The organism is Pseudomonas capeferrum, from assembly GCF_000731675.1.
Lineage (GTDB): Bacteria > Pseudomonadota > Gammaproteobacteria > Pseudomonadales > Pseudomonadaceae > Aquipseudomonas > Aquipseudomonas capeferrum.
This window is the reverse complement of the sequence record NZ_JMIT01000002.1, coordinates 1,088,808-1,144,807: the sequence shown is the minus strand read 5'-3', so window position 1 is coordinate 1,144,807 and position 56,000 is coordinate 1,088,808. Positions and strand designations below refer to the sequence as shown.

The following is a 56,000-nucleotide window of genomic DNA, read 5'->3' as shown; positions in this document are numbered from 1 at the left end:
CCTCGATGTCGGCTCATCACATCCTGGGGCTGAAGCCGGTCCCAAGGGTATGGCTGTTCGCCATTTAAAGTGGTACGCGAGCTGGGTTTAGAACGTCGTGAGACAGTTCGGTCCCTATCTGCCGTGGACGTTTGAGATTTGAGAGGGGCTGCTCCTAGTACGAGAGGACCGGAGTGGACGAACCTCTGGTGTTCCGGTTGTCACGCCAGTGGCATTGCCGGGTAGCTATGTTCGGAAGAGATAACCGCTGAAAGCATCTAAGCGGGAAACTTGCCTCAAGATGAGATCTCACTGGGATCTAGAATCCCCTAAAGGGCCGTCGAAGACTACGACGTTGATAGGTTGGGTGTGTAAGCGCTGTGAGGCGTTGAGCTAACCAATACTAATTGCCCGTGAGGCTTGACCATATAACACCCAAGCAATTTGCTCCTGCAGATTGCGGTGGTGAAGACGCACGAACCGAAAGTTCGAATGTACATCACAACATCACATATCCGAATTCGCTAGGCTGTCCATCTGGACGTTCTGGCAACAGAATTTCTTGACGACCATAGAGCATTGGAACCACCTGATCCCATCCCGAACTCAGTAGTGAAACGATGCATCGCCGATGGTAGTGTGGGGTCTCCCCATGTGAGAGTAGGTCATCGTCAAGATTCATTTCGCAAAACCCCTATCTGCGCAAGCAGGTAGGGGTTTTGTCTTTGTCTCGCACAAAAACCGGGCTCAAACCGGTCAATAGTCGCCTCCCACATTTCGAGCCAGATCACTAGAATAGAGCCCACGCATCCTTTCAGAAGCTCGATATGCCCAACCCTGTCGAACCCGAAGCACTGGCCCACTTGCCGCTGGACGAACTCGTTGCTTGTCACGAATGCGACCTGTTGCTGCGCAAGCCAGTGCTGCAGCACGATGAAAAAGCCCTGTGCCCGCGCTGCGGCTACGAGCTTTATGCCCACCGGCACAATGTGGTCAACCGCAGCCTGGCCCTGGTACTGACGGCATTGCTGCTTTTTGTGCCGGCCAATTTTTTGCCGATCATGCAGCTGCACCTGCTTGGCCAGACTTCGGACGATACGGTCTGGAGCGGGGTGGTGGGCCTGTACAATTCACAAATGCGCGGCGTGGCCGTGGTGGTCTTCCTGTGCAGCATGGCCATTCCTTTGGCAAAGCTGCTGTGCCAGTTGGCGGTACTGCTGAGCATTCGGCTGGATGTGGGGCGCAGCTATGGCCTGTTGTTCTACCGCATCTATCACCACTTGCGCGACTGGGGCATGCTCGAGGTCTACTTCATGGGCGTGCTGGTTGCGATCGTCAAACTGGTGGACCTGGCTGAACTGACCGTGGGGTTGGGGCTGTTCTGTTTCATCAGTCTGCTATTGATTCAGGTATGGCTCGAAGTGGTGATGTCACCGCATCAGATCTGGAGTGCGCTTTCGGGGGAGGATCTCCATGCGGGCGATTGATGCAGGCATCCTGGTCTGCAATGAGTGTCACCAATTGAACAGACAGGAGGCCGACAGCGCCTCGCAGACGTGCACGCGCTGTGGGGCCATCGTTCATGGCCGTCGACCGAACAGTATCGTGCGTACCTGGGCGTTGCTGATTGCGGCTTCCATTCTGTACATCCCTGCCAACCTGTTGCCGATCATGACCGTCAGCACCCTTGGCCAGGGTAGCCCCGATACCATCATGTCCGGCGTCATTACCCTGCTCAAGCACGGCATGGTGCCCATCGCTGCCGTGGTGTTCATCGCCAGTATTCTGGTACCTACCTTCAAACTGGTGGGTATTGGCTTGCTGCTGTACTCGGTTCAGCGCCGCCAGCCGCTTTCGGCGCGCCAACGGATCCTGATGTACCGCTTTATCGAATTCATTGGGCGCTGGTCCATGCTCGATATCTTCGTCATCGCCATCCTGGTGGCGGTGGTGAATTTCGGGCGAATTGCCAGTGTCGAAGCCAACCTGGGCGCTGTCGCCTTCGCCAGTGTGGTGATTCTGACGATGCTTGCTGCTTTAACTTTCGATCCCCGACTGATTTGGGATAACACGGAGTCGGATGACGACCATGAGTGACCTGCCTACGGCAAAAACCCGCCCAGCTTCGAACTGGTCGGCCATCTGGATCCTACCGCTGATCGCGTTGATGATCGGGGGCTGGCTGGCATGGCAGGCCTACCGTGATGCGGGCGTGGAAATCGAGGTTCGCTTTACCACAGGTGAAGGGATCGTCGCCAACAAGACCGAAGTCATCTACAAGGGCATGCCGGTCGGCAAGGTGACGGCGTTGGTGCTGGATGCCAAGGGTGCCAACCAGGGTGTGATTGCCACCATTGAAATGAACAAGGCAGCCGAGCCGCACCTGACTACCGGCACGCGCTTCTGGCTGGTCAAGCCAAGCGTCAGCCTGGCGGGTATTTCCGGCCTGGAAACCTTGGTCTCGGGTAACTACATCGCCGTCAGCCCTGGCGAAGGGGAGAAGGCCAAGCGCTTCAAGGCCTTGTCTACGGCGCCGCCCTTGTCTGACAGTGAGCCGGGCTTGCACCTGACACTCAAGGCTGAACGGTTGGGTTCGCTCAATCGCGACAGCCCGGTGTTCTACAAGCAGATCCAGGTCGGCCGGGTGAAGAGTTACCGGCTTTCCGATGACCAGGACACCGTCGAGATCAAAGTGTTCATCCAGCCGGCCTACGCCAGCCTGGTGCGCAAACACACGCGTTTCTGGAACGCCAGCGGTATCAGCATCGATGCCAGCCTGTCGGGCGTGAAGGTGCGCAGCGAGTCGCTGTCGAGCATCGTCGCCGGTGGCATCGCCTTCGCGACGCCGGAATACCGCAAGGACAGCCCGCCAACCGACCCCAGCCTGCCGTTTCGCCTGTATGAAGACTTCGATGCAGCCCAGGCCGGTATCCGCATCAAGGTCAAGCTGAGTGACTACGAAGGCCTGCAGGCGGGTCGCACGCCGGTGATGTACAAGGGCATCCAGGTCGGCTCGCTGAAAGCGCTGAAGATGGAAGACAACCTGGGCAGCGCCATGGCTGAGCTGACCCTCGACCCACTCACCGAGGACTACCTGGTCGAAGGTACGCAGTTCTGGGTGGTCAAGCCGTCCATCTCGCTGGCGGGCATTACCGGCCTGGAGGCCTTGGTAAAAGGTAACTACATTGCCATTCGCCCGGGGGAGAAGGGCGACAAGCCGCTGCGGGAGTTCGAGGCACGGCCCAAGGCGCCGCCGCTTGACCTGAAGGCGCCGGGCCTGCACATGGTGCTGTTCGCCGATACCCTGGGCTCGCTGGAAATCGGTAGCCCGGTGATGTACCGCCAGGTGAAGGTGGGCAGCGTGCAGAGCTACCAGTTTGCGCGCAACAGCAACCGCATCCTGATCGGTGTGCATATAGAGAAGGAGTACGAGAAGCTGGTGAACGGCTCATCGCGCTTCTGGAATGTCAGTGGCATTACCCTGACCGGTGGGCTGTCGGGCATCAAGATCAAAAGCGAATCCCTGCAGACGCTCATGGCGGGCGGTATCGCCTTCGACACGCCAAGGCCCGATGTGGTGCTCAAGCGCCATATTCCACGCTTCCGGCTGCATGAGAGCCAGGAGGCGGTTAACCGGGCGGGTACATTGATCACCATTCGTGTGGACCGAGCCGACGGTTTGAAGCCGGGTACGCCGATTCGCTTCCGTGGCCTGGACGTCGGCAGCATCGAAAGTGTCGACCTGACTGCAGACTTGCAGGCCGTGATGTTGCGGGCACGCATTACCGAAGCGGCGGAGCGTATTGCACGCGTCGGTACGCAATTCTGGGTGGTCAAGCCTGCGTTGGGCCTGGTGCGCACCGAAAACCTCGACACCTTGATTGGTGGGCAGTACCTGGAAGTCCAGCCGGCGGCCAAGGACAAGGGCACCCAGCGCGACTTTATTGCCCTGGCCGATGCCCCGCAGGTTGCAGGGCCGGAAGTTGGCCTGCCGTTGACGCTCAGCGCCCCGCGGCGCGGCTCGATCAAGCCGGGTGTGCCGGTTACTTACCGTGAGGTCGCGGTAGGCAAGGTGACAGGCTTCGAGCTGGGCCAGAGTGCCGACCGCGTGCTGATTCATATCCTTATCGAGCCGCGCTATGCCGCCTTGGTGCGCAGTGGCAGCCGCTTCTGGAACAGCAGCGGGTTTGGTTTCGATTGGGGGCTGTTCAAGGGAGCCACGGTGCGTACCGAATCGCTGGAGACGCTCATCGATGGCGGTATTGCCTTTGCCACGCCGGATGGCGAGCAGATGGGCAACCCGGCGCGGCCGCAGCAGACCTTTGCCCTGTTCGACAAGGCAGAGGATCAGTGGCTGCAGTGGGCGCCGAAGATCCCGATCACCAAGTGATTCAACAGGAGGGGCGCCCCGGCAAGGGCGCTCCTGCTAGAAGCGCGCGGGTAAACCGTTAGATCGCAGGCAACAAAAAACCGACCCTAGGGTCGGTTTTTTGACAAGCATGTCGCTTAGGCAGCTGCAGCTTCTTTCAGCGCCTTGATGTGGCCATTCAGACGGCCTTTGTGGCGAGCAGCTTTGTTCTTGTGGATGATACCTTTATCGGCCATACGGTCGATTACTGGTACAGCCAGAACGTAAGCGGCTTGCGCTTTTTCAGCGTCTTTTGCGTCGATGGCTTTAACTACATTCTTGATGTAGGTGCGGACCATGGAACGCAGGCTGGCGTTGTGGCTGCGACGCTTCTCAGCCTGTTTTGCACGTTTCTTGGCGGAAGGTGTGTTGGCCACCGTCGAGCTCCTCGAAAGACTTTAGGTAAATAGCAAACAAAATAGGCCGCGAATCATGCCGATCAGTCGAACGGATGTCAAGGCCACCTGCAAGGTTCCGCCGAGCGGTGCGCCAACAAGAGGGAAAGATTCCTTTCTGCTGCGCGACCTGTAAACTCGGGAATTTTGGCTCCCCTGCGAAGGCGCGGGAGTATCGCACATTCGAACGCTCTCTGCAGCGTCCTCTGTCTCTGACGTGAATCTTTTCGATGAATTTGCTGAAATCTCTGGCCGCGGTCAGCTCGATCACCATGATTTCCAGGGTGTTGGGCTTTGTGCGCGACACCATCCTGGCGCGTGTATTTGGTGCCGGCATCGCCACTGATGCCTTCTTCATCGCCTTCAAATTGCCCAACCTGCTGCGACGGATCTTCGCCGAAGGTGCGTTCTCGCAGGCTTTTGTGCCCATCCTGGCCGAGTACAAGACCCAGCAGGGCGATGAGGCGACCCGTACCTTCATTGCCTATGTCAGCGGTCTGCTGACCCTGGTCCTGGCCCTGGTCACCGTCGTTGGCATCCTTGCCGCGCCTTGGGTGGTGTGGGCGACCGCGCCGGGGTTCGTCAACAGTGCCGAAAAATACGCACTCACCACCGACCTGTTGCGGGTGACGTTTCCTTATATATTGCTGATATCGCTGTCGTCCCTGGCGGGGGCGATCCTCAATACCTGGAACCGCTTCTCGGTCCCGGCGTTCACCCCGACCTTGCTGAACGTGGCGATGATCTTTTTCGCCGTGGTGCTCACGCCGTATTTTGACCCGCCGATCATGGCGTTGGGCTGGGGTGTACTGGCGGGCGGCCTGGTCCAGCTGCTGTATCAACTGCCGGCGCTGAAGAAGATCGGCATGCTCGTGCTGCCCCGCCTGAACCTGCGTGACACGGGTGTATGGCGCGTGCTCAAGCAGATGCTGCCGGCGATTCTCGGGGTCTCGGTCAGCCAGATATCGCTGATCATCAACACCATCTTCGCCTCGTTCCTGGTGGCCGGCTCGGTGTCGTGGATGTACTACGCCGATCGGCTCATGGAACTGCCGTCCGGCGTGCTGGGCGTGGCGTTGGGCACCATCCTGCTGCCTACCCTGGCCAAGACTTACGCTAATAAAGACCGCGAAGAGTACTCACGTATCCTCGACTGGGGCCTGCGCCTGTGCTTTTTGCTGGTGTTGCCCTGCACCCTGGCAATGGCCATCCTCGCCGAGCCGCTGACCGTGGCGCTGTTCCAGTACGGCAAGTTCAGCGCGTTCGATGCGGCCATGACCCAGCGCGCCCTGGTTGCCTATTCTGTGGGCCTGTTGGCGATCATTCTGGTCAAGGTACTGGCACCCGGCTTCTATGCGCAGCAGAATATCCGCACGCCGGTGAAGATCGCGGTGTTCACGCTGGTCTGCACCCAATTGTTGAACCTGGCCCTGGTCGGCCCGCTGGCACATGCCGGGCTGGCCCTGGCGATCAGCCTTGGGGCCTGCCTGAATGCCGGCCTGCTGTTCTGGAAGCTGCGCAGCCAAGGGCTGTTCGAACCGCAACCCGGATGGACCAGGTTCCTGTTCAAACTGGTGTTGGCAGTGACATTGATGTCGGCGGTATTGCTGGCGGGCATGCACTATATGCCGGCCTGGGAGCAGGGTGGCATGCTCGAGCGCTTCGTGCGTCTCGGGGCGTTGATCCTGGCAGGTATCGTCACGTATTTCGGCTGCCTGTACCTGTGCGGCTTCCGGCCTCGGCATTTCGCCCGCAAGGCCCTGCACTGAAGCCAAGCGCACGTCAGGCGTCGGTTTTTCGCATTCCACGCCACCCCCGGGCGCTGCTGCCTGTCACCGGCGCCCGGGTGTGGTTATAATCGGCCACTTTATGAGCAAGAAGCGCGTTATGCAGCTGGTTCGAGGTCTTCACAACCTGCGCCCCGAGCACCGGGGCTGTGTCGCCACCATTGGCAACTTCGACGGGGTTCACCGCGGCCACCAGGCAATCCTGGCGCGTTTGCGCGAGCGTGGCCAAGCACTTGGCCTGCCGACCTGCGTGGTGATCTTCGAGCCACAGCCGCGCGAATACTTTGCCCCCGATACCGCGCCGGCGCGCTTGGCGCGGCTGCGCGACAAAATCGAGCTGCTGGCTGCCGAAGGCATCGACCGGGTGTTGTGCCTGGCGTTCAATCAGCGCCTGAGCAAACTCAGCGCCGATGAATTCGTCAAAGCCATCCTGGTGGACGGCCTGGGCGTGCGTCACCTCGAAGTGGGCGACGACTTCCGCTTCGGCTGCGACCGCGCGGGCGATTTCGCCTTCCTGGTCGAGGCGGGCGACAAGTATGGGTTTACCGTCGAAGCCGCCAACACCGTAATCCAGGACGGCCTGCGGGTCAGCAGCACCGAAGTGCGCAAGGCCCTGGCCGAAGGTAACTTCGAGTTGGCCGAGCACTTGCTGGGCCGCCCGTACCGCATCACTGGCCGGGTCTTGCACGGCCAGAAACTGGCGCGCCAACTCGGCACGCCCACCGCCAACATCCAGCTCAAGCGCCGCCGCGTGCCGCTGTCCGGGGTTTACCTGGCCAGCATCGAAATCGACGGCAAGGCCTGGCCGGGTGTCGGCAATATCGGCGTGCGCCCCACCGTTGCCGGTGATGGGCGCCCGCACCTGGAGATTCATCTTCTGGATTATGCCGGCGACCTGTATGGCCGGCGTCTGACGGTGGAGTTCCACCACAAGCTGCGTGAAGAGCAGCGATTCGCCTCCCTTGAGGCGCTGAAGTCGGCGATCGACGCGGACATCGCCGCCGCACGTGCACATTGGCACGCTCAACCGCTAACGAAGAGCCTGAAATGACCGACTACAAAGCCACGCTAAACCTTCCGGACACCGCCTTCCCGATGAAGGCCGGCCTGCCTCAGCGCGAACCGCAGATTCTGCAGCGCTGGGACAGCATTGGCCTGTACCAGAAGCTGCGCGAAATTGGCAAGGATCGTCCGAAGTTCGTCCTGCACGACGGCCCGCCCTATGCCAACGGCAAGATCCACATCGGTCATGCGCTGAACAAGATCCTCAAGGACATGATCGTCCGTTCCAAGACCATGGCGGGCTTCGATGCGCCGTACGTGCCGGGCTGGGACTGTCATGGCCTGCCGATCGAACACAAGGTCGAAGTCACCCACGGCAAGCACCTGTCTGCCGACCGCACCCGTGAACTGTGCCGTGAGTACGCCGCCGAGCAGATCGAAGGGCAGAAGACCGAGTTCATCCGCCTGGGTGTGCTGGGCGACTGGGACAACCCCTACAAGACCATGAACTTCGCCAACGAGGCCGGCGAAATCCGTGCCCTGGCCGAGATGGTCAAGCAAGGCTTCGTGTTCAAGGGCCTCAAGCCTGTGAACTGGTGCTTCGATTGCGGTTCGGCACTGGCCGAAGCCGAGGTCGAATACGCCGACAAGAAATCCCAGACCATCGACGTGGCCTTCCCGGCCGCCGATGCCGACAAGCTGGCCGCTGCCTTTGGCCTGGCCTCGCTGGCCAAGCCCGCCGCCATCGTGATCTGGACCACCACCCCGTGGACTATCCCGGCCAACCAGGCGCTGAACATCCACCCGGAGTTCAAGTACGCCCTGGTCGACACCGGCGAGCGCCTGCTGGTACTGGCCGAAGAGCTGGTCGAGGCGTGCCTCAAGCGTTACAACCTGGAAGGCTCGGTCATCGCCACCGCCCAGGGTTCGGCCCTGGAGCTGGTCAACTTCCGCCACCCGTTCTACGACCGCCTGTCGCCGATCTACCTGGCCGACTACGTCGAGCTGGGCGCCGGTACCGGTGTGGTTCACTCCGCGCCAGCCTACGGTGAAGACGACTTCGTCACCTGCAAGCGCTACGGCATGGTCAACGACGACATCCTCACGCCGGTGCAGAGCAATGGCGTGTACGTCGAGTCGCTGGACTTCTTCGGCGGCCAGTTCATCTGGAAGGCCAACCCGGCCATCGTCGAGAAGCTGAGCGAAGTCGGCGCGCTGATGCACACCGAAACCATCAGCCACAGCTACATGCACTGCTGGCGCCACAAGACCCCGCTGATCTACCGCGCCACCGCGCAGTGGTTCGTCGGCATGGACAAGCAGCCAAGCACCGGCGAGCCGCTGCGTGAGCGCGCGCTCAAGGCCATCGAAGAAACCAAGTTCGTCCCGGCCTGGGGCCAGGCGCGCCTGCACTCGATGATCGCCAACCGCCCGGACTGGTGCATCTCGCGTCAGCGCAACTGGGGTGTGCCGATCCCGTTCTTCCTGCACAAGCAGACCGGCGAGCTGCACCCGCGCACCGTCGAGCTGATGGAAGCCGTGGCCAAGCGCGTCGAGCAAGAGGGCATCGAGGCCTGGTTCAAGCTGGACGCCGCCGAACTGCTCGGTGACGAAGCCGGCCAGTACGACAAGATCACCGACACCCTGGACGTGTGGTTCGACTCTGGCACCACCCATTGGCACGTGCTGCGGGGTTCGCACGACATCGGCCACGCCACCGGCCCGGTCGCCGACCTGTACCTGGAAGGTTCCGACCAGCACCGTGGCTGGTTCCACTCCTCGTTGCTGACCGGTTGCGCCATCGACAACCACGCGCCGTACCGCGAGCTGCTGACCCACGGCTTCACCGTGGACGAAAACGGCCGCAAGATGTCCAAGTCGCTGGGCAACACCATCGAGCCGGAGAAGGTCAACAACACCCTGGGTGCCGACATCCTGCGCCTGTGGGTTTCGGCCACCGACTACTCGGGTGAGATGGCGGTTTCCGAGCAGATCCTGCAGCGCAGTGCCGACGCCTACCGGCGTATTCGCAACACCGCGCGCTTCCTGCTTTCCAACCTGTCGGGCTTCGACCCGGCCCGCGACCTGCTGGCCCCCGAGGACATGCTGGCCCTGGACCGTTGGGCAGTGGACCGCACGCTGCTGCTGCAGCGCGAGCTGGAAGAGCACTACAGCGAGTACCGTTTCTGGAACGTCTACTCGAAGATCCACAACTTCTGCGTGCAGGAGCTGGGTGGCTTCTACCTCGACATCATCAAGGACCGCCAGTACACCACCGGCGCCAACAGTGTTGCCCGTCGTTCGTGCCAGTCGGCGCTGTACCACATCAGCGAGGCGCTGGTGCGCTGGATCGCACCGATCCTGGCCTTCACCGCTGACGAAATCTGGCAGTACCTGCCGGGCGAGCGCAACGAGTCGGTGATGCTCAACGGCTGGTACCAGGGCCTGAGCGAGCTGCCGGAAGGCACCGAGCTGGACCGTGCCTACTGGGATCGCGTCATGGCGGTCAAGGCGTCGGTCAACAAGGAGCTGGAAAACCAGCGTACTGCCAAGGTCATCGGCGGCAACCTGCAGGCCGAAGTCACCCTGTACGCCGACGAAGGCCTGAGCGCCGACTTGAGCAAGCTGGGCGACGAGCTGCGCTTCGTGCTGATCACCTCGGCTGCGAGCGTGGTGCCGTTCGTGCAGGCACCGGCTGACGCCGTGGCTACCGAAGTCGAAGGCCTCAAGCTGAAAGTGGTGAAGTCCGGCCATGCCAAGTGCGGCCGTTGCTGGCACTTCCGCGCCGACGTCGGCAGCCACCCGGAGCACCCGGAAATCTGCAGCCGTTGCGTCGATAACCTGACCGGTTCGGGCGAGGTGCGTCACTATGCCTAACCCGGCAGTGGGGCGCTTCGGGCGCCTTGCATGGCTTTGGCTGAGCTTGCTGGTCCTGGTCCTCGACCAGGCCACCAAGCTGTATTTCAACAACGCCTTGAGCATGTACCAGCAGATTGTGGTCATCCCTGACTACTTCAGCTGGACCTTGGCCTACAACACCGGCGCCGCTTTCAGCTTCCTCGCTGATGGCGCTGGCTGGCAGCGCTGGCTGTTCGCCCTGATCGCCGTGGTGGTCAGTGCCGTACTGGTGGTGTGGCTCAAGCGCCTGGGGCGCAACGAAACCTGGCTGGCCGTGGCGCTGGCGCTGGTGCTGGGTGGCGCCATTGGCAACCTGTACGACCGCGTCGTGCTGGGCCATGTGGTCGACTTCATCCTGGTGCACTGGCAAAACCGCCATTACTTCCCGGCCTTCAACGTGGCCGACAGCGCCATCACCGTTGGTGCGGTGATGCTGGCGCTGGATATGTTCAAGAGCAAGAAGTCCGAGGATCCGGTCCATGACTGACACCCGTATCGGCCAGAACACCGAAGTCACCCTGCACTTCGCACTGCACCTGGAAAACGGCGACACCGTCGACAGCACGTTCGACAAGTCGCCTGCCGTGTTCAAGGTAGGTGACGGCAACCTGCTGCCAGGTTTCGAAGCCGCGTTGTTCGGCTTCAAGGCCGGCGACAAGCGCACCGTCACCGTGGCCCCGGAAAACGCCTTCGGCCAGCCGAACCCGCAGAATGTGCAAATCATGCCGCGTTCGCAGTTCACCGACATGGAGTTGTCCGAAGGCCTGCTGGTGATCTTCAACGACGCCGCAAACGCCGAGCTGCCGGGCGTGGTCAAAGCTTTCGATGACGCGCAGGTGACCATCGACTTCAATCACCCACTGGCTGGCAAGACCCTGAGCTTCGAGGTGCAGATCCTCGACGTGAAGGCCTTGTAAGCCTGGAGCCGAGCATGCAAATCAAACTCGCCAACCCTCGTGGTTTTTGCGCGGGGGTCGACCGGGCGATCGAGATCGTCAACCGTGCCCTGGAAGTCTTCGGCCCGCCGATCTACGTGCGCCATGAAGTGGTGCACAACAAGTTCGTGGTCGAAGACCTGCGCAACCGCGGTGCCATCTTCGTCGAAGAGCTGGACCAGGTGCCGGATGACGTCATCGTCATCTTCAGTGCCCATGGTGTTTCCCAGTCCGTGCGCCAGGAAGCCGCTGGGCGTGGCCTGAAGGTGTTCGACGCCACCTGCCCGTTGGTGACCAAGGTGCACATCGAAGTCGCCAAGTACAGCCGCGACGGCCGTGAGTGCATTCTCATCGGCCACGAGGGGCACCCGGAAGTCGAAGGCACCATGGGGCAATACGACGCCAGCAACGGCGGCGCCATCTACCTTGTCGAAGACGAGGACGATGTCGCCAAGCTGCAGGTGCGCGACCCGGACCACCTGGCCTTCGTCACCCAGACCACGCTGTCGATGGATGACACCAGCCGTGTCATCGATGCCCTGCGTGCGCGCTTCCCGAACATCGGTGGGCCGCGCAAGGACGACATCTGCTACGCCACCCAGAACCGCCAGGATGCGGTCAAGCAACTGGCCGGTGAGTGTGATGTGGTGCTGGTGGTCGGTAGCCCGAACAGCTCCAACTCCAACCGCCTGCGTGAGCTGGCCGAGCGCATGAGCACCCCGGCCTATCTGATCGACGGTGCCGAGGACCTGCAACGTGCCTGGTTCGATGACGCAGCCCGCATCGGCATCACAGCGGGTGCTTCGGCCCCCGAAGTGCTGGTGCGCGGCGTGATCGAGCAGCTCAGGGCCTGGGGCGCCACCGGCGCAGAAGAGCTGGATGGGCGCGAGGAGAACATCACCTTCTCCATGCCCAAAGAGCTACGGGTTCGCTCGCTGATCTGATCAGGAACCTGCGCACAAGGGCTCAAACAGTTCATCTGTGCGCAGGCTGAGCCTGCCGCTGGTCGCCAGTACCACCCGGTACTGGCTGGCCGCTGCGCCAGCCTGGCAGATATGCAATGTGCCACCTAGCAAGTTGGCGTTGCGCCCCTGCGGCACGCCCAATGCGCTGAACTTCACCTGCTCTGCGGTATTCGCGACAATCCTCAGAGGCCTTACCAGGCGCTGCTCGCGTAGAACCTGCTGATTGTGCGCTAGCATCACGCGCCAGCCCTTGCCCCAATCACTTTCCAACGGCAGCACCAGCACCGCCTGGCCTTGCAGCAACGCGTGGCTGCGCGCGCTGCGCAATGCTTGCACCAGGTCGCGCGCTGCGGCTGCCCTGTGTAAGTCGTCGGAGAGGCCGTTGTAGGCCGGCATCCCCAGTTGTATCAGAACGGCCGCCATGGCCAGCGCCAACATCATTTGTATCAGTGTTGCACCCTGTTGCCGCACCGTGCATTTCTCCCTGGAAGTGCTTCGCTTCAGCTTCAAGGTCGCCGGGCAATTGATCCAGTCGCCCAGTGAGTAATCAGTTGCAGGAAAAGTCGCAGGGGGCGCAGGGATGCGAGCGATGGAAGGGGGCATGACGCTGCTCGAGGTATTACTGGCCATGGTGGTGGTGGCGGTGGGCATGTTTGCCGCTGGCGCCTTGCAGGTGCGCGCACTGCAGGCAACCGACAGTGCGCGGCACGACGCGCAGGCCGCCTTGTTGGCGCACACCCGGCAGGAACGGGCCAGGGCCGCAGGCGAGCCGAAGGCGCAGCCATGAGCCGCACACAAGGCGGCTTCGGTTTGATCGAGGGGGTGCTGGCGCTCGCCATCGGTTTGCTGCTGCTGGCAGCGGCCAGCCAATTGTTCGTGTCTGCCCATGACACTTGGCGCCTGCAGGGCGCGGCCGCACGCTTGCAGGCTGATGCCCGCCTGGCGTTGCAGCGCATGGCCCAAGACATTCGCATGGCCGGCATGTTCGGCTGCCTGCGCCTGCAGCCCGACGACTTCACCGACCCGCTAGCCCTTCAAGCCTTCGCCCAGCCCCTGCAGGTGGGCGCGAACAGCCTGAGCCTGGTAGTGGCCGAGCTGCCCGGGCACACCGGTGCCCCGGACTGGACGCTGCTGACCAACTGCATCGACGAGGCTCACGTGCACAGCGGGCGAGTTGATGGCAGCCAGCACCCCTTGGCAATCCCCATAAGCCAGTACCTCTATGTGCTGGATGGCACGACCTTGCGGTTCCGGCGGCGAGGGGCTAGCCAGCCGCTGGTCGACCATGTGCGTGAGATGCGTGTGGCGTTTGTCGAGGCGCCGCAAGGTGGGCGGGTGGATGTGCACCTGACGCTGTTCGAGCCCACCCTGGGTATCGAGCAGCAGCATGCCTTGAGCGTGGCGCTGCGCAATCCGCTGGCCGGCCCATGAAGCGCCAGCGCGGCGTGGTGTTGCTGTTGGCACTGGTGCTGAGCTTGCTGCTTGGCTTGCTTGCGGCCTCGGCCCTGCGCGATACGCTGGTGGAGACCCGCATGGCTGGCTTGTGGCGTGACGGTTTCGAGGCACTCGAGCAAGCCGAGCAGGCATTGCTGGCAGGTGCCGCCCAGCTACAACTGTCACCGCCCCCAGCGTGCCAGCCCTGCCAGCCACCACCGCGGCCGCATGACTTGCAGGGCAACTGGCAGGGCACCGCAAGCGGCTTCTTCCAGGTGCAGAACCTTGGCCAAAGTGACCGTGCCGCGCACCTGCCCGAGGGCCAGCAGGCCACCTTGTTCAGGGTGACCGCCGTCAGCCGGCAAGCCCGGTCGCGCCATGTACTGGAAGCGGTTTATGCGCTGTCAGGTGATGAGGTGCGGCGCATCCTTTGGCGGCAGCGATTGAGGGAACCCTGACATGCAGCAAGGCCTGAGCCTTATCGAGTTGTTGATTGTCGTGGCCGTGACCGGCATTCTGGCAGCCATTGCCTACCCCAGTTACAGCGAGCAGCTTCGGCGCGCCGCACGCAGCGAAGTGGTCGGTCTGCTGCAGGATGCCGCCCTACGCCTGGAGCGCCATCGCGTTCGCACCGGCCAATACGCCGAAGGCGACCCGGCACTGCCCAGCGGCAACCGTTACTACAGCCTGCACGCCCAGCGCGACAGCGACACCTTCTTGTTGCTCGCTCGCAGGCTGCCGCATGGGCTGATGGCGCAGGACCGCTGCGGTGACTTTCAGCTCGATCATGCAGGCGTGCACAGCAACCTGGGCAGCCTGGACAGCAGCGAGCAGTGCTGGGGAAGCTGAAGCATGAATGGTGCCCGGTGCATCGCGGTTTTACTTCAGGTGTTTGGATCGACAGATGAGCAAGCAAGTAGTGGTGGTCGGCGGCGGGGTTATCGGCCTGCTGACGGCGTTCAACCTGGCGGCGCACGTCGGGCAGGTGGTGGTGTGTGACCAGGGCGAGGTCGGGCGAGAGTCGTCCTGGGCGGGCGGCGGCATCGTCTCGCCGCTGTACCCTTGGCGCTACAGTCCGGCAGTGACCGCCCTCGCGCATTGGTCGCAGGACTTCTACCCACAGCTGGGCGAGCACCTGTTCGCCAGCACGGGTATTGACCCAGAAGTCCACACCACCGGCTTGTACTGGCTCGATCTGGACGACGAGGCCGAAGCGCTGGCCTGGGCGGCACGCGAGGGGCGGCCACTGAGTGCCGTGGATATCTCGGCGGCCTATGACGCGGTGCCGATACTGGGCCCGGGCTTCAAGCACGCCATCTACATGGCGGGCGTGGCCAACGTGCGTAACCCGCGGCTGGTCAAGTCGCTGAAGGCTGCATTGCTGGCATTGCCCAACGTGACCTTGCGCGAGCACTGCCAGATCACCGGCTTTGTTCAGGACGCTGGGCGTGTGACTGGCGTGCAGACGGCGGACGGTGTGCTGCAGGCCGATGACGTGGTGCTCAGTGCTGGCGCCTGGAGTGGCGACCTGCTGCGCACGCTTGGCCTTGAGCTGCCGGTGGCGCCGGTGAAGGGGCAGATGATTCTGTTCAAGTGCGCCGAGGACTTCTTGCCGAGCATGGTGCTGGCCAAGGGGCGCTATGCGATCCCGCGCCGTGACGGGCACATTCTGGTGGGCAGCACGCTGGAGCATGCCGGCTACGACAAGACCCCGACCGAGGATGCGCTGGCGAGCCTCAAGGCTTCGGCGCTAGAGCTGTTGCCGCAGCTCAAGGATGCCGCGGTGGTCGGGCATTGGGCGGGGCTGCGGCCGGGGTCGCCTGAAGGTATCCCGTATATTGGGCCGGTGCCGGGGCATGACGGGTTGTGGTTGAACTGCGGGCATTACCGTAATGGGTTGGTGCTGGCGCCGGCTTCGTGCCAGTTGTTTACTGACTTGCTGACGGGGGGGGCGCCGATCATTGATCCGGCGCCGTATGCGCCGGCGGGGCGTTTGGGCTGAGATTGCCGGGCCCGCTTTGCGGGCCTTTCGCGACGCAAGGCCGCTCCTACAGGGGCGGGATCATTCAGCTTTCACGCCCCTATCGGCGCCTGCAAATGCCGGCTCGGATAGTGCTGCTCATACACCTTGCACACCCGCAGCACCTGCTCATCGGCAAACCGCCCGGCGACCACCTGCAACCCCACTGGCAACCCTTCGCGGGTAAACCCGCACGGCACCGAGGCCGCCGGTTGCTGGGTCAAGTTGAACGGGTAGCTGAACGGCGTCCATTCCATCCACTGCGCCATCCCCGAACCGGGCGGCACGTCATGCCCCGCCTCGAACGCCACCCGTGGCAGCATCGGTGACACCAGCACGTCGTAACGCTGGTGAAAGGCATTCATCCGCGCAATCAGCTCAGCCCGTGCTTCCAGCGCTTGGGTGTACTCGCTCAGGCCAACCCGCGCCCCTTGCTCGGCTATCCCGCGCAGCCCTGGGTCGAGCAGTGCCCGCTGTTCATCGCCAAAGGCACTGGCCAGCCGCGCCGCGCCGGCGAACCACAGGGTATTGAAGGTTTCCAGCGGGTCAGCAAAGCCCGGGTCGACTTCCTCCACCTGCGCCCCCAGCCGGGCCAAGCGTTGCACCGCTTGCGCGACCAGTGCCTGAACCTGCGGGTCGACCTGCACGTAGCCGAAGTCGGCGCTGAAGGCGATGCGCAAACCGCTGAGGTCCTGGCCCTCGCCCAGCCATGGTGCCTGCCGGGGTGCCCCGGCCAGCCCGTCGCGGGCATCCGGGCGGGCTACGCAGTCGAGCATCAGCACTGCGTCGTCGACAGTCCGGGTCATTGGCCCGAGGTGCGACAGCACGGTCATGGCGCTGGCCGGCCATTGCGGCACGTAGCCGAAAGTGGGCTTGATGCCGAAGGTGCCGGTAAAGGCACAAGGAATACGGATCGAGCCACCGGCATCACTGCCCTGGTGTAGCACGCCCAGGTTCAGCGCTGCCGCCGCCGCCGCGCCGCCGGAGGAGCCACCTGCCGTCAGGCGGATATCCCAGGGGTTGCGGGTGATGCCGTAAAGCGGGTTGTCGGTTACCCCCTTCCAGCCAAACTCCGGCGTCGTGGTCTTGCCGATCAGCACCGCACCGGCTTCGCGCATGAATGCAGTGAAGGGCGCATCGACGTCCCACGGGCCTGCGCCGCTGGTGGTGCGGGAACCCTTGCGCGTGGGCATGCCACGGGTCAGGGTCAGGTCCTTGATCGACGCGGGCACACCGTCCAGGCGGCCACAGGGTTCGCCGCGTTGCCAGCGTTGTTCGCTGGCGCGGGCGGCGGCGCGGGCGCCTTCACCGTCCACGTGGCAGTAGGCGTTGACCGCTGGGTTGTGCTGGTCGATGCGCGCCAGTACATCGTCGATCACCTCGACCGGCGACAGCTGCCGGCGCTGGTACAGTTCAAGCAGTTCGACGGCGGTGAATTCGCCGATGGCAGTCTTGCTGGTCATCTCAATGCGCTCCCTGATTGGCGGCCTGGAACATGGCGCGCAGCAATACGTCGCAGCCGTCGGCCAGGTCCTGGGGCGCGGCGTTTTCGATTTCGTTGTGGCTGATGCCGCCTTCGCACGGCACGAAAATCATCCCGGCCGGGCCCAACTCGGCCAGGAAGATGGCGTCGTGGCCGGCGCCGCTGACGATGTCCATATGGCTCAGGCCCAGCTCGCGTGCACCCTGGCGCACGGCATCGACGCACTGTTCGGCGAAGTACAGGGGCGGGAAGTCGGCCGTCGGCGTCAGTTCGAAACGCAGCCCGTGCCGTGCCGAGCTGGCTTCGATCACCTCCCGTACCTCGGCGACCATGGCGGCCAGGTGGGTGGGGTCGAGGTGGCGCAGGTCAAGGGTCATGTGCACCTGGCCCGGGATCACATTGCGCGACCCCGGGTGCAGGGTCAGGCAGCCCACCGTGCCGCAGGCATGCGGCTGATGGGCGTGGGCCACACGGTTGACCGCCGCGACCACTTCAGCGGCGCCAACCAGCGCGTCCTTGCGCAGGTGCATCGGGGTGGGCCCGGCGTGGGCTTCGACGCCCGTCAGCACCAGGTCGAACCATTTCTGCCCCAGGCAGCCCTGGACCACGCCGATGGTGGTGCGCTGGTCTTCCAGCACCGGGCCCTGTTCGATGTGCGCTTCGAAATAGGCGCCCACGGCATGCCCGGTGGGCACGCGCGGGCCGGCATAGCCGATACGGGCCAGCTCGGCACCTACCGACAAGCCCTGCTCATCGACCTTGTCCAAGGTGTCCTGCAGGCCGAACTTACCGGCGAACACCCCCGAGCCCATCATGCACGGCGGGAAGCGCGAACCTTCCTCGTTGGTCCACACCACCACTTCCAGGGGCGCCTCGGTGGTCAGTTGCAGGTCGTTGAGGGTGCGGATCACCTCCAGCCCGGCCATTACCCCGTAGCAACCGTCGAACTTGCCGCCGGTAGGCTGAGTGTCGATATGGCTGCCGGTCATGACCGGCGGCAAGGCCGGGTTTCGCCCTGGGCGGCGGGCAAAGATGTTGCCGATGGCGTCGATGCTGACGGTGCAGCCGGCCTCGGTGCACCAGCGCACGAACAGGTCGCGGGCCTGGCGGTCGAGGTCGGTCAGCGCCAGGCGGCACACGCCACCCTTGGCGGTGGCGCCGAGTTGGGCCAGGTCCATCAATGATTGCCAGAGGCGCTCGCGGCTGACCTGTGCGCCTTGGCCGAGCAGGTGCTGCGAGGGGTCGATGCGGGTATTCATGGGCATTCTCCTTTCAGGCGCTCAGGGCCAGGTAGCGGTTCTTGATGCTTGGGTCGTCGCGGAACTGCGCGGCGCTGCCCTGGTAGGCCACACGGCCTTGTTCGAGTACGTAGTGGCGGTCGGCGAGGGCGTCGCAGACCATCAGGTTCTGCTCCACCAGCAGGATCGACAGGCCTTCACCCTTGATCCGCCGCAGGATCTTCACCAACTCGTCGACAATCACCGGGGCCAGGCCTTCGGTGGGCTCATCGAGAATCAGCAGCTTGGGGCCGTTGAGCAGGGCGCGGGCGATGGCCAGCATCTGCTGCTCACCGCCAGAGAGGGCGAAGCCGCCGTTGCGCCGCCGCTCTTTAAGGCGCGGGAACATGCTGTAGACGTCATCGAGCTGCCAACGGCTGCCCTTGCGCACGGCGATCTTCAGGTTCTCTTCGACGCTGAGCTGGCGGAAGATGCCGCGATGCTCGGGTACCAGGGCGATGCCCTGGCGGGCAATGTCGAAGATCTCGCGGCCGACCAGTTGCTGGCCGTCGAAACTGATCTGCCCCTGACGAGGGCGCACGATGCCGAGGATGCTGCGCAAGGTGGTGGTCTTGCCGGCGCCGTTGCGGCCCAGCAAGGTCACCAGCTCGCCGTCCCCGACCTGTAGCGAAACCCCTTCGAGCACATGGCTTTTGTCGTAGTACGAATGGATCGATTCGACGTTGAGCATCAGGCGGCCTCTCCAAGGTAGGCGGTGCGCACGCGCTCGTCGTTGCGCACCTGTTCCGGGGTGCCCTCGACCAGGATCTGGCCGTGGCTCATGACAGTGATGCGCTGGCTGATCGACATGACGATGCTCATGTTGTGCTCGATCAGTAGCACGGTATGGTCGCGGCCCAGGTCGCTGATCAGGTCGGTCATCACCGGGATATCGTCGATGCCCATGCCCGAGGTGGGCTCATCGAGCATCAGCAGGGTCGGTTTGGCACAGATCGACATGCCCACTTCCAGTACCCGCTGCTGGCCGTGCGACAGCTCGCCGGCCAGGGTCTCGGCGCGGGCCGTGAGCTTCAGGCGTTCGAGCACCTGGTCGGCGGTGTTCCAGTGGCTGCGCTTGTGCTCCACGCTGCGCCAGAAGTTCAGCGCGCCCAGGCCGTCGCGGCCCTGGGCGGCCAGGCGCAGGTTTTCGCGTACCGACAGGTTCTGGAACAGGCTGGTGAGCTGGAACGAGCGCGCCATGCCCAGTGCCACCCGGCCGTGGGACGGCTTGCGGATGATGTCGCGGTCGTTGAAGAGGATCTTGCCCGCGGTGGCCTGGCGCTCGCCGGTCAAGCAGTGGAACAGGCTGGTCTTGCCGGCGCCGTTGGGGCCGATGACGGTGTGGATGGTGCCGGCGCGGACTTTCAGGTCGACGCCTGCAACCGCCTTGAACGGCCCGTAGGCCAGCTCCAGGTTACGGGTTTCCAGCAGGTAATCGCTCATCACAAGGTCTCCTTGGTCTTGGCCGGGGCCTTGTCATCGGCCGTACGCGACGCCAGCAAGCGCTTGCCGAGTGCCGCCAGCCCGCCCCACAAACCACCGCGCATGAACACCACCACCAGGATCAGGATCGCCCCCAGCAGCATCAGCCAGCGTGGCCACAGCTCCGACAGCACATCGCCCAGCACCACGATGGCGCCAGCCCCCAGCAGCGAGCCGAACAGCGAGCCGGTGCCGCCGACGATGGTCATGATCAGGATGTTTTCGCTCATCATCAGGTCGATGTTCGACAGCGGTGCGAAGTGCAGCAGCATCGCGTACAGCGCCCCGGCGATGCCGGTGATGGCGCCAGACAGCATGAACACCAGGATCTTGAAGTGGCGCGTGTCGTAGCCGATGGCGGCGGCGCGGGTTTCGTTCTCGCGGATCGCCAGCAGGGTGCTGCCGAACGGCGAACGGATCACCCGCAGGGCACCGGCGAAGATCAGCAGGAACAGCACCGCGACGAACACATAGAAGTGCCGAGGGTCGGCTAGGTCGACCAGCACGTGGCCGGCGATTTCGATGTTGGGCCGCGGCACGTCGAGCAGGCCGTTGTCACCGCCGGTCCAGCCGCTGAGGGTGTAGGCCAGGAAGTAGGCCATCTGGCTGAACGCCAGGGTCAGCATGACGAAGTAGATGCCTGTGCGGCGGATGGCCAGGGCGCCCACCAACAGCGCCAAGAAGGCACCGAACACCGCTGCGCCGAACAAGGCGCCGAGCATGCCCCACTTCAGGTGGATCATCAGCAGCGCCGCACCATAGGCGCCCACGCCGAAGAAGATGCCCTGGCCGAACGACAACAGGCCGGTGTAGCCGAGCAGCAGGTTGCAGGCCAGCGCCGCCAAGGCAAAGATCAGGATCTCGGTGGCCAGGGTGGCTGACGGCAAGATCAGCGGCAACGCCACCAGGCTGGCGAGTACCAGCAACAGCAGGGCAGGCGTGCGGCCAAGGCCCATGGGCAATGCAGTTTTATTGCTCATCGTCATGCTCTCCCGAACAGGCCATAGGGACGAACCAGGATCACCGCCGCCATGGCGCCGTAGATCATCAGGCTGGCGCCTTGCGGCCAGAGGCTGCTCATCATGCTTTGCACCACCCCCACCAACAGCCCGCCGACCAGCGCACCGCCGAACGAGCCCATGCCGCCGATCACCACCACCACGAAGGCGATGCCGAGGATTTCCGGGCCGACGAAGGGCTGCGCGCCACGCAGCGGCGCGAACAGCACGCCCGCCACGCCGGCCAGGCCCACGCCCAGGGCGAAGGTCAGGGAGAACAGGCGGAAGATATTGGTGCCCAGCAGCGAAACGGTTTCGGTACTTTCGCTACCCGCGCGGACCAGCGCGCCGAAGCGGGTGCGCTCCAGCAGCAGCCACAGGCCCAGGCCGATCAGCGCGGCGAAGCCGATGAGGAACAGGCGGTAGTACGGGTAGATGAAATCACCGAGGATCAGCACCCCGCGCAGCTCCGGTGGCACGGCGATGTTCTTGCCCACCGGGCCCCAGATCAGCACCGAGGCCTCCTGGATGATCAGCGCGATGCCCAGGGTGACGAGGATCTGGAAGGTGTGCGGCAAGTGGTAGATGCGTTTGATCAGCAGGCGCTCGACCGCCCAGGCCAGCGCCGCCACCGCCAGTGGGGCAATCAGCAGCGCCAGCCAGAAGTTGCCGGTAATCGCCACGGCGGTGTAGCACAGGTAGGCGCCCAGCAAGAAGAACGCGCCGTGGGCGAAGTTGACGAAGTTGAGCAGGCCGAAAATGATCGTCAGGCCCACGGCGATGAGGAAGTAGATCATCCCCAGGCCCAGGCCATTAAGCAGTTGGAACAGGTACAAATCGAGCATGAGTGTGCCCTCGACAGCGCGTGGTGCGGCTGCCTGTACGAGTGGTTTTGACTAACGCCGCGGCTTCAGGCCAGGGCGCAACCGGTGTGGTCGACTTCGATGAACGAGCGGCCGGCGCTGATGATTTCGGCCAGGTCGTCCTCGTCGCGCATCTGCGCCTGGGGCTTGCCGCGCAACAGGTAGTAGTCCTTGAGCACCTGGTGGTCGCCCGGGCGGATCAGCTCTTCGCCGGTCGGGCCCTGGAAGCGCATGCCCTGCAAGGCGGCACAGACGCTGGCGCCGTCCAGGCTGCCGGCTTTGGTAATGGCATCGAGCATCACCTTGGTGCCGATGTAGTCGGCCGCCAACGGGTAGTTGGGGTTGATGCCGTAGGCCTTGCGGGTGGCGGCAACCAGCTGTTTGTTGAGTGGCGTGTCGACCTGGTGCCAGTACTGCGCGCCCAGGTACACACCTTCGAGCACGTCGCTGCCCAGCTCCTGGAATTGGTCGAGCCCGGCCGACCACACCAGCAGCACCTTCATGCGGTCCTTGATGCCGAAGTTCACCGCCTGGCGCAGCGCGTTGGACGACTGGCTGCCAAAGTTAAGCAGCACCAGCACGTCGGGTTTGGCGGCGATGGCGTTGGTCAGGTAACCGGAAAACTCCTGCTCTTGCAGCGAGTGGTAGCTGTTGCCGATGTGCTCCACGCCCAACTCGGCGAACACCTTGCGGGCGTTTTCCAGCAACGCATCACCGAACACGTATTGCGGGGTGATGGTGTACCAGCGCTTGGCCTGCGGCAGTTGGCGGATCATCGGCACCAGCGTTTCGCGGATGGCGCCATAGGTGGGTACCGACCAGCGGAAGGTCGAGGCGTTGCAGTCCTTGCCGGTGATTTCGTCGGCGCCGACCGGCGTCATGAACACGCCGCCGGCCTTGTGGATTTCCTTCGATACCGCCAACGCCGAGGACGACAGCGTGCAGCCCTGGAAAAAGCGCGCGCCATCCTGGCCGATGGCTTCCTGTACCTTGCGCACCGCCTTGCCGGCGTTGCCTTCGGTATCGATGACTTTGTACTTGAGCGGGCGCCCGAGTAGCTGCGGGTACTCGGCGATGGCCAGGCGCGACCCCATGTCGGCGTACTTGCCGTAACTGGCGAAGGGGCCAGACATGGACTTGAGCCCGTAGAAGGTCAGCGGTTCGTCGGCGAATGCCCGGTGCGCTCCCAACGGGAGGCTACCTAGGGCACCCAGGGCAAGGCCTGCCTTGAGCAGGGTACGTCTTTGCATGAGTAACTCCTTGGTTGTGGTTATTAGGCAGGAGTGGCAATGACAAAGCGGGTGCGGCCGGGCCTGTGCGCAGGCCTCTGTCCAGGCGGATCAGTGGTGGTGGTCGAACTCCAGCAGGAAGTTGCGGGCAACCTCGCCTTCCAGCGCGGTCATGTGGTGCTCGGCGTCGCACATGTGTTCGTGCATCAGCCGGCGTACGGCGGGTTCGTCGCTGGCGCGCAGGGCCAGCATCAGTTGCTTGTGGTAGCCGATGTTGGCCGCAGCAAACTGCTGGCGCTTAGGCAGGTAGGCCTTTTTCAGCACCACCAGGTCGCGCAGCAGGTCGTTGAGGAACACCGCCATGAAGCGCAGCAGCGGGTTGGGGCAGCGATGCGCCAGCAAGGTGTGGAATTCCAGCTCGGCCAGGCGTTGCTCGCGCTGGCCCTCTTCGCTGTCTTCCGGGGTGCTACAAAAATCGATGTTGGCTTGCAGCGCGGCGTAGTCGGCTTCGCTCAGCTGGCCCATGACCGACACGGCCAGCTCCACCTCGATGACCTTGCGCAACTGGTACACCTGCTCGCCATCCAGGTGCTGGAAGTGCAGGTAGTTGCGCAGGGCGCGGCTGGCCGGCTCGGTGCCGACCTCGTTGAGGTAGGCGCCGCCGCTGGGGCCGGTGCGGGTGCTGACCAGGCCCTCGACTTCCAGGGCCTTGAGCGCTTCGCGGGCGGTGCCTTTGGAACACTCGAAATGCTCCATCAGCTCGCGCTCGGTGGGCAACCGGTCGCCGGGGTGCAGGGCCTCGGTGACGATCGAGCGCTTGACCGATTCGACGATGACGTCGGACAGCTTCTGGCGCTTGCGTTTGGGTTTGAGCATTTCGCTATTTTTCATATTTATGCGGATAAATAGGATTTAGCGAATTTTGCCCGGGTGGGTCAATGCTGGCGGAGGGGGAGGGGTCGTAAATGGTGCGAAAGGGTCGGGGAGGGATATGTGGTTAATCGGATTGATCGCATCATCAGTGCCGGCCTCTTCGCGGGGCAAGCCCGCTCCCACAGGCTGGCTGCGCTGAAGGCATGCATTTAAACTGTGGGAGCGGGCTTGCCCCGCGATGAGGCCGGTACTGAATCAACGCGATTGGCCAGGGCCCTGTTGCAGGTGAGCCTGGCTGCAATACCACTCTTTGCCCTGCTGCAGCGCCCGGTCATTGGGCAGGTGCACGCCGCAATGGGCGCAGCGCACCATCTTCAGCGGGTCGTCGAGTTTGTGCTCCGGTTGCGATTGCTGGCTGATCTTGAACTTGCGCCACAGCCAGAACGCGGCGGCGATCAGGGCGATCCAGAAAAGTAGGCGAACCATGGTGTCCAGCTTGTCGAATGAAGAAGGCCACAGTCTAGGACGCAGCCAATAAAAAAGGGAGGCCTCAGGCCTCCCTTTCTACGTTTCGACACACTCAGTCAAACAGACCGAAGGTCATGTAGCTGAACCACGAACGGTCCTGTTCGGCTTCTTTCGGGCCTTCCGGCAGGATCACGTCGCCGTTTTCGTCCTTCGGCAGCAGCTCTTGCGGCATCTCGGCGCGAGCGTCCTGGAACTGCTTGACCACGTCCTGGTTGGCGCGGGTTTCGCCCGGCGGCAGCGGGGTGTCGGTCTCGATCAGGCCCAGGGTTGCCTTGGACAACCAGCCACGGCCGTCAGACTCGGTCTGCTTGGGCTGGAACTCACCGTCAGCCAGGCTCGGGTGGTCGGGGTAGTTGAGCTTGAGGGTTTCCAGGCTGGTAGCGGCCAGTTCGTCCAGGTGCATCTTCTGGTAGGCCTCGACCATGATCGCGAGGCCGTCGCCGACCGACGGCGTTTCCTGGAAGTTCTCGACCACGTAGCGGCCACGGTTGGCGGCGGCCACATAAGCCTGGCGGCCCAGGTAGTAGTCGGCCACGTGGATCTCGTACGAAGCCAGCAGGTTGCGCAGGTAGATCATGCGCTGCTTGGCGTCTGGCGCGTAGCGGCTGTTGGGGAAGCGGCTGGTCAGCTGGGCGAACTCGTTGTACGAGTCGCGCGCGGCGCCCGGGTCACGCTTGGTCATGTCCAGCGGCAGGAAGCGCGCCAGCAGGCCGCGGTCCTGGTCGAACGAGGTCAGGCCCTTGAGGTAGTAGGCGTAGTCGACGTTCGGGTGCTGCGGGTGCAGGCGGATGAAACGCTCGGCGGCGGACTTGGCGGCCTCCGGCTCGGTGTTCTTGTAGTTGGCGTAGATCAGCTCGAGCTGCGCCTGGTCGGCATAACGGCCGAACGGGTAACGCGACTCCAGGGCCTTGAGCTTGTTCACCGCGCTGGTGTAGCTGGAATTATCCAGGTCAGCCTGGGCCTGCTGGTACAGCTCGGCTTCGCTGAGGTTCTCGTCAATGACTTCCTTGTTAGAGGAACAGGCCGCGGTAAGCCCGAGGATGGCGATCAGCAGCAGGTGTTTCACTTGCATGGCGGCTTGCGTCCCTTTGACGGCCGCTGTCTTGGGCGGTGCCGTCCTGTTATGATGAGCGCCCCGGCCAACCCCGGGACAAAAGAAGCCGTATTTAACCACAAGCTCGCAGCCGAAACCAAAGGCTGTGCGCCCGCCGAATCGAGCATGTCCGAGATCATTCAACTTAGCGCAGAGGTACCGTCCGATCTGGGCGGTCAACGCCTCGACCAGGTCGCCGCCCAATTGTTCGCCGAGTACTCGCGTTCGCGGCTTACTACGTGGATCAAAGAGGGCCGCCTGACGGTCGATGGCGCCGTCGTGCGCCCTCGAGACACCGTCTATGGTGGCTCTGTGCTTGTTCTGGAGGCCGAACAAGAGGCCCAGGGCGAGTGGATCGCAGAAGACATCGAGCTGGATATCGTCTACGAAGACGACCACATCATGGTGATCAACAAGCCTGCCGGGCTGGTTGTGCACCCGGCCGCGGGCCATGCCAGCGGTACCTTGCTCAATGCCTTGCTGCACCACGTGCCAGACATCATCAACGTACCACGCGCCGGTATCGTGCACCGCCTGGACAAGGACACCACCGGTCTGATGGTGGTGGCCAAGACCCTGCAAGCGCAGACCCGCCTGGTCGAGCAGATGCAAAGCCGCAAGGTCAGCCGCATCTATGAGTGCATCGTGATTGGTGTGGTGACCGCCGGCGGCAAGATCGACGCCCCGATCGGTCGCCATGGCGGTATGCGCCAGCGCATGGCGGTAACCGACGGCGGCAAGCCGGCGGTCAGCCACTACCGTGTGCTCAAGCGCTTCCGTTCGCACACCCACGTGCGGGTCAAGCTGGAAACCGGCCGTACCCACCAGATCCGTGTGCACATGGCCCACGTTGGCTTCCCGCTGGTCGGCGACCAGACGTACGGTGGGCGCTTCCGCATTCCGCCGGCTGCCAGCCCAACCATGGTCGAGGCGGTCAAGACCTTCCCGCGCCAGGCGCTGCATGCGCGTTTCCTGGCATTGGCCCACCCGATTACCGGTGAAGTCATGAAGTGGGAATCGCCCTTGCCGGATGACTTCCTCTGGTTGCTGACGCTGCTGAACGAAGACCGCGAGAGCTTTATCGGATGAGTGGTCTGACGCAGGCGCTGCTATTGCCCGACTGGCCGGCCCCGGCTTCGGTTCGCGCTTGTGTCACCACGCGTCAGGGCGGCGTCAGCCTGCCGCCCTTTGACACCTTCAACCTGGGTGATCACGTTGGTGATGACCCAGCCGCCGTCGCCGAAAACCGCCACCGCCTGAGCGATGCGTTCGCCATCCAGCCTGCCTGGCTCAAGCAAGTGCATGGCCTGGCAGTGGCGGATGCCGACCCGGCCGTGGTGGCCGAGGCCGACGCCAGCTGGACTGACCAGCCTGGCATCGCCTGCACCGTGATGACTGCCGATTGCCTGCCTGCGCTGTTCTGCGACCGTGCAGGCACCCGTGTGGCAGCGGCCCATGCCGGCTGGCGCGGGTTGGCGGGCGGAGTGCTGGAAGCGACCCTCGACCGTTTGGCCGTGCCGGCTGAAGACGTGCTGGTGTGGCTGGGCCCGGCGATTGGCCCGCAGGCGTTCGAAGTGGGCCTGGAAGTACGTGATGCCTTTACCGCGGTGCACCCGGAGGCAGCGGCTGCCTTTGTTGCGGGTGCGCGGCCGGGCAAGCTGATGGCCGACATCTATGCGCTGGCGCGTATTCGCCTGGCGGCGCGCGGGGTGACGGCTGTGTATGGCGGTGGCTTGTGCACGGTCAGCGATCAGCGGTTCTTCTCGTATCGCCGCACCCCGCAAGGTGGGCGGTTTGCCTCACTGGTCTGGTTAGCCCCCCGCTGACTGCTCCGGCCACGCCGCTAATCCATCAGGTTGATCTCCGTCAACCCCGCTACGCTTGAAACTTCCAGAATAAGCCTTATCTATAAGGTCATCTCAGGCAGGTTTCTTCATTAAAGGTGCTGTCCATCGCTCCGACCTGCCCTTACAGGAAGGTATCCCCATGCGAATAGACCGTTTAACCAGCAAGCTTCAATTAGCAATATCCGATGCCCAGTCTCTGGCGGTTGGCATGGACCACCCTGCCATCGAGCCCCTGCACCTGGTGCAGGCGCTGATTGAACAGCAGGGCGGGTCGATCAAGCCGCTGCTGATGCAAGTCGGCTTCGACATCAACAGCCTGCGCCAGGCACTGGTGAAAGAACTCGACCAACTGCCGAAAATCCAGAACCCGACAGGCGACGTGAACATGTCGCAGGACCTGGCGCGCCTGCTCAACCAGGCCGACCGCCTGGCCCAGCAGAAGGGCGACCAGTTCATCTCCAGCGAGCTGGTGCTGCTCGCCGCCATGGACGAGAACAGCAAGCTCGGCAAGCTGCTGCTGAGCCAGGGCGTGACCAAAAAAGCCTTGGAAAACGCCATCAACAACCTGCGTGGCGGCGCGGCAGTCAACGACGCCAACGCCGAAGAGTCGCGCCAGGCCCTGGACAAGTACACCGTCGACCTGACCAAGCGTGCCGAAGAAGGCAAGCTTGACCCGGTGATCGGCCGTGACGACGAAATCCGCCGTACCGTGCAGGTGCTGCAACGCCGTACCAAGAACAACCCGGTGCTGATCGGTGAGCCTGGCGTGGGTAAAACCGCCATCGCCGAAGGCCTGGCCCAGCGCATCATCAATGGTGAAGTGCCCGATGGCCTCAAAGGCAAGCGCCTGCTGGCGCTGGACATGGGTGCACTGATCGCCGGCGCCAAGTACCGCGGCGAGTTCGAAGAGCGCCTGAAGTCGCTGCTTAACGAGCTGTCCAAGCAGGAAGGCCAGATCATCCTGTTCATCGACGAACTGCACACCATGGTCGGCGCCGGTAAAGGCGAGGGCGCCATGGACGCGGGCAACATGCTCAAGCCGGCCCTGGCCCGTGGCGAGCTGCACTGCGTTGGCGCCACCACGCTCAACGAATACCGCCAGTTCATCGAGAAGGACGCGGCCCTGGAGCGGCGCTTCCAGAAAGTGCTGGTGGAAGAGCCGAGCGAGGAAGACACCATCGCCATCCTGCGTGGCCTGAAAGAACGCTATGAAGTGCACCACAAGGTGGCCATCACCGACGGCGCGATCATTGCTGCGGCCAAGCTCAGCCACCGCTACATCACCGACCGTCAGCTGCCCGACAAGGCCATCGACCTGATCGACGAAGCGGCCAGCCGCATCCGCATGGAGATCGACTCCAAGCCGGAAGTGCTCGACCGCCTGGACCGTCGCCTGATTCAGCTGAAGGTCGAGTCCCAGGCGCTGAAGAAGGAAGAAGACGAAGCCGCGAAGAAGCGCCTGGAAAAGCTCCACGAGGAAATCGAGCGGCTGGAGCGTGAATATTCCGACCTGGAAGAGATCTGGGCGTCCGAGAAAGCCGAAGTGCAAGGCTCGGCGCAGATCCAGCAGAAGATCGAGCAGGCCCGCCAGGAGCTCGAAGCCGCCCGTCGTAAAGGCGACCTGAGCCGCATGGCCGAGCTGCAGTACGGGGTGATCCCGGACCTGGAGCGCAGCCTGCAGATGGTCGACCAGCACGGCAAGTCGGAAAACCAGCTGCTGCGCAACAAGGTCACCGAGGAAGAGATTGCCGAAGTGGTGTCCAAGTGGACCGGCATCCCGGTTGCCAAGATGCTCGAAGGCGAGCGCGAGAAACTGTTGAAGATGGAAGACCTGCTGCACCAGCGCGTGATCGGCCAGCACGAAGCCGTGACTGCCGTGGCCAACGCCGTGCGCCGTTCCCGCGCCGGGTTGTCCGACCCGAACCGGCCCAGTGGTTCGTTCCTGTTCCTCGGCCCGACCGGTGTGGGCAAGACCGAGCTGTGCAAGGCGCTGGCCGAGTTCCTGTTCGACACCGAAGAGGCCATGGTGCGCATCGATATGTCCGAGTTCATGGAGAAGCACTCCGTGGCTCGCCTGATCGGTGCACCACCCGGCTATGTAGGGTACGAGGAGGGCGGTTACCTGACCGAAGCGGTACGGCGCAAGCCTTACTCGGTGGTGCTGCTGGACGAGGTGGAGAAGGCACACCCAGACGTGTTCAACGTGTTGCTGCAGGTGCTTGAAGATGGCCGCCTGACCGACAGCCACGGCCGTACGGTGGACTTCCGCAACACCGTGATCGTGATGACCTCCAACCTGGGCTCGGCGCAGATCCAGGAGCTGGTGGGTGATCGCGAAGCACAGCGTGCGGCGGTGATGGATGCGGTGGGTGCGCACTTCCGTCCGGAGTTCATCAACCGGATCGACGAAGTGGTCGTGTTCGAGCCCCTGGGCCGCGAGCAGATCGCCGGCATCACCGAGATCCAGTTGGGCCGCCTGCGTAGCCGCCTGCTGGAGCGTGAGCTGTCGCTCAGCCTGAGCCCTGAGGCGTTGGACAAGCTGATCGCAGTCGGTTATGACCCGGTGTATGGCGCACGGCCACTGAAGCGTGCGATCCAGCGCTGGATCGAAAACCCACTGGCGCAGTTGATCCTTTCTGGCAAATTCTTGCCAGGTACAGCGATTACTGCGCGGGTGGAAGGCGAAGAAATCGTGTTTGCCTGATCCCGCTGGCGAAAAAAATAGCCCCGCACATGCGGGGCTTTTTTATGGCTAAGGGTTTTTTACAGCCTGCCGCAGCCCCTGTGGGGGCGGGTTTGCCCGTGCATAGGCCGGCCTGGACCCCGTAAAACCGGGGCCTTCCAACTTTTTTTGATAACTTGCTGAAAATTTTGAAAAATTTGCTTGCATCAAAAATCGAGTGCACCTAATATACGCCCCGCTGTCAGGCACTAAGCGAATCACCAGCAACATCGGTGTTAGCAAAACAACTTACAAATCAGTAAGTTGAATGAAAAAAAGGGGTTGACAAGCAAAACGAAGAATGTAGAATAGCCGGCCTCAGCAGCGACAACGCGAAAGCGGATAGCCAAAGAGATCGAAGCTAACACAGACTTCGAAGCAGTAAAGATGTACCGAAGTTCAGTTCCGCGATAGCTCAGTCGGTAGAGCAAATGACTGTTAATCATTGGGTCCCTGGTTCGAGTCCAGGTCGCGGAGCCAATCTCGGGGTGTAGCGCAGTCCGGTAGCGCGCCTGCTTTGGGAGCAGGATGTCAGGAGTTCGAATCCCCTCACCCCGACCATTTTCAGGGTCGTTAGCTCAGTTGGTAGAGCAGTTGGCTTTTAACCAATTGGTCGTAGGTTCGAATCCTACACGACCCACCATGTAAAGAGGGCATCTCGACAGAGATGCCCTTTTTCTTTTGCCTCGAATTCTACAAGGGCCGCTCCGGCATCTGTTGTAGGAGCGGCCTTGCCGGGGCGCCGGACCGGTCGGAAAGGGGCGCAAAGCGCCCCCAGCATTCTGTCAGTGCAACTTCAACCGCGGCTCAGTACCGCGCCCAATCTTGCTACCCAGCATCATCATCGCCGTGCGGAAGAACCCGTACAGCGCCATCTGGTGCATGCGGTACAACGACACATAAAACATCCGCGCCAGCCAGCCTTCCAGCTTCACGCTCCCCATCAAGTTGCCCATCAGGTTTCCCACCGCCGAGAAGCGCGACAGCGATACCAGCGACCCGTAGTCCTTGTACGCATACGTCGGCAGCGCCTTGTTCTCCAGCCGCGCCTTCAGGCTTTGCGCCAGCATCGAAGCCTGCTGGTGTGCAGCCTGTGCCCGTGGCGGCACGTTGCGGTCGGTACCCGGTTGCGGGCACGCGGCGCAGTCACCAAAGGCGAAGATGTTGTCGTCACGGGTGGTCTGCAGGGTAGGGCGCACCACCAGCTGATTGATGCGGTTGGTTTCCAGGCCATCGATGTCCTTGAGGAAGCCCGGTGCACGAATGCCGGCCGCCCACACCTTGAGGCTGGCCTGGATCACTTCGCCGTCCTTGGTTTTCAGCCCATCCTCGGTCACTTCGCTGACCGCCGCATTGGTCATCACCTTCACCCCGAGTTTTTCCAGGGTCTTGTGCACTGGCACGCTGATGCGCTCAGGCAGCGCAGGCAATACCCGCGGGCCAGCCTCGATCAGGGTGATGTGCATGTCCTTGGGCTGGATGCGATCCAGGCCATAGGCGGCCAGTTCGTGGGCGGCGTGGTGCAGCTCGGCGGCCAGCTCCACACCGGTAGCACCGGCGCCGACGATGGCCACGCTGATCTGTTCGCTGGCCACGTCACCGGCGTGGGCACGCAGGTAGTGGTTGAGCAGTTGCTGGTGGAAGCGCTCGGCCTGCTTGCGGGTATCCAGGAACAGGCAATGCTGCGCCGCGCCCAGGGTGCCGAAGTCGTTGGTGTTGCTGCCCACGGCAATGACCAGGGTGTCGTAGCTCAGCGTGCGCGCAGGCACCAGCTCGCGGCCCTCTTCGTCGAGGGTGGCGGCCAGCTGGATCTGCTTGCCTTCACGGTCCAGGCCGCTCATACGCCCCAGCTGGAAGTTGAAGTGGTTCCACTTGGCCTGGGCCACGTAGTTCAGTTCATCTTCCGAGGAGTTCAGCGAGCCGGCTGCCACTTCGTGCAGCAGTGGCTTCCAGATGTGCGTCAGGTTGGCGTCGACCAGGGTGATGTCGGCTTGCTTGCGCTTGCCCAGGCTTTTACCCAGGCGGGTCGCCAGTTCCAGGCCGCCGGCGCCGCCGCCGACAATCACGATGCGATGAGTCATGGGGATATCTCATAAGGTTTACGGAATTCTTGGCCCTGGGGGCCGGTCGCAAACTGCATGAGGAGAGGGCGAGCGCAAGGCAGCTCATAGCACCAGTCCACTCAACAGGCGGCTAATGAGGCCCAGACCAATGGTCACGGCCACCACCAGCACCAGGAGCAGCCATGGCCGGAAGGGCCTGCGCTCGACTTGGTGCTGGGGGGCTCGTAGATACTCATCGACACGACGCTGATCTTCCGGGTTCAGTCGGCTGGTCATGGTGGGCCTCGTCAGATAGACGTATGTGACTGCACAAACGCTACAGCGTTCGTGCAAGCGCTTGGAACAAATGATAATGCGTTCTATCGCTGGCGCCGAGTGTACGCCATCGCAAAGAGTCGCTGCACTGGATCAAAGACTGATGCCCACATCGAAGACGATGCTGCGCCCCAGGTTGCCGCGTAAAAAGTCAGGCGCATCGGGGTGGGCGAACAACACCCGGGCGAAAGTCGGCCCGACCAGCGACAACGAGCGCCAACCTTGGCGCAGGTATTCGGTAGGGGGCGGGAAGTGGGTGTTGAGGTCGAGCACTTCGCGCTTGAGGCTGGCGAAGGCGATGATGTCCAGCTCGTTCAGCTCCAGCCCGCGTTCGCGGTAGTTGTGCGCTTTTTTGCGCAAGGTCGGCGCCAGGCGCCCGAGCAGCTCCGTGGCGCTGATCCGCCGCGGGCGTGCTTCGCGGCGCACCAGTTGCGCCAGGGAAAACGCACCGCGCCGGCGCTGCAGCTCTTCGCGCCACTCATCGTTCAGGCGGCGGCCCTCGTCCAGCACGAAGAACACCTCGAATGCCGCATCGCGGAACAGCACATCCGGCGGCTCCTGGCCGGCCGGGGTGAAGTCTTCGCTGCGGTAGGGGATGTTCAACCCTTGCAGCAGGCGTTGGCATACCCAACGCTCACGCTCCCATTTGCGTGCATTGGACAGAAACGCATTGGCTTGTTCGGCCTGGATGGTAAGCAGGCGCAGGTAGTCTGAGTCATCCATGCAGACAAGCTTAGACGCTAATCGATGACGGTAAGATGCTGTTTGTGCGTAGAAATCAGCTCAACACCGGCCATTGCTGAACCACCCCCAGCAAGTGCACCAGGCCAAACCCCAGGCAGACCAGCGAGCTGACCACGATAATGGCCAGGTGCAACAGGCCGATCACAGCGTTGAGCAGCGCTGCCAGCAGCAGTGCGAGGTTGGTCCCTTCCGGCATTTTGAATGCGTCCTGCATCGCGGGGAGGCGCCAGCCTACCGCAGCCGGATGAACGGGAGAATGGGTGTAGACTCACTTTATCCACAAGGCTGAAAGGGGTATTTACCAGGTGATCAGTGCACAGGTGTTGTCAGGCACCAGCCTCACGCTGGGCTGGCTGGGTTACGTGCCGCTGTTGCTCTGGGCGGCCAGCCGCGCCCGCTGGGTAGAGCTGTTCACCGACCGGCGCCGCCAGCACCTGCTGTTTGGTACGGTGTTCTGCCTGTTTGCCCTGTGGTTGGTCAGGCGCGATTTTGATACGGGCGTGTCGTATCACTTCATCGGCATGACGGCCGTCACCTTGTTGCTGGACTGGCCGCTGGCGGTGCTGGGCGGCTTTCTTGCGCAGTTGGGGTTGCTGGCGCTGGGGCGTCAGGACCTGGCGGCGCTGGGCGTCAACGGCCTGCTGTTGATTGGCCTGCCGGTACTGATTACCGAACTGTGCGCCATGGCGGTCGAACGTGCGCAACCGCGAAACCTGTTTGTGTATATCTTTTGTTCAGGGTTTTTTCCGGCAGCGTTGACGGTGCTGGTGTGTGTGTTGGCCGGGTTGGGGATTTTGTGGCTGGACGGGCGCTTTGCCATGCCAGAGTGGCTGAGTGACTTTGTCGGCTACCTGTGGCTGATGATGTTCCCCGAGGCGTTCATCAACGGCATGGTGATCAGTGCTTTGGTGGTGTTTTGCCCGGAGTGGCTGGAAACGTTCAACCGCACGCGGTACCTGCAGGCGCCGTGGAAAGAAGACGAACATTGACCGGCCCCGTCCCGCTGCACGACCCCTGTAGGAGCGGCCTTGCGTCGCGAAAGGGCCGCGCAGCGGCCCCCGGTTTCAGCGCCACCACAAATATTGCCGGGGCCGCTGCGCAGCCCTTTCGCGACGCAAGGCCGCTCCTACAGAGGCCAATTCAGATGGCCAATACAGAGGCTTAGTGCCGCGGCTCCAGGTCCCCCGAATACAGCTCATCCCCGGACTCTTCCGACCCCGCGATCTTGTGTTCTTCCGCCGCCCAGGCCCCCAGGTCGATCAGCTTGCAGCGATCAGAGCAAAACGGCCGGCACGTGCTTTTCTCGTTCCATTCCACAGGTGCGCCACAGGTAGGGCAGTCGACGGTCAATGGCTGGCTCATGGCTGGCCTCCTCGTAAAGTCAGGTAAAAATGATGCAGACGGTCGATCTGCTCGTGCAACGCGGCAAGGTCGCGGTCATTGACCACCACATCGTCGGCATGGCGCAGCCGCTCTTCACGTGCCAGCTGCGCATTGAGAATGGCCTGCACCTGCTCCGGGCTGGTGTTGTCCCGCTGCAGCGTACGTTCCATCTGCAACGCCTGCGGCGCATCGATCACCAGCACGCGCTGGGTCTTGCGATACTGGCCAGACTCGATCAGCAAGGGTGACACATACACGGCATAAGGCGATTCGGCCTTGGCCAGGTAGCTGAAAATCTCCTGCCCGATCAGCGGGTGCAGCAACGCCTCCAGCCACTGGCGCTGCGCCGGGTCGGCGAAAATCAGCTGGCGCAAGGCCGCGCGGTCGAGTTGGCCATCGTCCAGCAGCACGCCAGGGCCGAAGCGCTCGACAATGCTGGCCAGCGCCGGTCGCCCAGGCTCGACCACCCAGCGCGCCGCCTGGTCGGCATCGACCAGGTGCACGCCAAGCTCGACGAAGCGCTCGGCGGCGGCACTCTTGCCGCTGCCGATTCCGCCGGTCAGGCCCAGAATCCAAGGGGTGAAAGCTGCAGTGGTCATCAGAATCCAAGCAGTTGCATGTAAGAGGCGTATATTTCATCACCCCAGAGCACGGCAATCCACCCCGCAATTGCCAGATAGGGCCCAAATGGCATGGCCGTACCCATGGAATGCTTGCGCACCCGCAGCAGGTACACCCCAACCAGCGCCCCAAGCACCGACGACAGCAACAAGGTCAGCGGCAGCACCTGCCAGCCACCCCAGGCGCCGAGCAGCGCCAACAGCTTGAAGTCGCCATAGCCCATGCCTTCCTTGCCGGTAACCAGCTTGAACAACCAGTACACCGTCCACAGGCTGAGGTACCCGACCACCGCGCCGCATACGGCATCGGGCAAGGGCACCCATACCCCGAAGTAATTGACGATCAGCCCAAGCCACAGCCCCGGCAGCACGATGGCATCGGGCAGCAGTTGTTGGTCATGGTCGATCAAGCTCAGAGCCAGCAAGCTCCAGGTCAGCGGCAGCAGCACCAGTGCCTCGACGCTGGCCCCGTAGCGCCAGGCCACCACCATCGACAGCAGCGCACAACCCACCTCGACCAACGGGTAACGCACGCTGATGCGCTGTTTGCAGGCCGAGCAGCGCCCGCGCAACGCCAGGTAGCTGAGCACCGGGAGGTTTTCCCACGCCCGTATCCGGTGCCCGCATTGCGTGCACTGCGAGGCCGGCAGGCACAGGTCGAAGCGCTCGTGCTCGGTCACCGGCAGCCCCAGCACTTCGTGTGCCTCACGCTGCCATTGGCGCTCCAGCATGATCGGCAGGCGGTACACCACAACGTTGAGAAAACTGCCCACCAACAGGCCGAGCACGGTCGCCAGGGTGATGAAGTAAGCCGGCTCCATCGCCAGGAAGGTCCATAAAGTCATGTTCAGATCAAGCTACCCAGCTGGAAGATCGGCAGGTACATCGCCACCACCAGGCCGCCAACCAGCAGGCCCAGGACCAGCACGATGGCCGGCTCCAGCAGGCTGGTCAACTGGTCCAGCGCCTGGCTGACCTGTTCCTCGTAGTGGCTGGCGGCTTTTTCCAGCATCTGGTCCAGCGTGCCACTGGACTCACCGATGGCCACCAGCTGCACCAGCAGCGGCGGGAACAGCGGTTCGGCCGCCATCGCCTGGTTCAGCCCCTGCCCATTGGCCATGCCTTGGCGCAAGCGCTGGATCGCCTGTTGATGCAGCTCGCCACCACTGGCCTTGGCCACCGTCCCCAAGGCATCCAGCAGCGGCACCCCAGCGGCATAAGACGTTGCCAGGCTGCGCGCAAAACGCGCCAGCGCCGCCTGCCCCAGCAGCTTGCCGAACACCGGCAGGCCCAACACCCGCTGAGTTATCCACAAGCGCGCCGGCCTGTGCTTGCGGTAAAGCTCGCGCGCAGCCACCGCCAACAGCACCGCACTTACCAGCAACACCGGTGCATGACGCCCCAGCCCTGTGGACAAGTCGATCACCCACTGGGTAAAGGCCGGCAGTGCCGCATCAAACCCCGCGAACAGGCTCTGAAACTGCGGGATCACCTCCAGTAACAAAACCGCCGAAACGCCCAACCCGGTCAGCAACAACAGCAGCGGGTAGATCATCGCCTTGCGCAACTTCTTGTGCAGGGCCAAGCGCTGTTCCAGCATGCCCGCCAACTGCTCCAACTGCCGGTCGAGCGTGCCGGACTGCTCACCCACCCGCACCAGGTTGCAGTACAACGTATCGAACCACCCCGGGTGGCGCTGCAACGCATCCGCCAGCCCCAGCCCCGATGCCACATCCTGTTTCAATCGAGCCAGCAACGCCGCCTGCGCCGCATCACAGCCACTGCGCCCCATCACCTCGAACGCCTGCAGCAGCGGCACCCCGGCTTTCAGCAAAGTCGCCAGCTGCCGGCTGAAACCCGCCGGGTCGGTTTTCTCCCGCCGCTTCGGCCAACGCCACGCCCGCCCAGCAGGCCGCAAACGCGCCACCAGAATGCCCTGGCGCAGCAACCCGGCGCGCACATAAGCCGGGCTGCGCCCAGCCATTTGCCCACTGACGGCCAGGCCATCAGCGTTGGTGCCCTGCCAGGCGTAAAGACGTATCGAAGGGTTCATGCAAAGGTCCTTTTTTGCCCGCACGACAAGCCTCGAAACAGCTTGCCGTGTCCATGAGAGGGCGTGCTTCCCTGATGCTCACTAGAGTAGTTCAGCGAAGATGACGCCCAGGCGGGCAGGGGTGACAAAAGGTGTCTGTTCAGGCCTACTGCGCCGCTGCCAGCCTGGGGCCGAGAGTGACCCCAATGTGTATGCGTATCAAACAAGGAAAACGTTCATGAAAGGGCAACGCGGTATCACCCTGATCGAACTGATGATCGTTGTCGCGATCATCGGCATTCTGGCGACCATCGCCATACCGATGTACACCAACCACCAGTCCCGCACCAAGGCCGCAGCCGGGTTGCTGGAGATTTCAGCGCTGAAGACAGCCATGGACCTGCGCTTGAATGAAGGCAAGGATGTGGCGGATGTAGGCGCGCTGGGTGGGCAACCGGCGACAGCGCATTGCGCGATTACCGCCAGCGGCAACGCAGCTGCCGGCACCGGGAGCATTGTGTGCACACTGGTGGATGCACCGGCCACCGTGGTTGGCAAAGCCCTGACCCTGACCCGCTCGGCTACTGGGTGGGGCTGCACCACCAACATCGAGGAAGACCTCGCGCCGAGTGGTTGCAAAGGGGCTTGAGGGCAGGGCAATAAACGAGGGGAAACAGGGGTTTGCGTAACGGGTGCGGCAGTGGTACGTTGCGCTACACGCCGGTGTAGCTCAGTCGGTAGAGCAGCGCACTCGTAACGCGAAGGTCGCAGGTTCGATTCCTGTCTCCGGCACCAGAGACCAGTTTCCAGAAGTCTATGACTGTCTACTAAACACCCAGAAAAGCCCGCCTAGTGCGGGCTTTGCTGTTTCTGTCTGTCTCGTTTTGTCTCTGGGCATCTACGCGATTTAGGGATATGGTTAGGGATATCTCGGTTCGACAAGGAAGCGTATCCCTATGGCGCGCACAGTGGTGCCTCTCACCGATCCCAAATGTGATGCGGCCAAGCCACGGGAGAAGGACTACAAGCTGTTCGATGGTAAAGGCCTCTACCTGCTAGTGAAGCCGTCAGGGGTCAAGACCTGGCGTATGAAGTACACCAAACCTGATGGCCGTGATGGTTTAGCTACGTTTGGCAACTATCCGGCGCTCGGATTGAAAGCGGCCAGGGAGCGACGCGCTCAGGCGCTTGAGCTTCTTGCTGTTGGGAAAGACCCCATCGAGCAGGCTCGCTTGGACAAACAGGAAGCGGTAAACGCCCGGTCGAATACCTTCCGTTTGCTTGCACAGGAATGGCATGCGGCCTGCGCTCGTAAGTGGACACCTGGTCATGCCTCCACCGTTTGGCGACGCATTGAATCCCACCTGTTGCCCACTCTCGGTGATCGTCCGGTCGCGGAACTGAAAACACGGGATCTACTTGTTCCGCTGAAAGCGGCAGAAAAGCGGGATACCTTGGATACGGCTGCACGCCTACGCCAGTACATGACGGGCATCCTCCGCATGGCGGTTCAGCATGGCCATCTGGATTTCAATCCTGCGATCGATCTGCAAGGCGCCACGGCTACCCGCAAAACAGCGCACCGGCCTGCATTGTCATTCGAGCGCTTACCTGAGCTTCTCCAGCGGATAGATGCCGACAGCGGGCGCGGCCTGACCAAGCTCGCGGTGCAACTGACCTTGCTGGTGTTTATACGCTCCAGTGAGCTCCGGTTCGCTCGCTGGGGGGAGATCGACATGGGAAGGTTGATGTGGGAAATACCTGGTGAGCGCGCGCCTATCGAGGGAGTAAAGAACTCCCATCGTGGTTCGAAGATGAGCACGCCACACTTGGTACCGCTCAGCCGCCAATCAGTTGGTGTCTTGGAGCGAATCCGCGATCTCACCGGCCGATTCGACTTGGTATTTGCAGGCGATCACCATCACTGGAAACCCATGAGCGAAAACACCGTCAACAAGGCCCTTCGACGCATGGGGTATGACACGAAGTCAGAGGTGTGCGGCCACGGTTTCAGGACAATGGCTTGTTCAGCACTCGTTGAGTCGGGGCTGTGGAGTAAAGACGCCGTCGAACGACAGATGAGCCATCAGGAGCGAAACACGGTGCGCGCAGCGTATATCCACAAAGCAGAACACATTCAGGAGCGAAGGCTCATGGTGCAGTGGTGGGCAGATTATTTGGACGCCAATCGAGTGGAAGCGATCACCCCGTACGACTTTGCCAACCGAGCGAGCGACGTTTGAGATTTCAAGAAACGCATGAGGCATCGGGCCCCAGCGATGCGTTACGGTCGTCAGTGCTCGTGGATCACAGCCACCAATCGGGGTGTTTCATGTGTAACTCGTGTTTCGGGGGCGGTGGAGCCGTTGAAAATCCTAGCCTCCGGATTGGAAACACATTGCCGGTCCATGCGGACAAGCGGGTGTATCAACGCTATATGGTGTTTCGCACCATTGTTGCCTCTCGGCCCTGTCGGCAACTTAGCGATCATCTAACGCGCAGGCTCCGTTTTCGATCAAGGGGGCGTGGGGTGTGATCTGGTCCGAAAATGAGGTGGAGAAATTCACGTTCGAGCTTGCGAATACTGATATCAGTAGCCTGCTCGATGAGATCCATTTGATGGAGGATGCCGTAGCGGAAGCTGCACTTTTCCCTGCGTTTCGTGAGCACTTTCGCCAGGCATTCGATGTGATAAACGAGGCAGCTTCATATTGGCTCGAAGAAGGCTTGGGGTATTCCAGCCAGGCAAGGCGGATAATCAATGAGACGTTCAGGCAGCGAGATCTCATTTACGAGCGATTGTGCTACGCACAGTCGTTTTCGCTGCCGGATGTAGTGCGTGAGGTGATAGGTCAAGTCGAAGCTATTCCCAGCTCTCGTATGGCCGCGAGCTATGCCTTCGCGCAAGCGCTGGACGCTGTCCAGGAGCTGGCTGATTGGCTGCTGAATGTTGAGCTCAACGTGTACGACATCAACCCTGACTTAGCCGAATACCTAAGGCTGAATGATGCCGAGTTTTTCCATACCTTGGTTGAGCGTCAACGTCGTACTCAACCCGGCAGGGAAGCTGAGGTGAGGGAGACTTTTGCCCAGTGGGTAGCTGAGTCAGAAAAGGTGTTGATGCTTGCTGACCTTTATCGCGAGTCTGAAGTCGCGTTGAGCTCTGGGACGCTTCAGCCAGGTAGTTTTTTTCCAAAGATGATCGACAAAATCTACACCGTGAAAAACTCTGAAAGGGCTCGCTTGGCAGGCAAGGGAAACAGTCGGCCAGGTACTGCTACTCAAGATGGAAAGGCGAAGAAAAGGGAGCTCACCCGGGCCGCCGTTGAGCGTATTAAGAAGGCCCATCCTAAAATTGAGCCTAAGGCGCTGCTGTCCATGCTAGTCGGTATAGAGGGACTCGGGACGCGGGACACGATTAGGGAAAATCTCAGAGAGCTGGGAGAGTACGGTCCTAGGAAAAAAAGAAAAACGAGCGGACCGTGTTGATTCGTTTTTGAGTTTTTAGTCTGTGCCTGTCTCTGTAGATATAGGCACGACTATGACCACTTTCTCCGCAGCAACCTCCCTCCATTCTGGGCGCGACCCACAGACCACTCTGATACGCATCACGGAAGTGATGGCCATCGTAGGGTTGGCCCGCCCCACGATCTACAAGCTGATGCAGCAGGCCGAGAGTGGCTTCCCGCTGCCCGTGAAACTGAGCAACAGCACCGCCCGGGGCGCCCCGGTAGCTTGGGTTCTTTCCGAGGTTCAAGCATGGACGCGCAGCCGCATTCAGGCTCGTGATCGGGTGGCAGCATGAGTATGCGCCGCTATCACTTCACTGGCCCATTCCATGATCCATATGGTGCAGCGTTCTGCCTCTACAAGCCTGGGGATATCAATTGGCGGCACCGCATCATTGCTGGCGTGAGTTGGAACGGCCAATCCCAAGAGGCGTTCTTTTTCAACCCAGATGGCCTAGTCATTCCACTCCGCGCTAATCCTTGGGAGATGCCCGCCTTCATGCGAAAGCATGAGGTCCGTCGCGAGTTCTCCACCATTCACGGTGATGGGCCCTTCGCGATGGATAAACAGCGCCGCTCGTGCCTCACATCGTGCCAGCTGGCCGAATGGGTTACCTACTGGTTCACCGATGAGAGCTATCCCTATTCGAACGATCCAGAGGTTTGGAACGTTTGGGTAGCGAATGACCTGGTGCAAGAGCAAGTCACCAGCGAACAAAGCCATGCGCTCGGACGAGACCAGACAGATCTGGATACCTTCGTGGCTGAGTGCGTTGCAAACCGTGGAGAGTGGCTCACAGAAGAGTACCGCCGCCGGTGCAAGGAAGACGCAAGGATCTTCGCCTGGCTGAAAGGCGAAGCGCACCCACTGACATCCGGCAACTGACAGCACCGGCCTCACTGCTCAAACGAAAACGCCCCCGGCTGCAACCGGAGGCGTTAGAGGTACATTCGTATGCCCCCTCAATCTATGACGTCGTGCGTGATCGCGCAAGCCTCGCGTATTGCTCTTATCAAACCGAGCCGCTATGCTGCTCCCGTCGCTGCAAATTCAGTGACCGGGTTTGGCGACCCGAGAAACAATAGGCGCACAGGCGCCCCCATATCGATTGCTGGCGCTTTTTTTGTGCCCGCATGTCTGCATTATGGCGGCTGTGCGTGGGAGACCTTCGGGTCTGCCGGGTTCCTATTGTCCCGGTTCGCCAACCCGCGTACAGCTGCCACCCTTAATCGTTTGGCGACGATCCGTGGCAGCTCCTCAACAATAGGAGCTTCACATGCACGCCCTCAATCCGTCCAAAATTCGCGCCGCTGCACACCGGGCAATGGCTCTCGCCGCTCTACACGCAAATTCCAGCCTTGCTACCCGCCTCGCACGCTACAACCGTCATATGAGCATTGCTCGCTCCCTGGAAACCGTCGGGGGTGCGCAATGAAATCACCTGCATCCGAGGGGCTTGAGGGGCGTCTCCCCGAAGACCTTCTATCCGTTTGCGCCACCAATGCTGTGGGTGTGCCAATTGATGCCATCACTGCGGCTTGTTCCCGCGTCGACGCCGTTTTGCACTTGCTCATGGCACAGTTCAATTCCGGTCCGGACGTTGAGAGGTTGTCTGACTCAGTAATAGCGAATGTTATTTGGGACGTCCAAGGGACAGTGGGACTGATTCGGTCGCTGGCTTTGCACGGCGACAAGTCCACGTACCAGCTGGTGCATGGAGCGGGCAAATGAGCAAGCGCCCCAGCTTTTCCGAAGTCAAACACGCCTCCCTCAAGTCAATCGACCAAGTCCTTTCTAACTGGTTGCCAGGCGGTAAACGGGTAGATGGCGGTAAGGAGTACACCGCACCGAACCCCACCCGGAATGACAAGCACGCAGGTTCTCTGAAAATCAGCCTGACTAAGGGCACGTGGGCTGACTTTGCCACGGGCGACAAAGGCGGAGACTTGATCGACCTGGTGGGTTATCTCGAAAGCTGCTCTGACGTTGATGCATGCCAGAAGCTGGTGGAGTTTCTGCGTATTGATCCAAGCGCGGCTATCGCTACTCAACCGGCGAAAAAGTCCGCCGTTTCTGAGTGGCAGGCAGTACTGCCGATTCCCGCTGAAGCGATGGCGAAATGTCCAAGCAAGCATCGACAGCACGGCGCTCCATCGAAAGCTTGGTGTTACCGCAACGGGCAAGGCGAGCCCTTGATGGTTCTCTATCGCTTCGATGTCGCCGGCAGTCAAGATGAACCCACCAAGAAGGTATTTGCGCCGCTCACCTGGTGCGTGCGTGGCGCGCAAGGGCCGGCTCAATGGCGCTGGCAGGGGCTAGCTGAGCCACGCCCTCTGCTACGCATGGATAATCTGAGTAAACAGCCAGACGCCCCGGTGATTCTGTGTGAAGGCGAGAAGGCCGCTGATGCAGCCCAGGCACTTTTGCCCACACACGTGGCCACCTGTTGGCCGAACGGATCCAACTCTTGGCATAAGGCGGACTTCACACCGTTGCAGGGTCGTAGGGTGCTGATGTGGCCGGACAACGATGACAGCGGTACCAAGTGTATGCAGGCGGTGGCTGCCAAGCTGGCGGAAATGGGCTGTGAGGTACGCACCATCGATCTATCAGTGTTCAAGCGCAAGCCCGTGCTCAAGGGTGAAACTCCGGGTTTTGCCAAAGGCGGGCGCTGGAGCGACGGAGATGATGCCGCCGATGCATTGGAAAAGGGCTGGACTGCCTCACATATCGCATTGCTTGCTGAGAGCGGTGAGCTGTTCGGCGGCTCGAATCAAAGCTCTCCACTGGCTGTCGAGGTCGCTGATGCAAAGCCAAGCAAAGCGGCGAAAGCTAAGACCCGCCCCAGCCGGGAAACTCTCCCGACGGGCTTCCGCCTGACAGAAGACGGTGTGTTCTACGCCACCGAAGATGGTGACGCTCGCCCTGTGTGTTCACCACTTGAAATTCTTGCGCGCACTCGCGACGAAAAGGGACACAACTGGGGTCTACTCGTCGAGTTCGATGACCCCGACGGTGAAAAGAAGCGCTGGAACATCCCGGCCAGGACCATGACAGGCGACTTCGGAAAAGACGTGTTGGGTCCGTTGGTCGACATGGGGCTGCGCCTAGCAGGTTCTAGGTCAGGCCGGCATGCGCGCAATGACCTGCAGAGTTACCTGCAGGGTTTCGACAGCTCACAGCGGGCACGATTGGTTACCCGCTTAGGCTGGCACAACAACGCATTCCTGTTGCCTGATCGCCAGATCGGTCAGCATGGTGAGCACCTGCACTTTTATGACGCTGGCGCTCAGCTCCCGCCAATCAACGAGGCGGGAACTCTAGAGCAGTGGCAGAGCCAGATCGGCGCCTTGTGTGTTGGTAACCATCGCTTGGCGTTTGTAGTCAGCACTGCCTTTGCCGGCCCTTTGCTTCATCTTCTTGGCCACGAGTCAGGTGGCTTCCACCTGTATGGCGATAGCTCGGGCGGCAAGACCACGCATCTGCAAGTAGCCGCGTCGGTTTACGGCGGACCACGGCTGGTGCGTTCCTGGCGATCAACCGATAACGCCTTGGAGTCGATAGCGGCGGCGCACTCCGATGGACTGTTGATCCTTGACGAAATCGGCATGTGTGATGCTCGAATTATCGGCGAGACCGTCTACATGCTGGGTAACGGCACCGGCAAAGCCCGGGCGAATGATCGAGGACAAGCAGGTCGTTCCGTACAGGAGTGGCGCCTGCTGTTCCTTTCGACCGGCGAGAAGACGCTGGCGCAGCACATGGCTGAGGCCAACAAGGAGCTCAAGGCCGGCATGGAGGTGCGCATGCTGGCGGTGCCGGCGAACGCTAGTAAAGGATTGGGCATGTTCGACACCCTTTGCGGGTTCGAGGATGCAGCGGCGCTTTCGGACGCTCTCAAGCTGCGAGTGAGTAAGTTCTACGGTACACCGCTGACGGCTTTCCTGGAGGCAGTGTGCACGCCCGGTAAGCTGCCGGGTTGGATCAGTATTTTACGCCGCACGGTCGAGCAGTTCATTGCGCAGAACTTACCAGCTTCAGCGAGTGGTCAGGTGCAGCGTGCGGCAATGCGGTTCGGCTTGGCTGGTGCTGCTGGCGAGCTGGCCACCGCCTTGGGCGTGACCGGATGGGCGGATGGCGTTGCGCTGACAGCGGCCCGCGTTTGCCTGCATGCCTGGCTGGCGGAGCGCGGCGGAGCTGGAAACATGGAAGGTGAAGCCATTATGGCGCGCCTGCGCCAGGTCATCGAGCGTTTCGGCGAGAGCCGGTTCACGCGGTGGGAATCCATCGCCGCCAAGACTGATGAGCATGGCCCACGAACGATAGACCGTTTGGGGTTCCGCAAAACCATGGAACACGGCGTGGGCGACACCATGCACACCACGATCACTTACTACGTACTCCCCGAGGCATGGCGATCAGAGGTGTTCCGGGGAATGAACATCACAGCCGTGAATCGCGAGTTGATAGAGCGAGGCGTTCTACAGAGCGGCAAGGACGGAAAGGCGTCTTGCACTGTGCGACTGCCTGGCATGGGGATGCAGCGCTGCTATGTGGTGCTGAGTGAGCCAAACCCCGAAGCGCCTTTGGCTGAGGCTGCGGCTGCCTGATAGCAGCCCTTGCACATGAGGCATACGCCGGCACGCCCGGCCTCGCCAGCCGCTCAACTCACACATCAACTTTATGGATGACAGATCAATGAAAAGCCTTGAAAAACTGAATGCCGAGCGCAGCCACCACCAAACAGAGCTCCAGGAGTTAGAAGGGCAAATCGCTCAATGGGAAGTGCACTTGAGTGACTCAAGCTTCGCAGCGACCTCAGCCGGCGATGACCTTCTTGTCCGCCTGCGAGAGGCAAAGTCAAAAGTCGGCGATATCGAATACAAGATCTCCGCCATTGACCAGGACATCGCATGGTACGACCGGAAAGCCAACAGCTCCGCGCTAATGGCAGAATACAAAGAAACCATGGAAAGCTGGTCAGCCGACAAAATTGATCTCGAAGGAAAGCGAAAAGCCCTCTCCAGGCGGTTGGCAGAAACGAAGAGCCAGTCCGAGAAGGTAATTGCTGATGCCCGCCAGTCCGAGGAACAGGCTGCGCGCGCCTACGCTCAAGCAGTGGCATGGAGCGACATTGAGGGTGAGAAGAAAGCAGCCGATGATGCGCAGAAGGCGGCGAAGACACTGAGCTCAGCGATGGAGCACCAGCGTCGACAAGCCTTGATCATCACTGCGATGGAGCAAGAAATCGAGACCATTGATGCGCACATTGAGGAGGCAGTTCAGAACATTCTTAAAGCGGAGCGCTCAGCAGTTTTGTTGGTTAAAGAGCGCCTTGAAGAACAGTGGGATGTATCGGCGAAGCAACTTTTGGACGTAGGGGCACAGCTGTATGCAGCGAAATGCTACATGGGGCACGAACAGATGGCATTCCTGGGTTTCAAAGTAGGTAGTCAGACAGAAGGATTTACCAATTGGGACGCTCAAGACATCGCGAAACTGAGCAGAAGCTACTCTCCTTCACAGATCATCGACATTAAAATCACAGGGGCCGCGCAAGTCGATAGCGCGGCTTGATAAGGTGCCGGGCGTATAACGGCGATAGATTATAATATGCTCGGCACCCACCTATTTCCCAATGCAAGCGAATAGAGTTTTCGATATGAAAGCAAAAGAAAAGAAAGAAAAGACATTGAATGAAGCCCTCCGGGAGCGGAGGCTCCATTTGATAGAAATCAACAATCTAGCTATTGGAGATTACAAGACCTTTTCCAAGGTGCAGCTGTTATCAATTGAATCGAACAACGCCATGATCGAATGCATTGAAACGCAACTTGAGAGAGGACCCTAAGCGCCTAGCCCCCCCCGGTTTATGAGGTGCACAGGATAGGCACTAAGATGATAGTTTTTATATTTTTATCATCGTTAAGCCTGCTTTACCACTAGCCAAATAAAAACCGCCTGTCTAGTGTATTGTTAATGGTTGATCTTGGAAATTGCCCGGCTAATTTGGTACGAACTCAATGAGAAATTCTACAGTAAATTTTCACTAAGCCGACCCAAGCTCAGGCAGATATCCACTAGCACCGGCCTCTTTTCTGGAAGCGAGGAGGTCGTCGTGGAGCGATATCCATGGTTAAAATTTGAGAGTTACTAGCTCTGGAACTCCGCATCAGTTGTTCGTTCGCAAGATTACCGCGAGCAGGCAAAGTGGATGCCGTAGTTGATGATCCGTTGGGCTGACTGACCACAACGCTGTTGGGTGTAACCGTCAAGTGCCTAGAACTCCTTATCCCCTGCATGGTTCCATACCTGCCTGGGCATCCTGCACTTGGGCAAACAGCACAGAGGCTGAAATCCGATTGCTATCAAAAGCTAGCACTTGGTGCGTGCAGCTAAAAATCCTCGAGTCGGCACTGTATCAAACGCTGGAATCACTGCGACTGACCTAGCAAAACGTTTCGCTGCTGCCCGACGAATGCATCAACCTGCGCGGCCTCAATTAATAACCACTGATCCGAGAATGAAGCTTCAAAGTTCTGGCGACCTGGACAAGCTGAAAGACCTGCGCTTGTGCGGTATGTTCAACGTCCTGGGCTAGCAAAGTGTGGCGTCCGACATAAATGATCTGAGCTCCGAGGAATGCCATGCCCTATTGCGAGCTGACTGGGCTGAAAACGCAAGCCCAATGTCCCGCACCAAAGCCGCCCGACTGCGCCACAACGCTTTTGTTTAAAACATCGCTTACCGCAAGATTCGCTCACCGGAGAAGGCTGAGCCTCCAACTGGGCACCGGCCAATGGCTTCGCGGTGGCCAGAATTTTATCATCGGCAGTTCCGCCGGCGAGGGCAAAACTTGGCTCGCCTGCGTGCTAGATCAGAACGCCTGCTGAGACCGATATAATGTGCGATATTTGCACTTCCAGCATGTGTGTAGAACTAGGGCTAGCTTAGGGCTATAAGCGCCTCACCAAACTGGTGGCCAGCTATGCCAACGTTGACCAGCTATTCCTATACGACTGGCGCTTGGCATCGTTTACCGCCGCACAAATATCAGCGCTGCCGGTACGTATGGCGCATAGGTGAAGACATCCTGCGCAAAATATAGCGTGCCCCAGAGGCGATGGCGGTACAGCTCAAGAGAATGCCCTATCTGACAGAGCACTAAACGAATGTCCGCTTCCTGATTGACTGCACCTTGGCCGGCGTCCAACTGCCGCCACAGCCATCTTAGGGTCTATATCAGCCGTTGCAAATTTTCCGCTATCGACCCAGACTGTGTGAAAAACCAAATGGTTCTTTGAAAGCACGAGCGAGCGTGAAACTTATAGAAGCTCGGATACTTAGTAGCCCAGAACTCGCGTAGAAGCGCTGAGCGCTGAGCCCTTTCTAACCGGTCTGGTCGCGCCGGAGGGTGTCACAGAACCTGCATCATAAGCGGTCATTCCAAGTAGGAAAACGAAGCTGTACCCATACCATCTGTGTGCTAATGTGTGCACACTTGAATCGAGAGAGCAGGACCAATAGTATCAATCGCCTGAAAAGCTGGTAATGCCTCTCTAGTAGAGGATGCAAACAGTAGATTGAAAGTCGCAGGATCTGAGTGGCAGGGACGCTAAGCCTCTCGCGATCTATAATCAACTTACAGCGCGTCACGCTTTTAATAAAGGACTAGTTTAAGTAATAATGTCGCAGCTCATCGAATCAGCCATCCAAAAATCTGTCGCTCGTTTGGATCAATACATTGAGGTCCATCGAAGCCATCCCGAAGTAAGCTTCGTTGAACACGTCAAACAGCGGCGCAAAGATAAAATCACCCATGCCAGCTCATTCAAACTAATTTATCTAGACACACTCGCCTGGAAGTGTTTAGCCGATTTTCGACAGGGCAAGCCCACCTTGACGGTAGCAATGAAAGAGTTTGGAGCTAGCATTGAGCAAGCCGCTCAAACGGGGAAATTCGCGTTCCCTATCGGCGTCCCGACCTATTTTGAACTAGCATCAATGGTTGATCCAGTCACTCAAGGAGTGCTAAGGATACTAGTTGATCAGCTTTCCCAAGGGCTTTGTATCACCTCCTACCATGACCGAGTAGGCTCTGAATTGGAGATGCTCCGAAAATTAAACCATAGTGAAACAGGAGACTTGGAAGGTTTTTTCTGCAGCCCTATCGAGATGATCGGAATACCGACTATCTCATTACCAGCCTACGTTCAGGGTTTTGTTGATCAAATCACATTCAACAAGGCTTTTTTTGATGCTCAATATGAAATCCCCTTTTCCATCCAACTGGAAATCGCCAGCAGTACGCCAGGTGCACAATGGGATAATTCGCGTGGGATTGCCAACCTCAATGATGGCAAGATTAGGCATCAATCCGAAGTGACAAATTTAAACATGGGTATTTTTCTTGAGCTTAAAGGTGGAATCGAAGCCTGGTTTATTAATGAGAACAAACCCTTGGATCATAAGCAAATCACTTTAGATACACTAAAAGCTATGAGCCTCTGGAAGCAAGAACCTACTTCGCAAGCACTGCCGACATTGCGTATTCTTAGCTCGCTGTATGGCTTGATGCGATTTGACCCGAACCGCCGTTACAAGAATGGAGATCCAAACGACTTCATGGTAGCGGCATCCGCTCTACCCGTTGCCCATGCGCTTTTTACGGACAGGAAATTTGCAACCCTCTTATCCGACAAGCGAATTGGATTGGACAGATTTCTGTCCTGCACCGTGGTGAGTGGCTTCGAAGAAATGGCTAAATACCTCAAAGAAAACATGTAGTCAAATAGAGGCGTCAACCCATTTTCACTCACATCATGATCTACGCACCCAGCAATGATTCATGTTGCTTAGAGTTGAAATACGACAGATTAGTTTGTTGCACGATTTCTGCGTCTTACCCACAGCTGCCTCCAAAAAAGCAGCTGTTGGTAAACAGATTCGCTCGCCCCCCCCCGACAGCTTCCGGCCATCGGCGAACGCTGTGTAGAAAGTTACGGCGCATCACCATGCTTGATTTTTACTCAATTCAATTCTTTCAAGCTCGACCAGTTCCTTTAAAGACTCTAATTCTTTTGACAGATTGGCGTGATCTTTAGTCGCAGCATACTCTATGAAATTTATTTTTAGCGACTCACTCAGTACGAATTTAACCTCCGAACAGAAATTTTTGGATGCGGTTACAAAATAATGGCTCTGCCCATAAGGGTGTCTGTATCTGTAGTTTTCTAATAACGACCTAATATCAGGATCGCTAACACCACAACCTATAAAAACGAAGGTATGAGTGCGAAGGAGTGCGTCTAAAAGCTCATAGAACTGAACATGTGAGTTTCGAGCCTTGGCATAATCGGTTCTCGTAAAAATCAGTTTATTGGGTGACGAAATAGTTCCGTGACTTTTTATCAAAACCCTTTCGTGCCTGCGCAAACAATCTGCAATATCATCATCATCATATGTTTTTGTTGTCAGTGCCCCCGCCCCACGTTCTCCTGCTGCAGTTTCGTAAATACTGTCAAAATTTGGCGTAATTGCAATACGCAGGTCCAAATTGAAAAGTGTCTTATGTATCGGAGCTGCCTTAAAATCCGGCGTATGGAATCGAGCTTTCACTAAGTTGGTAAACTTCTCCCGTTTTATTTCGTTTCGTATCACCTCGGCAGCAGTTAGGTAGTCTCCAGATTTAATGAGCAAGTTAATTTCTTTTACTATTTTTTTTCCTGAAGCACCTATTTGGCTCGCGGCTTCCATTAGGAAACTTGCCCAGCTGGGAGGCCTTACGCCACCATTTCCTACAGAGTTCATAGATACGCCAGCGCCAAAAAAAAGCACACAGCGCCTACAAGCAATCGAATGAACTAATTCGTTAGGCCAAATTGACATATTAAATAACTTCATCCATGTTTTTAGTTAAGCTGGCAGCAATATCGGAAATAACCTTTTCAAATTGCTTCACTTTATCGAAATGCGCACCAACGACTCCGTCCGCGGACTTTAACATGAAGATTGGCTTTGTCGATGTTTGGGCCATGGGAACTAGGCTACTAAAGTAAGGAATCTCCCCAAGCTTGTACTCTAGAACCTTTCCTTGGTTAATTTTTTCTATCAGGCTCTTCTTGATTGCAGGTCCGATGCGTTTGATTATTTTTTCATAGGCATCAACGGGTTGCTTTTTTCCCGCAACAGTTTTAGCAGTGTACTGTTGAGTGACGTATCCAAGAAATTTAATCCCCTGAGGATTCCGTTGATGCAAACCATCAAACAGAAAATCCTCATTATTATCTTCTTTATAACTAGTAAGCCCACGCTCCAAACCTTTTGTCCAACTGGTTATCGCAACCTCAATATTCTGAAGGCCACGCAAACTAAAGATGTCCGATGACATAGGAAGAATAAAATAGTCGCACGATAAAAGAACGGTTCTATTAATCGCGCCAAGAGAAGGACCTATGTCAAAAAAGACATAATCATACTTTTTCTTAGAAGCCCACTCGAGTAGTGCCCTAAAAAGAAAAGTTGTCTTTAATCCTCGCTCTTGCCCGCTGGTAGCATCCACCCAATCTTTAGCCAAAAAATCTTCCGCCAAAGAAAATCTAGGGTCTCCGGGCACAACATCGACACCAAAAGACTCACTTCTTTTAATTGGTATCTCAGAGTAGCCTTTCGATTTTTTTAGTGAAGTCACCAATTGATTAATCGTTTCCCCATCCTTAGATGAAGCGTATAGATCATCAAGAACTTTTTCTTTGAACATATATGCCGTAGCATTGCACTGTGGGTCGGCGTCAACCACAAGGACCTTCTTGCCACTCCTTAAAGAATAATGGGCAGCCAAATTACAAAGCAGAGTGGTTTTGCCAACTCCGCCTTTGTTGTTGAAAACACAAAAAGCTTTCATGCTACATCCCTTAATAAATAACCTGTTCAAAAAAGACTTCTACGCTCGTAAAAAATTCCTAACTTTTGAGATCCAGTTCTTGTCATGGATTACTCTTGAGTGCTCGTGCCCACCATTTATAATCTCTTCTTTCGACAAAGATGAAAGCTCTTCCCACGCATCGCCAAATATATATGTAGCATTATTTAGATGTCTGCTTTCTAAAAAATAGATTCTTTTTGATGTAAAGCCATAAACAAAATACCCCGAGTACCCGCTACGGCCTGTTGCTATAAAGTCTGGCTCGTACTTTGAAATTTCTCGCATTCTATGCTCAATCACACCTTTCTCAGATTGGCTAAGTTTCACCAAGTAAGGGGCTACAATTTCAGAAACTTTACTCCAAGGATATTTACCTTTGGGCAACACTTCCCACTGAAGCTGGCGCGTTGGTACGCTCGATATCTTTAGCTTAGACAAGTCGAATATTTCAAACTCACCGAAATACTCAAGCAACAGATTAGCTAGATGGATTAGCGAATCTGGATCACTCGTTAAATCTAATTGGCGTGTGGTGACGTACATTACGCCGTCAATTTCTTTAAGCGATAACCTTTCAGAAGGCGGAGATATAAAGTCTGTGGGGTAGACGTCCATAGTGCGATGTTGAATTCCATCATGCTCTCTTCCATGCCAGTCTTTCCACGTACGATACTGCGGTATCGCTTTTTTTATTAGCGGGAGATCTTTCCGTTTTATTTCCTTGCCACTGACATTAAAACTTGATGTTTTCCCAACATCTGAAGCGAGTATTGAATCCCCATCATTCTGGAGGAAGTGAATACCAATTTCCTTTTGTCGTTCTGGTGCTACGACATCTAATTGAGCTACAAACAAAACGTGATTTGCGCCCTTTGCCTCAGCTATCAAGCGTGCTATGCCTTTAATCGACTGTCCCTTGATCATTGCTCCTCCTGGTGAGTGATATCGCTCAACAACCAAGATAGCATCCTGACATCATCCTTAAAACCCCGTCCACACGAGGATCCCCGGGCATAGGCAAATATCGTTTCGACTTGGACGAGCGTCCGCTTCTGACCGATGACTCTCCCTCACGAACAGTAGCTATGGGTAGATGCTGCATAGCGGTTCCCGGGTGCAACGCTGGCAAACCATTGGCCTCGGCGCACAACGGGTGCCGACTTGATCAACCTCGATCAGTTGATTCTACGAGAATCGCAAAGCAACGCTTCGACCTAATTTTCCCTCACAGCTTGGAACTGTCGTTCTGCAATTCTGCGATCTGACGCAGTCGCTCGATTTCTGCAATAGGGCAGCTAAAAACTAGCGACTCATTCCACATCCTCAACACGCCCACAGCGCCAGTGTTGATGGTGTGGGACTAGTGTTAGTGACAGCGCGTCAACGAAAGACTAAAGGTTGCGTACAGGCTTAACAAGATGAAAATCAATGACACCTTGGTCGAGCGAATATCTCCCTAAGCGCAAATGTTTACCTCATACACTAGGAAAGCTAGCAGCATCCGTTTCATCAGTTTGCCGAATCGCCTCAAGCGCTTGCCAAATCAGTGGCTCGCAAGCCTCGACTACTCCAATGAGGGTGCGCTTCACCATAGAGGTGCTCCGATCCGTTGATGGCACATCATAGAAAGCTAGGATCGAGCGATGAGCGCATTGAGGACGTGTTACGGTCCATTCCGACACTTTGCTATCCCTACGCCCACCGCCCGAGTACCAATATGAGGCACCACCGGGCGTCGTCCGCGTTACTTGATTGTCTGTCAGCACACGGTGCGGCTGCGTAACACCGTTACACGTTACGCCGAGCTGTTACACGCGAATGATAGCAAACCGATAACCGAAAAATATTCATATAAATCAATGACTTGATTCGAACGAAACACCTGCTACACCTGAAACTTCATCCGAGCCCAACTATGTGTCATCCCCCGCCCAGCCACTAGCAGTACCTCCAGCGAGAACCGGTTCCGGACGCTTGGTGCTGGGCTCTGTTTCCAAGGTGACCGGGGGACCCTGAGAAGAACGCTGGTATACGGGACTGGGAACCCGCGGTTCTTTGTTAGCGGGAGGATGGCCAGCTTAGTGAACTGGTAAACAAGGTGAGCCAGGGTGAATTGTGCATTTTTCAGCACACTTGGAAGGATCCTTGCGATTGCTGCAATGATATGCGCTCTGACTGAAGGGGGCACCAGATGGCTTCAAGAAAATTGGACGGCTACAAAGGACGATTGAATTGCTCACAGCTCGCCGCTGGCATGACGGCAGCGCGAGCCAATGCCGCCAGACTCGCCAAGGACGCACGCCTTCTACTGGGGGCAGAGAGCTTTGCTTCTGCGGCTTCATTGGCTGCGCTTTCGATTGAGGAAGCGGCGAAGATATCTATCCTCCGAGGGATGGCACTGGAGCTGGAAGACAGTGCGATCAAGGCAGAATGGAAGCACTACCGCTCTCATACGAGCAAAAACAGCCACTGGACCTTTCCGGCCTTGGTAGCTGATGGCGCAAGATCGTTGGAAGATTTTCGTCCCCTTTACGACAATGCATCAGACCACCCATATCTCCTAGACCAGGTGAAGCAGTTAGGCTTTTACACCGACTGTCTTGGGCAAAAAGCGAACTGGTCGATCCCTGACCAGGTGATTGACTCGGAACTGGCTACAAGCCTAGTGGACACAGCAGAGCTTCTTAGCCAAGGGGCGCCAGTGACAGAGCGTGAACTTGAGCTGTGGGTTCTACACCTTGGGCCTGTGTGGAAGAAGGGTATGGAGGCTGTGAAGGCGGCGCTTGCAGCCTGGTACCGCGTCATGCAGGAAGAAGGGCTCATTGCGAAAGGCCCCAACAGCATGGCTGCTTTCTTAGCGGGTGGCCTGCACCCGTGTGAAAGCGGCGGAAGCTGAGGTGACTTGAGCTTTAGGGATACGTTTAGGGATACGTTCTCTTCTATGAAAGACCGAAGGTCAATATTTACGGGGTGCGATAGCTTTCATTCGATTCCTGTCTCCGCACCACATTCAGATTGGCCAATGGCGATTTTTCGCTTGTTGGCCCTGCTAAAAAGCCCGCCTTGTGCGGGTTTTTTTGTGGCTGTTTTTACGCTGTTGATCTGCGTGCTTTTGACTTGAGAGGGCGCGGTTTTCCACTTAGCGTTACAGACTTTTCTAGATAGTGGGTATCTGTTGATTCGGTTTGGACCAATGTTCACGGGGGCAAAGCCGATTTTTTTCTAGATAACGTTTTTTCCGTTTAGAGATAATTTTGAGATGACCCAGTTTTCTCACTACGACCTGCTGCTGAGTTATTCCGCAGACTGAGGTTGGAGGGAAACACCCCAGTCCAAGTGTCCTAGCTGGGAGCAGTGTTGTACGAATTGGCAATGGCGGAGTAGAGCGTCTCGACCACTGTGGTTGAGGTCAAACGTCTTTTGTTCTGTAGGCCAGCGGCGAAGGCTGTGATAATGGAAGGCAATGACAAAGGCCATGCCATGCTGACCATCTCGAATAACGTGCATCTGCCAGATGCCGACATCGAACTGACATACATCCGCGCGCAAGGCGCAGGCGGGCAGAATGTCAACAAGGTGTCCAGCGCCGTGCACCTGCGCTTCGACATTCCCGCCTCGTCGCTGCCCGAGTTTTACAAGGAGCGGCTGCTGGCGCTGCGTGACAGTCGCATCACCGGTGACGGCGTGTTGATCATCAAAGCCCAGCAGTACCGCACCCAGGAGCAGAACCGCGCTGACGCACTGGCGCGTCTTGCCGAGTTGATCATCACTGCCGGCAAGACCGAGAAGAAACGCCGCCCCACCAAACCGACCCTTGGCTCGAAGACCCGCCGCCTCGAAGGAAAAGCCAGGCGCAGCACTGTCAAGGCGGGGCGGGGTAAGGTGGAGTTCTAACGTGGTGTTTCAGAAATACCAATGAAAATTACTTGCCCAAGGCCCGTGCTGCACGGGCGACTGAGGCCAGAATGTCCTCGACTTTGTATGCCACCGAAATGGCTTCGGTGCCTGGCTGGTGCGCGTCACCGCTTGACCTACTCACCCATCGCTTACCGATTCAAAACTCACGCGCGAAACTGGAGTGCGTATGCAAGGAGCTGCTTGTTCAGTTCATCTCGGTTCTCGCCATAGTGCGCTTCTCGATGGCAATTCGGGCAGAGCGCTACGCAGTTGTAGAATCGATCCGACAGTTCG

General features: G+C 59.6%; 53 protein-coding genes, 4 tRNA genes and 2 rRNA genes (2 of these 59 cut by a window edge). 35 read left to right on the top strand and 24 right to left on the bottom strand.

Translation table 11 applies throughout. From position 1 onward, the window contains the following. The 5 genes from PC358_RS17720 to PC358_RS17700 all read left to right on the top strand — a co-directional run. Positions 1 to 407 (top strand): 23S ribosomal RNA (locus PC358_RS17720); it begins 2,486 nt to the left of the window's first position. Between the two features lie 133 nt (positions 408 to 540). Next, positions 541 to 656 (top strand): 5S ribosomal RNA (gene rrf / locus PC358_RS17715). Between the two features lie 150 nt (positions 657 to 806). Next, on the top strand, positions 807 to 1,466 hold the full coding sequence (locus PC358_RS17710) for a paraquat-inducible protein A (RefSeq protein ID WP_033701471.1): 660 nt from the start codon (positions 807 to 809) through the stop codon (positions 1,464 to 1,466). Continuing rightward, positions 1,453 to 2,076: a paraquat-inducible protein A gene (locus tag PC358_RS17705; RefSeq protein ID WP_033701470.1), complete on the top strand. Its 624-nt coding sequence runs from the start codon at positions 1,453 to 1,455 to the stop codon at positions 2,074 to 2,076. Before PC358_RS17710 ends, PC358_RS17705 begins: the two co-directional genes overlap by 14 nt. Beyond that, positions 2,069 to 4,369 carry a PqiB family protein gene (locus PC358_RS17700; RefSeq protein WP_033701468.1) on the top strand — a complete coding sequence of 767 codons (2,301 nt, stop codon included), beginning with the start codon at positions 2,069 to 2,071 and terminating at the stop codon, positions 4,367 to 4,369. The genes PC358_RS17705 and PC358_RS17700 overlap by 8 nt, the downstream gene beginning before the upstream one ends. A 116-nt stretch (positions 4,370 to 4,485) precedes the next feature. Here PC358_RS17700 and rpsT read toward each other — a convergent pair whose 3' ends face one another. Next, complete coding sequence (rpsT, locus tag PC358_RS17695; protein ID WP_003247625.1) at positions 4,486 to 4,764, bottom strand: 30S ribosomal protein S20; 279 nt, start codon at positions 4,762 to 4,764, stop codon at positions 4,486 to 4,488. Between the two features lie 248 nt (positions 4,765 to 5,012). Here rpsT and murJ point away from each other — a divergent pair, with 248 nt between their 5' ends. From murJ to ispH, 6 genes are all read left to right on the top strand, one after another. Further along, positions 5,013 to 6,551 (top strand): murein biosynthesis integral membrane protein MurJ, encoded by a 1,539-nt coding sequence (murJ, locus tag PC358_RS17690; protein WP_033701466.1) that lies wholly within the window; start codon positions 5,013 to 5,015, stop codon positions 6,549 to 6,551. A gap of 118 nt (positions 6,552 to 6,669) precedes the next feature. Beyond that, on the top strand, positions 6,670 to 7,620 hold the full coding sequence (ribF, locus tag PC358_RS17685) for a bifunctional riboflavin kinase/FAD synthetase (protein ID WP_033701465.1): 951 nt from the start codon (positions 6,670 to 6,672) through the stop codon (positions 7,618 to 7,620). Further along, positions 7,617 to 10,448, top strand: a complete 2,832-nt coding sequence (gene ileS, locus PC358_RS17680; protein WP_033701464.1) for an isoleucine--tRNA ligase — start codon at positions 7,617 to 7,619, stop codon at positions 10,446 to 10,448. Before ribF ends, ileS begins: the two co-directional genes overlap by 4 nt. Then, a complete protein-coding gene (gene lspA / locus PC358_RS17675) occupies positions 10,441 to 10,956 on the top strand; it encodes a signal peptidase II (protein ID WP_033701462.1) in 516 nt (171 codons plus the stop codon). Before ileS ends, lspA begins: the two co-directional genes overlap by 8 nt. Next, complete coding sequence (gene fkpB, locus PC358_RS17670; protein ID WP_033701461.1) at positions 10,949 to 11,386, top strand: FKBP-type peptidyl-prolyl cis-trans isomerase; 438 nt, start codon at positions 10,949 to 10,951, stop codon at positions 11,384 to 11,386. The genes lspA and fkpB overlap by 8 nt, the downstream gene beginning before the upstream one ends. A 14-nt stretch (positions 11,387 to 11,400) precedes the next feature. Next, positions 11,401 to 12,348: a 4-hydroxy-3-methylbut-2-enyl diphosphate reductase gene (gene ispH, locus PC358_RS17665; RefSeq protein ID WP_033701460.1), complete on the top strand. Its 948-nt coding sequence runs from the start codon at positions 11,401 to 11,403 to the stop codon at positions 12,346 to 12,348. Here ispH and PC358_RS17660 read toward each other — a convergent pair whose 3' ends face one another. After that, entirely contained in the window at positions 12,349 to 12,840 is a 492-nt protein-coding gene (locus PC358_RS17660; protein WP_033701458.1) for a GspH/FimT family pseudopilin, read from the bottom strand. A 109-nt stretch (positions 12,841 to 12,949) separates the two neighbouring features. On the opposite strand from PC358_RS17660, the gene PC358_RS17655 reads away from it, so the two are divergent. Genes PC358_RS17655 through thiO form a run of 5 tightly spaced genes read left to right on the top strand, consistent with a single transcriptional unit; the run spans position 12,950 to position 15,805 of the window. Further along, a complete protein-coding gene (locus tag PC358_RS17655) occupies positions 12,950 to 13,156 on the top strand; it encodes a prepilin-type N-terminal cleavage/methylation domain-containing protein (protein ID WP_033701457.1) in 207 nt (68 codons plus the stop codon). Continuing rightward, complete coding sequence (locus tag PC358_RS17650; RefSeq protein WP_033701456.1) at positions 13,153 to 13,800, top strand: PilW family protein; 648 nt, start codon at positions 13,153 to 13,155, stop codon at positions 13,798 to 13,800. The genes PC358_RS17655 and PC358_RS17650 overlap by 4 nt, the downstream gene beginning before the upstream one ends. Next, positions 13,797 to 14,261, top strand: coding sequence for a hypothetical protein (locus PC358_RS17645; protein ID WP_033701455.1), 465 nt, complete (start codon positions 13,797 to 13,799; stop codon positions 14,259 to 14,261). Before PC358_RS17650 ends, PC358_RS17645 begins: the two co-directional genes overlap by 4 nt. A 1-nt stretch (position 14,262) precedes the next feature. Further along, positions 14,263 to 14,652, top strand: coding sequence for a type IV pilin protein (locus tag PC358_RS17640; protein WP_033701454.1), 390 nt, complete (start codon positions 14,263 to 14,265; stop codon positions 14,650 to 14,652). A 55-nt stretch (positions 14,653 to 14,707) separates the two neighbouring features. Continuing rightward, complete coding sequence (thiO, locus tag PC358_RS17635) at positions 14,708 to 15,805, top strand: glycine oxidase ThiO (RefSeq protein WP_033701452.1); 1,098 nt, start codon at positions 14,708 to 14,710, stop codon at positions 15,803 to 15,805. Between the two features lie 71 nt (positions 15,806 to 15,876). Here thiO and PC358_RS17630 read toward each other — a convergent pair whose 3' ends face one another. From PC358_RS17630 to PC358_RS17585, 10 genes are all read right to left on the bottom strand, one after another. Beyond that, entirely contained in the window at positions 15,877 to 17,286 is a 1,410-nt protein-coding gene (locus tag PC358_RS17630) for an amidase (RefSeq protein ID WP_033701451.1), read from the bottom strand. 1 nt (position 17,287) lies between these two features. Then, positions 17,288 to 18,565, bottom strand: coding sequence for a Zn-dependent hydrolase (locus tag PC358_RS17625; RefSeq protein WP_033701450.1), 1,278 nt, complete (start codon positions 18,563 to 18,565; stop codon positions 17,288 to 17,290). A 13-nt stretch (positions 18,566 to 18,578) separates the two neighbouring features. Beyond that, positions 18,579 to 19,274: an ABC transporter ATP-binding protein gene (locus tag PC358_RS17620; protein ID WP_033701449.1), complete on the bottom strand. Its 696-nt coding sequence runs from the start codon at positions 19,272 to 19,274 to the stop codon at positions 18,579 to 18,581. Further along, positions 19,274 to 20,026: an ABC transporter ATP-binding protein gene (locus PC358_RS17615; protein ID WP_033701448.1), complete on the bottom strand. Its 753-nt coding sequence runs from the start codon at positions 20,024 to 20,026 to the stop codon at positions 19,274 to 19,276. The genes PC358_RS17620 and PC358_RS17615 overlap by 1 nt, the downstream gene beginning before the upstream one ends. Next, positions 20,026 to 21,045 carry a branched-chain amino acid ABC transporter permease gene (locus PC358_RS17610; protein ID WP_033701446.1) on the bottom strand — a complete coding sequence of 340 codons (1,020 nt, stop codon included), beginning with the start codon at positions 21,043 to 21,045 and terminating at the stop codon, positions 20,026 to 20,028. Before PC358_RS17610 ends, PC358_RS17615 begins: the two co-directional genes overlap by 1 nt. 2 nt (positions 21,046 to 21,047) lie before the next feature. Next, positions 21,048 to 21,908 (bottom strand): branched-chain amino acid ABC transporter permease, encoded by an 861-nt coding sequence (locus tag PC358_RS17605; RefSeq protein WP_033701444.1) that lies wholly within the window; start codon positions 21,906 to 21,908, stop codon positions 21,048 to 21,050. Between the two features lie 65 nt (positions 21,909 to 21,973). After that, on the bottom strand, positions 21,974 to 23,176 hold the full coding sequence (locus PC358_RS17600; protein ID WP_033701443.1) for an ABC transporter substrate-binding protein: 1,203 nt from the start codon (positions 23,174 to 23,176) through the stop codon (positions 21,974 to 21,976). Between the two features lie 90 nt (positions 23,177 to 23,266). Next, a complete protein-coding gene (locus tag PC358_RS17595) occupies positions 23,267 to 24,031 on the bottom strand; it encodes a FadR/GntR family transcriptional regulator (protein WP_033701441.1) in 765 nt (254 codons plus the stop codon). A 252-nt stretch (positions 24,032 to 24,283) separates the two neighbouring features. Next, complete coding sequence (locus tag PC358_RS17590; RefSeq protein WP_033701440.1) at positions 24,284 to 24,514, bottom strand: PP0621 family protein; 231 nt, start codon at positions 24,512 to 24,514, stop codon at positions 24,284 to 24,286. A gap of 94 nt (positions 24,515 to 24,608) precedes the next feature. Further along, complete coding sequence (locus tag PC358_RS17585) at positions 24,609 to 25,628, bottom strand: outer membrane protein assembly factor BamD (protein WP_033701439.1); 1,020 nt, start codon at positions 25,626 to 25,628, stop codon at positions 24,609 to 24,611. 147 nt (positions 25,629 to 25,775) lie between these two features. Between PC358_RS17585 and rluD the strand changes: the two genes are divergently transcribed. The 6 genes from rluD to PC358_RS17555 all read left to right on the top strand — a co-directional run bounded on the left by rluD (position 25,776) and on the right by PC358_RS17555 (position 30,861). Beyond that, the gene (rluD, locus tag PC358_RS17580; protein WP_033701534.1) at positions 25,776 to 26,738 is read left to right on the top strand and encodes a 23S rRNA pseudouridine(1911/1915/1917) synthase RluD; all 963 of its coding nucleotides are present in this window, start codon (positions 25,776 to 25,778) and stop codon (positions 26,736 to 26,738) included. Continuing rightward, positions 26,735 to 27,475, top strand: a complete 741-nt coding sequence (gene pgeF / locus PC358_RS17575) for a peptidoglycan editing factor PgeF (RefSeq protein ID WP_033701437.1) — start codon at positions 26,735 to 26,737, stop codon at positions 27,473 to 27,475. Before rluD ends, pgeF begins: the two co-directional genes overlap by 4 nt. Positions 27,476 to 27,635: 160 nt before the next feature. Then, on the top strand, positions 27,636 to 30,200 hold the full coding sequence (gene clpB / locus PC358_RS17570; protein WP_033701436.1) for an ATP-dependent chaperone ClpB: 2,565 nt from the start codon (positions 27,636 to 27,638) through the stop codon (positions 30,198 to 30,200). A gap of 422 nt (positions 30,201 to 30,622) precedes the next feature. Beyond that, positions 30,623 to 30,698, top strand: a tRNA-Asn gene (locus PC358_RS17565). A 4-nt stretch (positions 30,699 to 30,702) separates the two neighbouring features. Continuing rightward, positions 30,703 to 30,779, top strand: a tRNA-Pro gene (locus PC358_RS17560). A gap of 6 nt (positions 30,780 to 30,785) precedes the next feature. Next, positions 30,786 to 30,861, top strand: a tRNA-Lys gene (locus tag PC358_RS17555). A 142-nt stretch (positions 30,862 to 31,003) separates the two neighbouring features. On the opposite strand, the gene PC358_RS17550 is transcribed toward PC358_RS17555, so the two are convergent. The 4 genes from PC358_RS17550 to PC358_RS27935 all read right to left on the bottom strand — a co-directional run bounded on the left by PC358_RS17550 (position 31,004) and on the right by PC358_RS27935 (position 33,536). After that, positions 31,004 to 32,299 (bottom strand): NAD(P)/FAD-dependent oxidoreductase, encoded by a 1,296-nt coding sequence (locus PC358_RS17550; RefSeq protein ID WP_033701435.1) that lies wholly within the window; start codon positions 32,297 to 32,299, stop codon positions 31,004 to 31,006. Between the two features lie 84 nt (positions 32,300 to 32,383). Next, positions 32,384 to 32,557 (bottom strand): DUF3094 family protein, encoded by a 174-nt coding sequence (locus PC358_RS17545; RefSeq protein WP_013970765.1) that lies wholly within the window; start codon positions 32,555 to 32,557, stop codon positions 32,384 to 32,386. A 132-nt stretch (positions 32,558 to 32,689) separates the two neighbouring features. After that, positions 32,690 to 33,319 carry a DUF1780 domain-containing protein gene (locus PC358_RS17540; RefSeq protein ID WP_033701434.1) on the bottom strand — a complete coding sequence of 210 codons (630 nt, stop codon included), beginning with the start codon at positions 33,317 to 33,319 and terminating at the stop codon, positions 32,690 to 32,692. Positions 33,320 to 33,374: 55 nt separating this feature from the next. After that, the gene (locus PC358_RS27935) at positions 33,375 to 33,536 is read right to left on the bottom strand and encodes a hypothetical protein (protein WP_167334466.1); all 162 of its coding nucleotides are present in this window, start codon (positions 33,534 to 33,536) and stop codon (positions 33,375 to 33,377) included. Between the two features lie 109 nt (positions 33,537 to 33,645). Here PC358_RS27935 and PC358_RS17530 point away from each other — a divergent pair, with 109 nt between their 5' ends. Further along, positions 33,646 to 34,329: an energy-coupling factor ABC transporter permease gene (locus PC358_RS17530; RefSeq protein ID WP_033701431.1), complete on the top strand. Its 684-nt coding sequence runs from the start codon at positions 33,646 to 33,648 to the stop codon at positions 34,327 to 34,329. Positions 34,330 to 34,501: 172 nt separating this feature from the next. Here PC358_RS17530 and yacG read toward each other — a convergent pair whose 3' ends face one another. From yacG to PC358_RS17510, 4 genes are read right to left on the bottom strand one after another with little or no spacing between them, the layout of a single operon-like run. Beyond that, positions 34,502 to 34,702, bottom strand: coding sequence for a DNA gyrase inhibitor YacG (gene yacG / locus PC358_RS17525; protein ID WP_033701430.1), 201 nt, complete (start codon positions 34,700 to 34,702; stop codon positions 34,502 to 34,504). Continuing rightward, a complete protein-coding gene (gene coaE / locus PC358_RS17520) occupies positions 34,699 to 35,322 on the bottom strand; it encodes a dephospho-CoA kinase (RefSeq protein WP_033701427.1) in 624 nt (207 codons plus the stop codon). Before coaE ends, yacG begins: the two co-directional genes overlap by 4 nt. Continuing rightward, positions 35,322 to 36,188 (bottom strand): prepilin peptidase, encoded by an 867-nt coding sequence (locus tag PC358_RS17515; protein ID WP_033701425.1) that lies wholly within the window; start codon positions 36,186 to 36,188, stop codon positions 35,322 to 35,324. The genes coaE and PC358_RS17515 overlap by 1 nt, the downstream gene beginning before the upstream one ends. Before the next feature lie 2 nt (positions 36,189 to 36,190). Continuing rightward, complete coding sequence (locus PC358_RS17510; protein ID WP_033701424.1) at positions 36,191 to 37,396, bottom strand: type II secretion system F family protein; 1,206 nt, start codon at positions 37,394 to 37,396, stop codon at positions 36,191 to 36,193. A 217-nt stretch (positions 37,397 to 37,613) separates the two neighbouring features. On the opposite strand from PC358_RS17510, the gene PC358_RS17505 reads away from it, so the two are divergent. The 10 genes from PC358_RS17505 to PC358_RS17455 all read left to right on the top strand — a co-directional run bounded on the left by PC358_RS17505 (position 37,614) and on the right by PC358_RS17455 (position 49,672). Next, positions 37,614 to 38,024, top strand: coding sequence for a pilin (locus PC358_RS17505; protein ID WP_033701422.1), 411 nt, complete (start codon positions 37,614 to 37,616; stop codon positions 38,022 to 38,024). Between the two features lie 70 nt (positions 38,025 to 38,094). Next, positions 38,095 to 38,170: transfer RNA gene (locus PC358_RS17500), tRNA-Thr, on the top strand. Between the two features lie 161 nt (positions 38,171 to 38,331). Then, positions 38,332 to 39,618 (top strand): tyrosine-type recombinase/integrase, encoded by a 1,287-nt coding sequence (locus PC358_RS17495; protein ID WP_033701421.1) that lies wholly within the window; start codon positions 38,332 to 38,334, stop codon positions 39,616 to 39,618. 289 nt (positions 39,619 to 39,907) lie between these two features. Then, complete coding sequence (locus PC358_RS17490; RefSeq protein ID WP_033701418.1) at positions 39,908 to 40,864, top strand: hypothetical protein; 957 nt, start codon at positions 39,908 to 39,910, stop codon at positions 40,862 to 40,864. Between the two features lie 52 nt (positions 40,865 to 40,916). Beyond that, positions 40,917 to 41,180: a helix-turn-helix transcriptional regulator gene (locus tag PC358_RS17485; protein WP_033701417.1), complete on the top strand. Its 264-nt coding sequence runs from the start codon at positions 40,917 to 40,919 to the stop codon at positions 41,178 to 41,180. Further along, positions 41,177 to 41,770 (top strand): hypothetical protein, encoded by a 594-nt coding sequence (locus PC358_RS17480; RefSeq protein WP_033701416.1) that lies wholly within the window; start codon positions 41,177 to 41,179, stop codon positions 41,768 to 41,770. The genes PC358_RS17485 and PC358_RS17480 overlap by 4 nt, the downstream gene beginning before the upstream one ends. A gap of 842 nt (positions 41,771 to 42,612) precedes the next feature. Continuing rightward, on the top strand, positions 42,613 to 45,495 hold the full coding sequence (locus PC358_RS17470) for a DUF927 domain-containing protein (protein WP_033701413.1): 2,883 nt from the start codon (positions 42,613 to 42,615) through the stop codon (positions 45,493 to 45,495). Positions 45,496 to 45,583: 88 nt separating this feature from the next. Beyond that, entirely contained in the window at positions 45,584 to 46,462 is an 879-nt protein-coding gene (locus PC358_RS17465) for a coiled-coil domain-containing protein (RefSeq protein WP_050506136.1), read from the top strand. 85 nt (positions 46,463 to 46,547) lie between these two features. Next, entirely contained in the window at positions 46,548 to 46,736 is a 189-nt protein-coding gene (locus tag PC358_RS17460) for a hypothetical protein (RefSeq protein WP_033701411.1), read from the top strand. 1,835 nt (positions 46,737 to 48,571) lie between these two features. Then, the gene (locus PC358_RS17455; protein WP_156056796.1) at positions 48,572 to 49,672 is read left to right on the top strand and encodes a hypothetical protein; all 1,101 of its coding nucleotides are present in this window, start codon (positions 48,572 to 48,574) and stop codon (positions 49,670 to 49,672) included. A 222-nt stretch (positions 49,673 to 49,894) separates the two neighbouring features. Here the strand turns inward: PC358_RS17455 and PC358_RS27280 are convergent, their stop codons facing one another. From PC358_RS27280 to PC358_RS27275, 3 genes are all read right to left on the bottom strand, one after another. Next, positions 49,895 to 50,695: an SIR2 family protein gene (locus tag PC358_RS27280; RefSeq protein WP_162181153.1), complete on the bottom strand. Its 801-nt coding sequence runs from the start codon at positions 50,693 to 50,695 to the stop codon at positions 49,895 to 49,897. A 79-nt stretch (positions 50,696 to 50,774) separates the two neighbouring features. After that, positions 50,775 to 51,788: a ParA family protein gene (locus tag PC358_RS17450; RefSeq protein WP_033701410.1), complete on the bottom strand. Its 1,014-nt coding sequence runs from the start codon at positions 51,786 to 51,788 to the stop codon at positions 50,775 to 50,777. A 39-nt stretch (positions 51,789 to 51,827) separates the two neighbouring features. Next, the gene (locus PC358_RS27275) at positions 51,828 to 52,733 is read right to left on the bottom strand and encodes a hypothetical protein (RefSeq protein WP_077068634.1); all 906 of its coding nucleotides are present in this window, start codon (positions 52,731 to 52,733) and stop codon (positions 51,828 to 51,830) included. A 1,267-nt stretch (positions 52,734 to 54,000) separates the two neighbouring features. Here PC358_RS27275 and PC358_RS17445 point away from each other — a divergent pair. Beyond that, the gene (locus tag PC358_RS17445) at positions 54,001 to 54,705 is read left to right on the top strand and encodes an AbiV family abortive infection protein (protein ID WP_033701409.1); all 705 of its coding nucleotides are present in this window, start codon (positions 54,001 to 54,003) and stop codon (positions 54,703 to 54,705) included. Between the two features lie 584 nt (positions 54,706 to 55,289). After that, positions 55,290 to 55,703 (top strand): alternative ribosome rescue aminoacyl-tRNA hydrolase ArfB, encoded by a 414-nt coding sequence (gene arfB / locus PC358_RS17440; RefSeq protein ID WP_033701529.1) that lies wholly within the window; start codon positions 55,290 to 55,292, stop codon positions 55,701 to 55,703. A 167-nt stretch (positions 55,704 to 55,870) separates the two neighbouring features. On the opposite strand, the gene PC358_RS28295 is transcribed toward arfB, so the two are convergent. Beyond that, a protein-coding gene (locus PC358_RS28295) for an HNH endonuclease signature motif containing protein (RefSeq protein WP_227697289.1) crosses the window boundary here: on the bottom strand, positions 55,871 to 56,000 show its 3' portion. Its footprint extends 95 nt past the window's final position; only the last 130 of its 225 coding nucleotides appear in the window; the start codon falls outside the window, past its right edge; it ends in the stop codon at positions 55,871 to 55,873.

Excerpts from the sequence above, each read along its gene's own strand:
- PC358_RS17710 (WP_033701471.1), top strand. The coding sequence starts at position 807 with ATGCCCAACCCTGTCGAACCCGAAGCACTGGCCCACTTGCCGCTGGAC.
- PC358_RS17705 (WP_033701470.1), top strand. The coding sequence starts at position 1,453 with ATGCGGGCGATTGATGCAGGCATCCTGGTCTGCAATGAGTGTCACCAA.
- PC358_RS17700 (WP_033701468.1), top strand. The coding sequence starts at position 2,069 with ATGAGTGACCTGCCTACGGCAAAAACCCGCCCAGCTTCGAACTGGTCG.
- murJ (WP_033701466.1), top strand. The coding sequence starts at position 5,013 with ATGAATTTGCTGAAATCTCTGGCCGCGGTCAGCTCGATCACCATGATT.
- ribF (WP_033701465.1), top strand. The coding sequence starts at position 6,670 with ATGCAGCTGGTTCGAGGTCTTCACAACCTGCGCCCCGAGCACCGGGGC.
- ileS (WP_033701464.1), top strand. The coding sequence starts at position 7,617 with ATGACCGACTACAAAGCCACGCTAAACCTTCCGGACACCGCCTTCCCG.
- lspA (WP_033701462.1), top strand. The coding sequence starts at position 10,441 with ATGCCTAACCCGGCAGTGGGGCGCTTCGGGCGCCTTGCATGGCTTTGG.
- fkpB (WP_033701461.1), top strand. The coding sequence starts at position 10,949 with ATGACTGACACCCGTATCGGCCAGAACACCGAAGTCACCCTGCACTTC.
- ispH (WP_033701460.1), top strand. The coding sequence starts at position 11,401 with ATGCAAATCAAACTCGCCAACCCTCGTGGTTTTTGCGCGGGGGTCGAC.
- PC358_RS17655 (WP_033701457.1), top strand. The coding sequence starts at position 12,950 with ATGCGAGCGATGGAAGGGGGCATGACGCTGCTCGAGGTATTACTGGCC.
- PC358_RS17650 (WP_033701456.1), top strand. The coding sequence starts at position 13,153 with ATGAGCCGCACACAAGGCGGCTTCGGTTTGATCGAGGGGGTGCTGGCG.
- PC358_RS17645 (WP_033701455.1), top strand. The coding sequence starts at position 13,797 with ATGAAGCGCCAGCGCGGCGTGGTGTTGCTGTTGGCACTGGTGCTGAGC.
- PC358_RS17640 (WP_033701454.1), top strand. The coding sequence starts at position 14,263 with ATGCAGCAAGGCCTGAGCCTTATCGAGTTGTTGATTGTCGTGGCCGTG.
- thiO (WP_033701452.1), top strand. The coding sequence starts at position 14,708 with ATGAGCAAGCAAGTAGTGGTGGTCGGCGGCGGGGTTATCGGCCTGCTG.
- PC358_RS17630 (WP_033701451.1), bottom strand. The coding sequence starts at position 17,286 with ATGACCAGCAAGACTGCCATCGGCGAATTCACCGCCGTCGAACTGCTT.
- PC358_RS17625 (WP_033701450.1), bottom strand. The coding sequence starts at position 18,565 with ATGAATACCCGCATCGACCCCTCGCAGCACCTGCTCGGCCAAGGCGCA.
- PC358_RS17620 (WP_033701449.1), bottom strand. The coding sequence starts at position 19,274 with ATGCTCAACGTCGAATCGATCCATTCGTACTACGACAAAAGCCATGTG.
- PC358_RS17615 (WP_033701448.1), bottom strand. The coding sequence starts at position 20,026 with ATGAGCGATTACCTGCTGGAAACCCGTAACCTGGAGCTGGCCTACGGG.
- PC358_RS17610 (WP_033701446.1), bottom strand. The coding sequence starts at position 21,045 with ATGAGCAATAAAACTGCATTGCCCATGGGCCTTGGCCGCACGCCTGCC.
- PC358_RS17605 (WP_033701444.1), bottom strand. The coding sequence starts at position 21,908 with ATGCTCGATTTGTACCTGTTCCAACTGCTTAATGGCCTGGGCCTGGGG.
- PC358_RS17600 (WP_033701443.1), bottom strand. The coding sequence starts at position 23,176 with ATGCAAAGACGTACCCTGCTCAAGGCAGGCCTTGCCCTGGGTGCCCTA.
- PC358_RS17595 (WP_033701441.1), bottom strand. The coding sequence starts at position 24,031 with ATGCTCAAACCCAAACGCAAGCGCCAGAAGCTGTCCGACGTCATCGTC.
- PC358_RS17590 (WP_033701440.1), bottom strand. The coding sequence starts at position 24,514 with ATGGTTCGCCTACTTTTCTGGATCGCCCTGATCGCCGCCGCGTTCTGG.
- PC358_RS17585 (WP_033701439.1), bottom strand. The coding sequence starts at position 25,628 with ATGCAAGTGAAACACCTGCTGCTGATCGCCATCCTCGGGCTTACCGCG.
- rluD (WP_033701534.1), top strand. The coding sequence starts at position 25,776 with ATGTCCGAGATCATTCAACTTAGCGCAGAGGTACCGTCCGATCTGGGC.
- pgeF (WP_033701437.1), top strand. The coding sequence starts at position 26,735 with ATGAGTGGTCTGACGCAGGCGCTGCTATTGCCCGACTGGCCGGCCCCG.
- clpB (WP_033701436.1), top strand. The coding sequence starts at position 27,636 with ATGCGAATAGACCGTTTAACCAGCAAGCTTCAATTAGCAATATCCGAT.
- PC358_RS17550 (WP_033701435.1), bottom strand. The coding sequence starts at position 32,299 with ATGACTCATCGCATCGTGATTGTCGGCGGCGGCGCCGGCGGCCTGGAA.
- PC358_RS17545 (WP_013970765.1), bottom strand. The coding sequence starts at position 32,557 with ATGACCAGCCGACTGAACCCGGAAGATCAGCGTCGTGTCGATGAGTAT.
- PC358_RS17540 (WP_033701434.1), bottom strand. The coding sequence starts at position 33,319 with ATGGATGACTCAGACTACCTGCGCCTGCTTACCATCCAGGCCGAACAA.
- PC358_RS27935 (WP_167334466.1), bottom strand. The coding sequence starts at position 33,536 with ATGCCGGAAGGGACCAACCTCGCACTGCTGCTGGCAGCGCTGCTCAAC.
- yacG (WP_033701430.1), bottom strand. The coding sequence starts at position 34,702 with ATGAGCCAGCCATTGACCGTCGACTGCCCTACCTGTGGCGCACCTGTG.
- coaE (WP_033701427.1), bottom strand. The coding sequence starts at position 35,322 with ATGACCACTGCAGCTTTCACCCCTTGGATTCTGGGCCTGACCGGCGGA.
- PC358_RS17515 (WP_033701425.1), bottom strand. The coding sequence starts at position 36,188 with ATGACTTTATGGACCTTCCTGGCGATGGAGCCGGCTTACTTCATCACC.
- PC358_RS17510 (WP_033701424.1), bottom strand. The coding sequence starts at position 37,396 with ATGAACCCTTCGATACGTCTTTACGCCTGGCAGGGCACCAACGCTGAT.
- PC358_RS17505 (WP_033701422.1), top strand. The coding sequence starts at position 37,614 with ATGAAAGGGCAACGCGGTATCACCCTGATCGAACTGATGATCGTTGTC.
- PC358_RS17495 (WP_033701421.1), top strand. The coding sequence starts at position 38,332 with ATGGCGCGCACAGTGGTGCCTCTCACCGATCCCAAATGTGATGCGGCC.
- PC358_RS17485 (WP_033701417.1), top strand. The coding sequence starts at position 40,917 with ATGACCACTTTCTCCGCAGCAACCTCCCTCCATTCTGGGCGCGACCCA.
- PC358_RS17480 (WP_033701416.1), top strand. The coding sequence starts at position 41,177 with ATGAGTATGCGCCGCTATCACTTCACTGGCCCATTCCATGATCCATAT.
- PC358_RS17470 (WP_033701413.1), top strand. The coding sequence starts at position 42,613 with ATGAGCAAGCGCCCCAGCTTTTCCGAAGTCAAACACGCCTCCCTCAAG.
- PC358_RS17465 (WP_050506136.1), top strand. The coding sequence starts at position 45,584 with ATGAAAAGCCTTGAAAAACTGAATGCCGAGCGCAGCCACCACCAAACA.
- PC358_RS17460 (WP_033701411.1), top strand. The coding sequence starts at position 46,548 with ATGAAAGCAAAAGAAAAGAAAGAAAAGACATTGAATGAAGCCCTCCGG.
- PC358_RS17455 (WP_156056796.1), top strand. The coding sequence starts at position 48,572 with ATGTCGCAGCTCATCGAATCAGCCATCCAAAAATCTGTCGCTCGTTTG.
- PC358_RS27280 (WP_162181153.1), bottom strand. The coding sequence starts at position 50,695 with ATGAACTCTGTAGGAAATGGTGGCGTAAGGCCTCCCAGCTGGGCAAGT.
- PC358_RS17450 (WP_033701410.1), bottom strand. The coding sequence starts at position 51,788 with ATGAAAGCTTTTTGTGTTTTCAACAACAAAGGCGGAGTTGGCAAAACC.
- PC358_RS27275 (WP_077068634.1), bottom strand. The coding sequence starts at position 52,733 with ATGATCAAGGGACAGTCGATTAAAGGCATAGCACGCTTGATAGCTGAG.
- PC358_RS17445 (WP_033701409.1), top strand. The coding sequence starts at position 54,001 with ATGGCTTCAAGAAAATTGGACGGCTACAAAGGACGATTGAATTGCTCA.
- arfB (WP_033701529.1), top strand. The coding sequence starts at position 55,290 with ATGCTGACCATCTCGAATAACGTGCATCTGCCAGATGCCGACATCGAA.